This is a genomic window from Dermacoccus sp. Ellin185 (genome assembly GCF_000152185.1).
GTDB classification, from domain to species: Bacteria; Actinomycetota; Actinomycetes; order Actinomycetales; family Dermatophilaceae; genus Dermacoccus; species Dermacoccus nishinomiyaensis.
Map to the genome: position 1 here is coordinate 1 of NZ_AEIQ01000045.1, position 55,268 is coordinate 55,268.

A 55,268-nucleotide genomic window follows, 5' to 3' on the forward strand; every position below is an offset into this window, starting at 1 on the left:
GGCTCCTGCCGACGCGGGCAGCGCTGCCACTGCGACGGCGTCGACGGCGCAGGCCCCGACGGCGCGTCGTCGCGGTTCGCGTCGCGCGGCGACGTCGACGGGTGCGCCCGCACGAGCCGGTGAGGCGAGCGTCATGACGGTGCCGGCGGCGTCGGCATCGACCGCACCGTCCGAGGCATCTGAGTCGGGCACGTCGACCTCAGCTACGCCGTCGACTTCGGCGGCACTGGCGAGCTCCAGCACGGACACGGCATCGACCGACGGCCCGACGCAGGGTGCCGCATCGACGTCGGATGCTCCGGCGGACGCCACGTCATCGGCAGTCGTCACCTCGTCGGCCGGCACGACGCCGGCGCCGACGAAGCGTCCCCGTCGCCGCGCCGGTTCGAGCGCGGGTGCGCCCGTCACTCTGCAGCCGGTCGACCTCAGCGCGCCGGCGTCGTCGTCGGCCCCGTTGACGAAGGTCGCAGGGGAGGCCGGCTCGGCGTCGAACTCGACGGGTTCGACCACGACGGGCGACACGACCACCGCGAACGACACGGCCACGGCCCACAACACGGCTACGGCGAGCAGCACGTCTGACGCGGCGTCGGCTGCTGCTGGCGAGCAGAAGGCTCCGGCGCGCAAGAAGCGCGCTCGCGTCAGCTCGCCCGCCGGGGCACCCGCGCCGAAGGCGCCGAGCGACGACTGATCGATCACGCGGGGCGCGCACCACGTCGTCCCCGATGATCTTGGGGGCCGAAACTCCGCATGGCGGAGTTTTGGCCCCCAACCGTCGTCGTGAGGACTGCAGTCCCGCATGGCGGAGTTTCAGACCTCAAACGCCGTGATGAGGGAAGCCGCGCCGACAGCCGACAGCCGACAGCCGGCGGGCCATCAGGACGATTTGGGCCCCGCACCCGCCGCCAGGTATTCTTTACGTTTGGTGCGCCCACCGCGCCCGATGTCCCGTCACCGCCAGCCTGCGCCTCGTGCGTGTGCGCGGCGATACTGGGGTAGCTATCGGCCGGTCAGACAGAGCGAGCGTGCCATGACGAAAGAGAGTCCAACGTGTACGCGATTGTTCGCGCGGGTGGTCGCCAGGAGAAGGTCTCCGTCGGCGATGTCCTCCTCATCGACAAGGTCTCGGCGCAGCCGGGCGAGAGCATCGAGCTGAAGCCGCTCATGCTCGTCGACGGTGCCGACATCACGGTCGAGGCCGACAAGCTGGCCGGTGTCAAGGTGGCCGCCGAGGTCGTCAAGGCCGCCAAGGGCCCGAAGATCACCATCATGAAGTACAAGAACAAGACGGGTTACCGCAAGCGCCAGGGCCACCGTCAGCCGCTGACGCAGATCAAGGTCACCAAGATCGGCTGAGCCCCGCGCTCACCCCTGATCTTCCACAGATTTCGAAAGAGGCTCTGACATGGCACACAAGAAGGGTGCATCCTCGACCCGCAACGGTCGTGACTCCAATGCACAGCGACTCGGCGTGAAGCGCTTCGGCGGCCAGGTCGTCGGCACGGGCGAGATCATCGTCCGCCAGCGCGGCACGCACTTCCACCCCGGCGAGAACGTCGGCCGTGGCGGTGACGACACGCTTTTCGCCCTCGCCCCGGGCGCCGTCAAGTTCGGCGAGCGCAAGGGCCGCAAGGTCGTCGACATCGTCGTCGAGCCGGAGATCACGGCCTGATCGCTCACGCGATCATCTGATCACCCCGTGTGAGGGGGTGAGCCCGCGCGTCGCGGCTCACCCCCTCACGCGCGTCTCGGAACGCTCATAGAATCAACGTGGTGACGCATCGACGCGGCACCGCATCACGGCGGCACCACGGGCCTCACGGGCCCGGCCGCGCCACGCGCCTCGCGCGCGCCGAAAGGAATCACCATGGCAATCAACTTCGTCGACCGCGTCGTCCTCAACGTGACGGCCGGCAACGGCGGGCACGGCGTCGCCTCCGTGCATCGTGAGAAGTTCAAGCCGCTCGGTGGCCCGGACGGCGGCAACGGCGGGCACGGCGGTGACGTCGTCCTCGAGGTCGACCCGCAGGTGACGACGCTGCTCGAGTACCACAAGAGCCCGCACCGCAGCGCGCAGAACGGCAAGCCGGGTGCCGGTGACGAACGCAACGGCGCCGACGGCGACGACCTCGTCCTGCCCGTGCCGGAGGGCACCGTCGTCAAGGATCGCGACGGCACGATCCTCGCCGACCTCGTCGGTTTCGGCAGCCGTTACGTCGCGGCCGCCGGTGGCCGCGGCGGCCTCGGCAACAAGGCCCTCGCGAGCCAGCGGCGCAAGGCGCCCGGTTTCGCGCTGCTCGGCGAGCCGGGGGAGAGCAACGACATCGTGCTCGAGCTGAAGACGCTCGCCGACGTCGCCCTCATCGGTTTCCCGAGCGCCGGCAAGAGCTCGCTCGTTTCCGTCGTCAGCGCCGCGAAGCCGAAGATCGCCGACTACCCGTTCACGACGCTCGTGCCCAATCTCGGTGTCGTGACGGCCGGTTCGCAGCGTTTCACGATCGCCGACGTGCCCGGTCTCATCCCCGGCGCGAGCCAGGGCAAGGGCCTCGGCCTGGAGTTCCTGCGTCACGTCGAGCGCTGCTCGGTTCTCGTCCACGTCATCGACTGCGCGACGCTCGAGCCGGGCCGTGACCCGATGAGCGACCTCGACACGATCGAGCACGAACTGAGCGAGTACGTCGCCGACGAATCCCTCGGCGGCAAGCCCCTTTCCGAGCGCACCCGCATCGTCGTGCTCAACAAGGCCGACGTGCCGGACGCCCGCGAACTCGCCGAGATGGTCAAGCCCGACCTCGAAGCACGCGGCCTCGAGGTGTTCATCGTCTCCGCCGTTGCGCACCAGGGCCTCAAGGAGCTGACGTTCGCGCTCGCCAAGCACGTCGAGCAGGCGCGTCAGGAGGTCGAGTCGGCCGTGCCGGCGCGCGTCATCGTGCGTCCGAAGGCCATGGACGACGCCGGGTTCCGCATCGTGAAGGAGGGTGGCACGCACGGCACGCTGTTCCGTATCGTCGGGGATCGCCCGACGCGCTGGGTGCGCCAGACCGACTTCAGCAACGACGAGGCCGTCGGCTACCTCGCCGATCGTCTCAACCGACTCGGTATCGAGGAGGAGTTGTTCAAGGCGGGCGCGGTGCCCGGCTCGACCGTCCTCATCGGTCCCGGCGACAACGCTGTCGTCTTCGACTGGGAGCCCACCCTGCAGGCCGGCGCCGAACTGCTCGGCGCCCGCGGCACCGACCTACGCCTCGAGGAGGCGTCGCGTCCGTCGCGCGCCGAGAAGCGCGACGAGTTCCACAACCGCAAGGACGGTCAGCGTCTGGCGCGCGAAGAGCTCGCGGCCGAACGTCAGGCCGGAGTCTGGACCGAGCACGAGAGCTACCGCACCGAGGAGTGACGCGCCCCGCGCGTCGGTGCAGCAAGGAGTCGCCCGATGAACGCAGACGCCACGACGACTATGCCCGACGAGCACGCCACGCGTGCGGCTGACGTGCGCGACGAGCACGATCATGCCGAGCACGCCCCGCAGACGCCCCCGACGACCCCTGCCGTCGACGGCGACGCGGTGCGCGCGCAGGTCCGCGAAGCCAAGCGCGTCGTCGTCAAGGTGGGGTCGAGTTCGATCACCCACACGAGCGGCGGCATCAACCACGAGGCGCTGACGGAGCTCGTCGGGGTGCTGGCCGAGCGTCGGCACGCGGGCAAGGAGGTGCTGCTCGTCTCCTCCGGAGCCATCTCTGCGGGGATGGGCCAGCTCAGCATGCCGACGCGCCCGACGGAGCTGCCGCAGGCGCAGGCCGCAGCAGCCGTCGGGCAGGGACAGCTCATGTCCGCGTACTCGCTGCTGTTCCAGGGTCTCGGGCTGACGATGGGGCAGGTGCTGCTGACGACGGAGGACGTCACCCGCCGCGCCACGTACCTCAACGGCCGCTCGACGCTGCAGACGCTGCTCGAGTTCGGCGCGGTGCCCGTCATCAACGAGAACGACACGGTCGCGACGCAGGAGATCCGCTTCGGTGACAACGACCGGCTCGCGGCGCTCGTCGCACACCTCGTCGACGCCGACGCGCTCATCCTGCTCTCGGACGTCGACGCCCTCTATGACGGTCCGCCGAGCCGCGAGGGCACCTCGCGGATCCCGTTCGTCGCGGACGTCGCCGCGATGGATGACGTCGAGATCGGCGGCACCGGATCCGGTGTCGGCACCGGGGGCATGCGGACGAAGGTCGACGCGGCGCGCATCGCGACCGCAGCCGACATCCCGACGATGCTGACGTCGATGCCGAACGCGCGCCACGCGCTGCTCGGCGAGCAGGTGGGCACGGCATTTGCGCCGACAGGTCGTCGTCGCAGCGCGCGACGCCTGTGGCTCGCGCACGCGACGCACCCGGCCGGGCGCCTCGTGCTCGACGATGGCGCAGTCGAGGCCGTGCGGACGAAGGGGCGCTCGCTGCTTCACGCGGGTGTCATCGAGGCGCAGGGGCGATTCCTCGCAGGCGACGCCGTCGACCTCGCCGACCGTCACGGCCACGTGTTCGCGCGCGGGCTCGTCAACTACGACGTCGCCGACGTGCACCGTGCCATGGGGCGCACGACTCGCGATCTGAGCGACGCCATCGGCCCGGCTTTCGAGCGCAGCCTCGTCCACCGCGATCATCTGGTGCTGCTGCCCTGAGCCACTTGTTCGGCCCGGGGGAGTAAAGTGAGCCTTGCCTATGATCGCCGCGTCCCGCGACGATGCGAGTGCTCCGAAGGTGAGGCCCATGACGACTCTCGACCTGCTGCGGCCCGGCTCCCACGCCACCGTCGTCGGATTCGATGCGTCCCGGTGCGCCGACGCCGTCCTGTGTCGCCTGCGCGAGCTCGGCTTCCGCGAGGGTGAACAGATCGAGGTCGTGCGCCGTGCGCCGATGGGCGATCCGATGGTCTTCCGTGTCTGCGACTACGAACTCTGCCTGCGTCGGCGTGACGCGGGTGCCATCCGCGTCGACGTCCTGTGAGCTGCCACGCCCCCGATGACGTCGCGACAGCGGACGCCGCGACGAGCACCCGCGTCGCGCTGCTGGGCGCGCCGAACGCCGGCAAGTCAAGCCTCTTCAACCGACTCACCGGTCTGCGCGCGAAGACGGGCAACTACCCGGGCGTGACGGTGTCGCGTTCGTTCGGAGACGTGCGCGCAGGCGGGACGAACCTCGTCCTCGAGGACCTGCCGGGCACCTACAGCCTCGAGGCCGTGAGCCCCGACGAGCAGGTCGTCGTCGATGCCCTCGCCGGCCGACTCGACGGCGTGCCGGCACCCGACGCGCTCATCGTCGTCGCCGACGCCACGACGTTGCGACGCTCGCTGCCCTTCCTCGCGCGCGATCGCGTTGGGCAAGCCGACGATGCTGGCCCTCACGATGATCGACGAACTGCACGCGCGCGGCGGCCACCTCGACGTCGCAGCCCTCGAGCGGGCCCTCGGCATGCCGGTGCGGGCCGTCATGGCGGCGACGGGCGCGGGGGTCGACGACATCCGCGCCCTGCTCGCCGACGTCCCCGCCTGGACGCGGCCCGTCGTCAGCCCGCCGACGCAGGATGCGCAGCTCGCGCCATGGTCGCGTTCGGTGCTCGCGGCCGCCGAGTACATGCCCGCCGGGCAGGACACGCGCTCGCGGCGCATCGACGCGGTGCTGCTGCACCCGGTCGCCGGTCTCGCCGTGTTCTTCGCGACGATGTTCCTGTTCTTCCAGGCCATCTTCACCGTCGCCGCGCCGCTGCAGGATCTCGTCGAGCAGGGGTTCGCGTGGCTCGGCGCCCAGGCGCAACACATCCCGAACGACACGCTCGCCTCACTCGTCGGCAACGGCATCATCGGTGGTGTCGGCGCGACGCTCGTCTTCGTGCCGCAGATCATGCTGCTGTTCCTCGTCCTGTCACTGCTCGAGAACGTCGGGTACTTGTCGCGCGCGGCGTTCCTCATGGACCGGATCATGGCCGCCACGGGGCTGGAGGGCCGCGCGTTCGTCGCGATGCTCAGCTCGTTCGCATGCGCGGTGCCAGGCATCATGGCGACGCGCACCATCCCGTCGTCACGCAACCGCATCGCGACGATCATCACTGCGCCGCTCATGACGTGCTCGGCGCGCCTGCCTGTCTACGTGTTGCTGACGTCGCTGCTCGTCGAACCGGGGCAGCGGTACGGGCCGTTCAACGCGCAGGGCCTCGTGCTCTTCGGGTTGTACGTGCTCGGCGGGCTGTCGGCCCTCGTCGCGGTCGCCGTGTTCAAGGCGACGGCGCTGCGCGATGCGTCGCTGCCGTTCTACATGGAGATGCCGCCGTACCGCTTCCCGTCGATCCGCAACGTCGTGACGACGATGTGGCACTCGGTGCGTATGTTCCTGCGCAAGGCCGGCGGCATCATCCTGACGACGACGGTCGCGCTGTGGGTGCTGCTCAACTTCCCGGCCCGCGGCGCCGAGACCGCCGGGATGGGCGACACCGAGAAGGCCGCGTACGTCATCGACCACTCGTATGCCGCCTCGATCGGGCGGTTCATCGAGCCGATCTTCGCGCCGCTCGGGTTCGACTGGCACATCTGCGTCGGGCTGCTCGGCGCGACGAGTGCGCGCGAGGTCTTCGTCGCGACGCTCGGGCAGGTGGCGAGCGCGACCGACCCCGAGGACCCGCGCGCGGCGCTCATGAAGATGACGTTCAGCGACGGCCCGCACGCCGGGCAGCTCGTCTTCACGACGGCGACGGTCGTCGCGCTGCTCGTGTTCTTCGTCTACGCCCTGCAGTGCGTCTCGACCATCGCGATCATGCGTCGCGAGACGAACACGTGGCGCTGGCCGGCGATCGCGTGGGCGTACATGTTCGTCCTCGCATGGGGCATGGCGTTCTTCGCTCGCCACATCGTGCTCGCGCTCACATGAGCGACCTCGCCCTGCACCCGGAGGCAACACCCGATCCAGACGTCGTGCGGTGGCGCTTCTCCGGAGCGCGGTGCGACGTCCCGCTCGGAGCGCTCGCGGCGTGGCCCGAGGCGCTGACGCGCGCGGGCGTCGGCGACGTGGTCAGCGAACCGGGCGCGCTCGTCGTCATGCTGAGCGCGCCGCACACATGGGCGAGTGACGGAGCAGCCGTGCGCGACGCGCTGAGCGACGTGCTTGCTGACGCGTCGAGCCGATTCGTTGCGCGTGAGCCCGGCGGCGTCGAGCCGAGCGATGCCTCGAGCAACGCCGACGGGGACGCCGTGGGCGAGCTCGACGAGGGCGCTGCCGACGACACCGAGATCGCCGAGCAGGCCCGAGTGGTCGTCGCGGACGTCGCCGAGCAAGTGGCGCACTCGCACGGCGGCGACATCACGCTGCTCGGCGTCGAGCGCGGCGTCGTCACCGTCAGCCTCACGGGCGCGTGCGACGGCTGCCCCGCGGCGGCGATGACGCTGCACCGGCGCATCGAGGACGAGCTGCGCGCGCGGGTCGGCGGGGTGCGCGAGGTGCGTGCCCACACCGTGAAGAAGCGCTCGGGCGGACTGGAGCGAGGCGGGCGTGCGCTCCTACAGTGGGCGCATGAGCGACGTCGCTGAAGAAACCCGTCACCGCATCGAGACCGCCGGTCGCGCGGCGCGCGCCGCGTCGAAACGCCTCGCGCTGCTCTCGCGCGCCGAGAAGGATACCGCGCTGCTGACGCTCGCCGACGCCGTCGAGGCCGCGTCCGCGACGATCGTCGCGGCGAACGAGGAGGACCTGGCGCGGGGCGCTGCGGGCGGCATGAGCGAGAGCCTGCAGGATCGGCTGCGGATGACGCCCGAACGCGTCACCCAGGTCGCGCAGGCGCTGCGCGACGTCGCGGCGCTGCCCGACCCCGTCGGCGAGGTGACGCGCGGCAACACTCTCGCCAACGGCTTGCAGATCAAGCAGGTGCGCGTGCCGATGGGGGTCGTCGGCATGATCTACGAGGCGCGCCCCAACGTCACCGTCGACGCAGCGGGGCTCGGATTGAAGAGCGGCAACGCGATGATCCTGCGCGGCGGCTCGGCCGCCGCGGCGACGAACGCCGCGATCGTCGAGGCACTGCGCGCCTCGTACGAACAGCAGGGACTCCCCGCCGATGCGGTGCAGTTGCTCGACGGCGGCCACGACGACGTGACGGCGCTCATCACCGCGCGCGGTCTCGTCGATCTCGTCATCCCGCGCGGTGGGGCCGCGCTCATCGAGGCGGTCGTCACCGGTTCGAGCGTGCCGGTCATCGAGACGGGCACGGGCAACGTCCATGTCTACGTCGATCGCGCGGCGGATCTCGACATGGCGCTCGACATCACCGTGAACTCCAAGACGCACCGGCCGAGCGTGTGCAACGCGGCCGAGAGCCTGCTCGTGCACGCCGACGTCGCCGAGACGTTTCTGCCCCGCGTGCTCACCGAGCTCGCCCAGCGCGGTGTCGTCCTGCACGCCGACGAACGCGCCGCTGCCCTCGCCGGTGGCGTCGCGACCCAGCCCGTCACGGATGAGGCGTGGGGCACCGAGTTCCACGGCCTCGAGATGTCGGTCGGTGTCGTGGACAGCCTCGAGGGGGCGATCGCCCACATCGATGGCTACTCGACGCATCACACCGACTGCATCGTCACCGAGGACCGCGCGGCAGCGCGCACGTTCGCCGCGCAGGTCGACTCGGCCGTCGTCATGATCAACGCCTCGACGCGTTTCACCGACGGCGGCGAGTTCGGCTTCGGCGCCGAGATCGGCATCTCGACGCAGAAGCTGCACGCACGCGGCCCGATGGCGCTCGCGGAGCTGACGACGACGAAGTGGATCGTCGACGGCGACGGCCAGATCCGCTGACGTCACTCGCGCCGCATCCTGACGACGGTCCCGACGTTTCGGGGTGACGCTCGGCGCCTGAAGCGCGTTCGTCGCGGCACGGCGCCCGGCGTGTCATGACGCCTGGGCGAGCACCTCGAACCCGGGTTCGGCGACGGGGTGTGCTCCGCCTGCGCGGGAACCACTCTGTGTCTCGACGCCGTAGCGAGCATCATCGCCCGTGCCCTGGCCCCCGGCCTCGAACGAGTCGTAGGCGACGTAGCGGGTCGGGCGCGCCTGGGCCGTTTGGAACAGGCGGCCCACGTACTCGCCGAGCACGCCGAGGCACAGCAGCTGCATCGCGCCGAAGCCGCTGACGACGACGATCGTGGACGCCCATCCGGTGATCGAGTGACCCGTCAGCTTCGAGACGACGGCGAATGCGGCCACCGCGAAGGCGAGGACGAAGCCGGCGAGACCGAACCACGTCGCGAGGCGCAGCGGAGCGCTGGAGACGCCCGTGACGGAGTCGAGCGTCAGCCTGATCATCTTGCTCAACGGGTACTTCGACTCGCCGGCGGCCCGCTCGTCGCGGCGGTAGCCGACGTCGGCCGACGGAAAGCCCAGGGCCGGCACGACGAGGCGCAGCACCCGGTTGGTCTCCGGCAGCGCGAGGACGGCGTCGACGGTCGTGCGCGACATGAGTCGGAAGTCGCCGGCGTTCATTGCCCCACGCGCGCCGAGGCGATGCATGAGTGCGTAGAACGCCTCGGCGGTGACGCGCTTGAAGGCGGTGTCGGTGCTGCGGTCGGTGCGCACGCCGTAGACGACGTCGACGTGTTCTCGCTCGGCCACCTCGAGCATCTGGGCGATCACCTCGGGTGGATCCTGCAGATCGGCGTCGATCGTCACCATCCAGCGTCCCCGGGCTCGGGCGAGGCCCGCGCTGATCGCCGCCTGGTGCCCGGAGTTCGCGCGCAGCTGGATGAGACGCACCTGCGGCCACGTCCGACGCATCGCGTGCAGGAGCGACGCGGTCGCGTCGCGGGATCCGTCGTCGACGCACACGACCTCGTACGGCACCTCGAGCCCGTCGAGGACGGGGCGCAGGCGTTCGGCGAACAGGGGCAGGACCTCTTGCTCGTCGTACATCGGGACGACGACGGACAGGTGGGGTGCGCCGTTGGGGAGGGTGTCGAGGCTGGGGTGGGAGGTCATGGCTACCTTCTCGGCGGATCGGCTCGTGCGCGGTGGCACCGTGTCGATCGAGACGTTAGGAAGGGTCGCTGTCATCGGGCTGTGCTGAGGCAGTATCCTTGCTTTCATGACGTCGTTCGTTTCGCTTGTCGCCGCTGTGGATGTTCCGGAGCTCGAGGAGAACCACATCGCCATGCCGCCGTGGGCCTTTGGTCTGATGGCCCTGTGCATCTTCGGCCTGTTGTTCGCGCTGCTGTGGGCCTTCCGCAACACCGCGGCCCGCTACGGTGCCCCCAAGGGCCACGGCCCCGCCGGTGTGCGAGGTGGGGGTCAGAACCAGGGTGTGAACCACTGACATCACGAATCGGGGTCATGGGCGGCACGTTCGACCCCATTCACCACGGTCACCTCGTCGCGGCGAGTGAGGTTCAAAGCCTCCTCGACCTCGACGAGGTGATCTTCGTGCCCACGGGTCAGCCGTGGCAGAAGGCCGGACGAGATGTCGCGCCGGCCGAGCACCGTTATCTCATGACGGTCATCGCGACGGCGTCTAACCCGCGCTTCAGCGTGAGCCGCGTCGACGTCGACCGTCAGGGCCCGACGTATACGCGCGACACGTTGACGGACCTCAAGCGGCTGCGTCCCGATTCGGAGTTGTTCTTCATCACAGGGGCCGACGCGCTCGCGCAGATCCTGTCGTGGAAGGGCGTCGACGAGCTGTGGGAGCTGGCGCACTTCATCGGCGTCACGCGCCCCGGGCACGAGCTCAGTGACGCGGGGCTGCCGCACGATCGCGTCACCCTGCTCGAGATCCCGGCCATGGCGATCAGCTCGACCGACTGCCGTGACCGGGTGCGTGCGAGCAAACCCGTGTGGTACCTCGTGCCCGACGGCGTCGTGCAGTACATCCACAAGTACCAGCTTTATGGGCCCCGAGCGGGCTCCCTCCAGGAGGACTGAGTGTCCGCAACAGACCGTTCCCTCGAGCTGACGCGAGCTGCCGCCCAGGCCGCCGCGGACAAGCTCGCCACGTCGATCACCGCGATCGACGTGAGTGATCAGCTCGCCATCACCGACACGTTCGTGATCGCCTCCGCGGAGAGCGAGCGTCAGGTCAACGCCATCGTCGACGCCGTCGAGGAGGCGCTGCTGCCGCTCGGCGCGAAGCCTCAGCGACGTGAGGGCCGCGCCTCCGGGCGTTGGGTGCTCATCGACTTCGGTGACATCGTCCTGCAGGCCTTCCACGAGGAGGACCGCGAGTTCTACGACCTCGAGCGCCTGTGGCAGGACTGCCCCGTCATCGAACTCGAGCTCGACGAGCCCGCCGACGCGTGACGCCGACGTCCCCCGAGAATGACCCGCTGCGGCGGGTCATTCTCTTGCGTCATGGGCGCACGGCGTGGAACGAGCAGGGGCGCTGGCAGGGCCGCCTGGACGTGCCGATCGACGACGTGGGGCTCCGCCAGGCCGAGCGTGCCGCGGCGCTGCTCGTGCGCGACGGTTCGATCACGCGCCTCGTGACGTCGCCGGCGCGGCGCGCGGCGCAGACCACGTCCGTGCTCAAGGGTGCATTCGACCTGGCCGGTCGGCCGCTCGTGCGCACCGAGGACGCTCGGCTCGTCGAGATCGACATGGGTGCGTGGGCCGGTCTGACGCACGCCGAGGTCGCTGCGAGCTGGCCCGACGCGTCGGCCGCGATCGCGCGTGGCGACGACGTCCGGCGCGGTGACGGCGGCGAGACGCTCGCCGAGGCGACGGCACGCGTCGAGGCGGGCGTGCGTGATGCCGTGTCGTCGGCAACCCCGGGGGAGAGTGTGCTCGTCGTGACGCACGGCGCCGTCATCCGCGGGGTGGCGGGTGCGTTGGCGGGGCTGACGCCGCAGACCGTGCGCACGTCGTTCCGGAGCATCGACAACTGCCACTGGGTGACGCTCGTCGAGCGTCGCGATGGTGGTTGGGCCATCGAACGCTGGAACGCGGGGGAGTGAGCCTGCGGGCTCGTGGGCTCTGTGGTGCGGCCGCGTCTTGCCGTGTCGGCGGATCGGCATTCATGTCTCGGTTTCCGGGCTTGGTGCTCGCGGCGGAGTGGGGGTGGGGCAACCTCGTGAAGGGGCCGTCGGCGCCGCGTCAGGCGTGGCATGATCAGGGCGGATCGCACGCGGACGAGGAGAGAGGCTCAAGTGAGCGAGCACGGCAGCAGCACGTCGATGGAGCGATGGTTGGGGATCGAGGGTGGTTCTCGACCGATGGGGCGCCCGGAGTGGCTTCGCGTTCTCGCGGCTCTCGCGCTCGGGTTGGTGGCCTTCGTCGCCGTCATTCTCGTGGCGCGGTCCCTCCTTCCTGACAGCGTCCTCGACGACGCGTTCGGGGCGTGGTTGCCGCCGATCCTCGGTGGTGTCGGGATGGGCTTGGCCTCACCGGCGATCAACCATCTCGTGGGTGTGCCCGTCGCGGGCCGTGCGGACGAGGCCCGTCGCGGGGACGAGGTGCGGCGATGAGTCGGCACGCGGGGCGCGAGCGCAAGCGGATGTCGCCGCGCACGTTCGGGCGGCTCATGAACTTCTACCCGCCGCTGGTGGGCATGGGATTGCGGGTGAAGTCGTTCTCGGACGACTGGAGCGAAGCGCGCGTCGAACTCAAGCTCAATCGGCTGAATCGCAACCAGAACGGCACGGCGTTCGGTGGGTCGATCAACGCGATGACGGATGCCTTCTTCCCGTTGCTGCTCATGCATCAGTTGGGTCCGGAGTATCTCGTGTGGGATCAGGCGTGTGAGATCGAGTTCCGTTCGCCGGGCACATCGACGGTGTACGGCGTGTACGAGATGCCCAAGGACATCGTCGAGGAGATCCGTGCGCAGGCCGCTGACGGGTCGAAGGTGTTGCGCTGGTTCGAGTGTGATCTGACGTTGGCTGACGGCACGGTCGTCGCGCATGCGAGGCGCCTCGTGTATGTGCGCAAGAAGCGTCCGAAGGCGGCGTGACCGTTCGCGGGTCGAGGTTCGCGGCGTGCGTGCGGGTGATTTGCTTCGTGGGTGACCGGCCGGTTAAGGTACACGGGTTGCTCACGAGGTGAGTGCGGGGCTATGGCGCAGTTGGTAGCGCGCTTCCATGGCATGGAAGAGGTCTGGGGTTCGAATCCCCATAGCTCCACAAGACAGAAACAGAGGACCACCCAGACACGCTTTTCGTCTGAATGGTCCTCTGTTTCTGTCTTTGATCGAACTCTGTGATTCGAGGAGCAGGGCGAGCGTCAGCGAGCCCGACAGAGTCCCCATAGGTCCGACGCGCGAAGCCCGTGTGCCTGCGCGACGCTGGGACGCGCGACGCCCCAGCGGTGCACGCACGCAGCGCGTGACCCTGAGGAGTCGTCGCATCGGGGTGAACTCGAGTTGGACTTGCTGCGTCGAGGAGGTAACGTTCTGCGAGTGCTCACGTGAGTGGGTCACGGGGCTATGGCGCAGTTGGTAGCGCGCTTCCATGGCATGGAAGAGGTCTGGGGTTCGAATCCCCATAGCTCCACCGAGACAGATAAAGACCCTCACCGTACACGGTTTTCGTTCGGTGAGGGTCTTTCTCTATCTCTGTTGAACTCTGTGACTCGAGGAGGAGGGCGAGCGCTAGCGAGCCCGACGGAGTCCCCATAGCTCCACGACGCGCGAAGCGCTTGGACCTCGCGCCGCCACGCCACGACGCGCGAAGCGCGTGAACCTCGCCGCCACGCCGCGTGAGCCCATCGTCACGCCATCGCCACGGCTTTGTCATCGGCAGGCATCGTCCCGCGCAGCGCCGGCATGAGTATCAGCGACGTGATGATGGCGAGCACAGGGGCGATCGTCATCGCGGCAGCGGCTTCGACAACATCGGCGATGCCTCCGATGAGCAGCGCGCCGGCGGCTTGGCCGACCATGGTGCCTGTGCTGAGCAGGCCGAAGGCTTGGCCCTTGGTGGCGAGGTCGATGGATACGACGAGGCGTTCTTGCAGGGGCAGGGCGGCCGCGTAGCCGATGGCGGCGAGGCCGCCCAAAAGCGCGGCGAGCACGATCGGCGGGTGGAGGGGGCGAACACGAGGAACGGTGCGGCGAGCAGCGGGCGCAGCGGCAGCAGGAGTCGTTGGCCGGTAGTCCTGCAGGCCGATGCGGGTGCCGATGACGGCGACGACGGCCGCGCCGGCGGAGATGAGGAACAGGTTCGTGGGGGCCACCCACGTCAGCAGGATGGCGCCGAGGGCGTTGCCGACGACCTGGACGGTGCTCACCGTCATGTTGAGCGTTGCGCGCCCGAGGACGAACGCTTCCTTGGGCACGATGTCCGACAGCAGCGCGATGGTCGCGGCGAGGGCGGAGTGCATGACGGCGACGAGCACGAAGCGCATCCACCACGGCAGTGACGGGATGACCTGGATGCTGTCGACGCAGGCGGCGACGACGCCCGTCATCATCATGGCGGTGCGCGGGCGCAGGAGGTCGCTCGAGGCGAGCAGGTAGCGCGACGTGACGAGCTGGACGAGTGGCCGGCCGAACATGACCAGCGCGGTCAACAAGGGGGAGTGCGTCTGGTCGAACATCATGACGCCCAGCGCGAACGTCCCCCATGACGGCACTGACCATGAGCAGCATCCGAGAGATGAACAGCGCGCGGCACTTGGCGTTCGCGAAGAGGCTGCATCAGGTGGTCACACCACAATCTGACCCATGTCTCGTATGGCTGTGACACCGGGGGTCACTTCACGATTCAACTTCACGAGCGATGCTTCTGGTGAGAAGGCCGCCGCCCCGCGCGCAGTGCGCCCCGCCGAACGATCATCGCCCGCAAACGCGTCAGGGACGAGGCGTTTCCGGGCGATGATCGACAAGGGGAGCGAGATTACTTCAGCTGCCCACTTGTCAGACCCAGCAGGCGACGAGCGACGACGAGCAACTGGATCTGCTGCGTGCCTTCGAAGATGTCGAGGATCTTCGCGTCACGCGCCCACTTCTCGAGCAGCTCGCTCTCGGCGTAGCCGTCGACTCCGACGAGTTCGACGCACTGCAGCGCGACGTTGACGCACGTGCGGCCCGCCTTCGCCTTCGCCATCGACGCCTCCATCGAGTTGGGCTTGCCGTTGTCGGCCATCCACGCGGCACGCAACGTCAGCAGTAGCGCCGACTCGTAGTCGGCCTCCATCTGCACGAGGCGCGCCGAGGCGTACGTCTGGGCGGCGACGGGTGCGTCCCAGTCCTGGCCGTGGCCGGCCTTCTCGAGGGCGGTGCGGGTGAAGTCGAGGCAGGCGCGCGTCAGACCGACGGCCATCGCCGCGACGAGGGGGCGCGTGTTGTCGAACGTCTGCATCGCGCCACCGAAGCCGCCCTCGGTGCGGATCTTGGGGTCACCGAGCAGATCGTTCGCGGGCACACGGCAGTCCTCGAGGACGAACGCCGCCGTGTCGGAGGCGCGGATGCCGAGCTTGTGCTCGAGACGCACGAGCTTGAGGCCAGGGTTGGAGCGCTCGACGACGAACGACTTGATCGCCTTCTTGCCGAGCGAACGCTCGAGCGTCGCCCATACGACGACGAGTTCGGCGCGCTCACCGGAGGTGACGAAGATCTTCTCGCCGTTGAGGACGTACTCGTCGCCGTCCTTCGTCGCGGTCGTACGGATGTTGCCCGAATCCGAGCCGGTGTCGGGCTCGGTGATCGCCATGGCAGCCCAGCGGTTGCCGTAGCGCTCCTTCTGCTCGTCGTTCGCGACGGCGGCGATGGCGGCGTTGCCGAGGCCCTGACGCGGGATCGACAGCGTCAGCCCGACGTCACCACGGCACGTCTGCATGATCGACAGCGCCGAGCTCATGTTGGCGCCGTTCTTGTTGACCTTGCCGGCCTTCTTGCCGGACGCGGGCTTCGTCACGCCCGTCGCCTCGTCGGCGTCAGTGCTGGCCGGGGCCTGGTCGGTGCCGTCCTTGGCGCGCGTGGAACCGGCGGCGCCCGCGCCGTTGCTCGCACCCGAGTCGGTCATGCCGTCGATGAGGGCGGAGACGAGGTCGAGCTCGGCGGGGTAGGTGTGCTCGGCGAGGTCGTACTTGCGGCTGACGGGGCGGAAGACCTCGTCGGCCATCGAACCGGCCTGCTTGACGAGGGGGACGAACTTCTTCGGGATCTCGAGGTCGATCATCATTGGGTCCTTTGCTGAAAAGACGCGGAAAGAGGAGGGGTGGTGGCGCAGCGGAGCGGCCAGCTCAGACGCTGACGCCACCTTCGAGGACGCCGGCGCCGCGCAGGTCGCGGTACCAACGCTCGTTGTCGAACTCTTTGACGAAGCCGTGTCCGCCGAGCAGTTGCACGGCGTCGGAGCCGATCTGCGTGGCGTGCGTCCCGACGAGCGCGCGGGCGTGAGCGATGGTCTCGGCGGCACCGGCGTCGTCTCCGGCGTCGAGACGCGCCGCGGCGCGCAGGGTGACGAGGCGCAGCCCATCGAGTTCGATCGCGATGTTCGACACGGTGAACGCGACGGCCTGACGGTGACCGATCGGCTCACCGAAGGCCTTGCGCTCGACGACGTACTGCCTGACCTGATCGAGCACGGCGCGGCCGGTGCCGCACGCGAGGGCGGCCCACGCGAGGCGCGAGCGGCGGATGGCATCGAGGGTGTCGTCAGCCTTGCCGAGCAGGTTCTCGGCGGGCACGCGCACCCCGGCGAGGTGCAGGCGCCCGGTGTGCGCAGCGCGCACGCCCATCGCCGGCTCGTCGCTCGTCGTCAGGCCCTCGGTGCCGGCTTCGACGATGACGAGGCGCGCGGCGCCGTCGAGCATGACGCTGATGACGAACAGTTCGGCGGCATCGGCGCACGGCACGAGCGCCTTCTCGCCGGTGATGACGAGGTCGGCGCCGTCCCGGGTGGCCGTCGTCGCGGGGGTGCGCGGGTCGGCGAGCGGGCCCGCTTCGGCGAGCGCGAGCGCGGCGACGGCGGGCTTCTTCTCGTCGGTGAAGGCGGGCAGGTAGGTCTCCTGCTGCGCGGACGTGCCGTAGCCCGCGATGGCGGTCGCGACGGCGGCCGGTGCCATGATCGCAACGGCGAGGCCCATGTCGCCGCGGGCGAGCTGCTCGAGAACGAGGGCCGTCATCACGGCGCTGCGCTCCTCGGCGATGCCGCCGAGCTCGGCCGGGACGCCGACGAGCGTCAGGCCCATCTCGGTGGCCTGCGCACGGATCTCGTCGGGCAGGGCGCGCTCCGCGTCGGCCTTCGCCGCGGCGGGACGCAGCAGTTCGTCGGCCAGTTCGGCGGCGACGGCGGCGATCGTCTCCTGATCCTCGGTGGGCGTCAGGTCGAACTCGCGGCGCGGCTTCGTCGGGGCGGTGCGTGCCGCGTCGCCCGAGCCGGCCTTCTTGGTGAAGGCGCGCCCGGCCACCGTCTGAGCCTTGAAACCGGACTTGCTGCCCTGGTAGAGGGCACGCTCGACCTTGGAGCGGATCGCCGGGTTCTTGAGCAGATCGTGCCCGCCGGCCTTGGCGAGAAGGCGCAGTGCGATGGCCTGGCCCTTGTCGGCGAGGGAGGCCTGGTTGGTGGTCGAAGTCATCTCGGCCCTTTCCGTGAGTGACGGTGCGTCGGGGTGTGCGAGCGCCGTTCGAGGCGGCGTGACACGCGGCTGAAGCCGAGGTTACCTGAACGTAGGTACGCGCGGTATCGGTAACCGGGGACTGGCGTGCGGGCGAGGACGACCCGCTCCGGGGCGTGCCGCGCTAGGGTGCGGATCGTGAACATTCGCCGCGCCACCCAGGATGACGTCCCCGAGATCGTGCGCCTCAAGGCGCTGCTCATGATCGACGGGTGGCCCTTCGACATCGAACTCGACGACGCGTGGCGCGAACGGTGCGCCCGCGTCGCGCGCCAGCTGCTCGCCTCCGACGGGTACGCGTGCTTCGTCATCGACCGCGTCGAGGGCGCGGGCCCCGGCTCGCCGCTCGCGTCGTGCGTGACGGCGACCGTCGAACAGCACCTGCCCGGCCCCGACGGCTCGGGTCGCTCGGCGTACGTCGGCGACATGTGCACCGACGCCGAGTTCCGCGGCCGCGGCTGCGGCACGGCACTGCTCGACGCCGCACTGCAGTGGTGTCGCGAGCAGGAGGCCGGCTGGGTCTCGCTGTTCTCCACCGAGAGCGGCGACGCGCTCTACCGCAAGGCCGGTTTCAGCGACGAAGGGCCGTTCCAGCACCTGTCGATGGCGTTGTGACTCTCGGCCGCCCGCTGCGTCGATGACGTCGCGCGAATGTGACCGAGCTTCGCAGAGGTGGACGACAATCGCCGATGTGGACGGGATTCGCCGTTGGGGCGGGTGCTCAGCGGCCCAGGGAGCGGGTGCGGGCGGCGGCGACGACGGCGTCGAACGTCTGCTCGTCGATGTGTGAACCCTCGCGTCGCACCCTGGTGACGTCGAGTTGCAGGACTCGGTCGAGGCGCACCTCGCTGCGTCGTCCGCGGTTGTCCCAGGCGCCGGAGCCGACGTCCATCCAGTGACGCCCCGCCTGAGCTTCCTGCGCGGCGTCACGGTCGTGATCCTTGCTCGTCAGTGGAAGCGCGAGGACGACGTCTTCCAGCTCCGGGTGCCGGGCGATGACGAGAACCGGACGATCCTTGCCCTGCGAGTGGTCCTCCTCGTACGGCACCCACGCCCACACGACCTCACCCGGATCGGGATGCCCGTCGTCATGCGGCGCATAGGCCGTCGCGGGTAGCGGGGCCGTCCAGTCGCCACCATACGGGTGCGCAGAGCCGGCCGGACGAGCGTTGGGCGCGTCGTCGTGACGGTGCGACGTCGGTGCACCCGCGCGGCGTCCGTCGGGCCCGACCGTGGCGTCGGCGCGGCGCCGCGTGGACGACGTTCCACGGCGTTCGGGGTCGAGGAGCGCATTCATGCCCCCACGTGCGAGGGCGCGGGAGAGGCGGACGGCGACGGTGCGCAGGTTCATGGTCCGAACGTAGCCCGTCCGGGCGAGCGCCGGGTGCGGGGCACGCGCCGGCCGCCCGGTTGCGCTCTCACACGAACGACGGACGCAGGTGACGACGGGTGATGAAACGCACGCCGTGCGCACCCCCTCAGCGGCTCGGGGTAGGGGTACGGGTGCGGAAGAATGGATCGGTGACCGAAGCAACCGCGCTGCATGACATCTGCGACGACGAGGCCGTCGACGCCGAACGCTCGAACCGCCACGGCAGCTACCCGCGAGCCGGTCTGGCGATCCTGGCGCTGGCGCTCGGCGGTTTCGCCATCGGCACGACGGAGTTCGTCACGATGGGTCTGCTGCCGCAGATCGCGCGGGGTCTCGGCATCTCGATTCCGAGCGCCGGTCACGCGGTGTCGGCGTACGCGCTCGGCGTGGTCGTCGGTGCGCCTCTCGTCACGATGCTGTTCGCGAAGGTGCCGCGCAAGAACGTCCTGCTCGGACTCATGGTCGCGTTCTTCGTCGGCAACATCGGCTCGGCGCTCGCCTCGAGCTACCCGATGCTGCTGCTCGCGCGCTTCGTCGCGGGCATGCCGCACGGCGCGTTCTTCGGCATCGGCGCCGTCGTCGCGGCCACCCTCGTCGAGAAGCACCGGCGCACCTGGGCCGTGTCGATGATGCTCGCTGGCCTGACGGTGGCGAACATCGTCGGCGTGCCCGTCTCGACGTGGCTCGGGCAGCATCTGGGCTGGCAGTGGCCGTACGCCCTCGTCGCCGTCATCGCGTTGCTCACCGTCGTTGCGGTGTGGTTGTGGATCCCGCACCAGGGCTCCCTGGGCGTCACGTCCGTCACCGGTGAACTGAAGGCGTTGACGCGCCCGCAGGTGTGGTTCGCGCTCGCGATCGGTGTCGTCGGCTTCGGCGGCATGTTCTCGACGTTCAGCTACATCGCGCCGACGATGACGGAGCTCACCGGCTTCTCGGACGCCGTCGTGCCGGTCATCCTGGTCATCTACGGCATCGGCATGACGGCGGGTGCGTTCCTGTCCGAACGCGTCGCCATGCGCGGGCTCATGCGCGGCATCTTCGGCTGCCTCGTGACGATCGCGATCATCCTGTCGCTCTTCGGCTTCGCCGCGCACAACAAGGTCAGCGCGGTCGTGTTCGTGTTCCTGCTCGGCTGCGTGCCGACGATCATGGTGCCGATGATCCAGACGCGGCTCATGGACGTCGCCCACGAGGGCCAGTCGCTCGCGGCCGCTCTCAACCACGCGACGCTCAACGCCGCCAACGCCCTCGGCGCCTGGCTCGGCGGCGTCGTCCTCGACGCGGGGCTCGGGTACGAGTGGTGCTCGCGCGTCGGTGCCGTGCTCGCGGCGGCGGGCGCCGTCATCACGCTGGTCTCGGCATGGACGTCGCGCCGCGCCGCCGTCGCAGGCTGAGCGCGCCCCTGGTGGCGCGAGGTGGCCGCGCTGATTCGCCCAGCTCTGCCGTCATCGTGGGCACGCTCGGGCCGTGCGGATCAGCCTGAGGACGCCGTCCGATCGCTGACGAGCTTCGCGGCGAGAACACCGCCGATCGCGCCACCGAGGTGACCCTGCCACGAAACGTGGGTGCTCTGCGGAAGCACACCCCACAGCACGCTGCCGTAGACGACGGCGAGGACGAGCCCCACGACGACCTCGGGCCAGCGGCGCGTCCAGAATCCTCGGACCATGAGGTACGTCAGCCACCCGAAGACGACGCCCGAGGCACCAGCGACGGCCGTGTACGGCGGGCTGAGCAGCCACGCGGCGAGCCCCGACGTGCACGTGACGATGAACGTCACACGCGCGAGGACGGCCAGGCCGCTGAGGGCGAGGACGAACCCGAGCGGCAGCAGCAACGCACTGTTCGCCTCGAGATGAGCCCACCCGTAGTGTGCGAACGGCATGGTGAAGATCGACCACAGGTCGCTCACCTCCCAGGCCTTCAGGGAGGCGGCGGCGTCGATGGCGTGGTGCGTCAGCACGTCGAGGGCCTCGATGATCCACAGCGCGGCGACGATCAGTGCGGAGACGACGGCGGATTGCTTGACGCGCTCTGCCGCGGGGCGAAGGGTGCTGTCGAGATCCATGGGCTGGCCTCCTGTGGGGAGTGGCTCGTCGGGTCCACCGGTATGGCGTGGGTGATGCGTCGTCGGTTCGACAACGCGTGCTCGACGACACCCGATCGACGCGTATCTGTCTCGCATCGTAGTGGGGCTCTCTTCGCGTGCGCTGGATGCACGTGTCGCGTCGGCCGTCGTACGTGACGCGTGCGGCAGGGGCGTCGGGGCGTGAAAGAATGAAGGGTCGCCGGTGTGCTCCTCGCGGGGCGCGACGGGCGGCCGCAGATCGATGCGTCATCGCCGCCTCCAGGGCGCGCGGCGGCGAACACCGACCCGACGAACTTCGAGGTATCACGTTGTCACCCATGGCCCGCAAGGCACTCGAGCCCGCCGCGACGCCGCCGGAGCAGATCCGCAACTTCTGCATCATCGCGCACATCGACCACGGCAAGTCGACGCTCGCCGACCGGATGCTGAGCAAGACGGGCGTCGTCGAGGATCGGGCCATGCGTGCGCAGTACCTCGACCGCATGGACATCGAGCGCGAGCGCGGCATCACGATCAAGAGCCAGGCTGTGCGCATGCCGTGGGAGCTCGACGGTACGACCTACTGCCTCAACATGATCGACACGCCGGGGCACGTCGACTTCACCTACGAGGTGTCGCGTTCGCTCGCCGCGTGCGAGGGCGCCGTCCTGCTCGTCGACGCCGCGCAGGGCATCGAGGCGCAGACGCTCGCCAACCTGTACCTGGCGATGGAGAACGACCTCACGATCATCCCGGTCCTCAACAAGATCGACCTGCCGGCCGCGCAGCCCGAGAAGTACGCCGCGGAGATCGCCGGTCTCATCGGCTGCGAACCGGAGGACGTGCTCAAGGTCTCCGGCAAGACGGGCGTCGGTGTCGAGGAACTGCTCGACGTCATCGTCGAGAAGCTGCCTGCCCCCGTTGGTGACGCCGACGCGCCGGCCCGCGCCATGATCTTCGACTCCGTCTACGACACCTACCGCGGCGTCGTCACGTACGTGCGCGTCGTCGACGGCCGGCTCAGCCCGCGCGAGAAGATCGAGATGATGTCGACGCGCGCGACGCACGAGCTGCTCGAGATCGGCGTCAACTCTCCCGAGCCGATCCCGACGAAGGGCCTGTCCGTCGGCGAGGTCGGCTACCTCATCACCGGCGTGAAGGACGTGCGCCAGTCGAAGGTCGGTGACACGGTCACGAACGCCGCGAATCCCGCGTCCGAGGCGATCGGCGGCTACTCCGACCCGAAGCCCATGGTGTTCTCGGGTCTGTATCCGATCGACGGTTCCGACTACCCGATCCTGCGTGACGCCCTCGACAAGCTGAAGCTCAACGACGCGGCGCTCGTCTACGAACCGGAGACGTCGGCAGCGCTCGGGTTCGGTTTCCGCGTCGGCTTCCTCGGCATGCTCCACCTGGAGATCACGCGTGAACGCCTCGAGCGAGAGTTCAACCTCGACCTCATCTCGACCCTGCCGAACGTCGTCTACCAGGTGACGACGGACGACGGCGTCGTCAGCGAGGTGACGAACCCGAGCGAGTTCCCCGAGGGCAAGATCGCCGACATCACCGAACCCGTCGTGCGTTCGACGATCCTCGTGCCGAGCGAGTACATCGGCGCCGTCATGGAGCTGTGCCAGGCCCGTCGCGGCAACCTGCTCGGCATGGACTACCTGTCCGAGGAGCGCGTCGAGATGCGCTACACGCTGCCGCTCGCGGAGATCGTGTTCGACTTCTTCGACGCCCTCAAGTCGAAGACGCGCGGATATGCCTCGCTCGACTACGAACCCGCGGGGGAGCAGAGCGCCAACCTCGTCAAGGTCGACATCCTGCTGCAGGGCGACACCGTCGACGCGTTCAGCGCCATCGTGCACCGCGACAAGGCGTACGCCTACGGCACGATGATGGCGACGAAGCTCAAGGAGCTCATCCCGCGTCAGCAGTTCGAGGTGCCGATCCAGGCGGCCATCGGCACGCGCGTCATCGCCCGTGAGAACATCCGCGCCATCCGCAAGGACGTGCTCGCCAAGTGCTACGGCGGCGACATCAGCCGCAAGCGCAAGCTGCTCGAGAAGCAGAAGGAGGGCAAGAAGCGCATGAAGATGGTCGGTTCCGTCGAGGTGCCGCAGGAGGCCTTCATCGCCGCGCTCAGCCAGGGCGAGTCGGCGGAGAAGAAGAAGTGAGCAAGCCCGGTTACGTTCCGGGTGCGACGTCCGGCCAGCCGTCGGAGGGCGCGGGGGAGCACCCGCAGGTCGGGCCGCGCCCACTCGCACGCACGCGCTCGTTCACGCGCCGCGGCGGCCGGATGCCGGAGCGTCACCATCGTGCGCTGAGTGACAACGGTGAGCAGTACGTCCTCGACGTTCCCCGCAAGCCGGGGACGACCGAGCCCGTCGATGGTTTCCGGCTCGACATCGCCGAGGTGTTCGGACGCCGGGCGAAGCTCGTCGTCGAGATCGGTTCGGGCGCGGGGGATCAGATCGTCCATGCAGCGCTCGAGCACCCCGAGACGGATTTCATCGCTCTGGAGGTGTGGCGTCCCGGCATCGCGCAGACGATCTCGAAGGCCGTCCACGCGGGCGTGACGAACGTGCGTCTCATCGAGATCGACGCCTCCGAAGCGCTCGATCGGCTCTTCGCGCCGGGCAGTGTCGACGAGGTGTGGACGTTCTTCCCCGACCCGTGGCCGAAGACGAAGCACCACAAGCGTCGTCTCGTGCAGCTCGGCTTCGCCGACGTCGTCGCCGACGTCCTCGTGCCCGGCGGCACCTGGCGCCTCGCGACCGACTGGGCCGACTATGCCTGGCACATGCGTGACGTCGTCGAGGCGTCGCCGCGCTTCACCAACCCGTGGACCGGGCGCCTCGCGGACGCCGGGGACGCCCACGTCGATCCCGAGGGCGCGCGCGGAGGGTTCGCGCCGCGCTTCGAGGGCCGCACGACGACCCGCTTCGAGACGAAGGGTCTCAAGGTCGAGCGCATCGTGCGCGACCTCGAGGTGAAGCGAGCCAACTGAGCGGTGCCGCGCGGTCCCCACGGCGTTCGGGCTCGGTGTCCCCGGCGCGGCTGATCGGGCGCGAACGCCGATACTCGCGGGTAACCTTGGGGCCATGAATCAGGTCTACGGCATGTACAAGAAGCTCACCGCGAAGAACGACAAGGCGGGGCGCGCAGCGTTCTCGGCCGCGTTCGCGCTCAAGGCGCCCTACTTCCGCACGATCGCCCCGATGATCCAGACGATGGAACCGCACCGCGGCGTCGTGAAGATCAAGAAGTGGTGGGGTGTGCAGAACCACATCGGCACCGTGCACGCCATCGCCATCGCCAACGGCATGGAGTGCGCCACGGGCCTGCTCGCGGAGGCGACGACGCCCGACGACATGCGCTGGATCCCCAAGGGCATCACGCTCGACTACGTCGCGAAGACGCCCGGCGACATCGAGTGCGTCGCCGAGACGACGCCGGAGGACTGGGACAAGGAGCCGCCGTTCCAGGTCGACGTCAAGGTGACGGGGCGCCTCGTCAAGGACGGCACGGTCGCCGTCGAGGGCATCATCCCGATCTACGTCTCGGCCAAGAAGAAGAAGTGACGTTCACCCCGCCGCCGTGGCCAGAAGCGCCGCGGCGGCGGGGTTCGTCAACCGCCGTGGGCCGGCCCAGACGGCCCTCAGGTTGCGGGTGAGGTCGACGCCGTCGACGCCGACCTCCACGAGGGTGCCCGCACGCAGCGCGTCGTCGACAGCGAGCCGGCTGAGGACGGCGGGAGCCGTCCCGGCCGCGGCGGAAACCCGCACGGCGGCGTTGCTCGCCAGCTCGAGCGCCGGGGGAGCGACATCGAGCGGCGCGAGGGCGCGGCGCAAGGCCACCCGCGTGCCCGAGCCCGACTCGCGCGCGACGAGCGGTGTGGCCGCCAGTTCCTCGGCGCGGACACGTGAGCGCGCGGCCCACGGATGCTGCGGCGCGACGACGAGGACGAGGTCGTCATGCGCGACGACGACGGAGTTCAACCCGCGCGGAGCGCCGGGGCCCTCGATGAACCCCAGATCCACCTCACCGCCGCGTGCCGCGGCGAGCACCTCCGTCGTGTTGCCGACGGCTACCGAGATGCCGCGCGTCTCGCCAAGCGATGGGTCGTGAGGGGAAGCGCCACCGGCGCCCGCGCCACCCGCGGCGTGCTGCCACCCCGCGATCCATCCCGGTAACAGGTGTTCGGCGACCGTCTGGCTCGCCATGACGACGAGGGGCGCCTGCGTACGAGCGCGCAGTGCCGCGACTCCCGTCTCGAGGGCGCGCGCCGCCTCGAGCGTCGCGCGCGCCCATTCGACGACGAGCAGGCCGTCGGTCGTGACGCGGGCACCGGTCGTCGCGCGATGGATGAGCGACAGGCCGAGCCCGCGCTCCAGCCGGGCGATGCTGCGACTCGCGTTGGGTTGCGCCACCCCGCAGCGTCGGGCGGCCGCACTGAGCGAGCCCTCATCGGCGAGTGCCACGAGCAGTTCGAGCGTCGCGAGGTCGGGCCAGGTCGTCACCACTCCAGCCTATATGCGAAACGCATACCCCCATGCCGGATATAGGGCTACCGGGCGAGCCGACACGGCGGGAGCATGGAACCCATGAGCACAGCCACCGCCACCGACGTCATGCCTCACCGCACCACCGGCTCGTTCTTCGCGAACACGACGGTGCCCGCGGCGTCGCCGGCTTGGTACGGCAGTGTCATGGGCAGCGCCATCCTGGCGACGCTGAGCGAACTGCGCACCGACGTCATCCCGTTCGGTCACCTGCTCGCCGTGGTGTTCTGGCTCATCGCCTGTACGTTGCTCGTCGCCCTCACCGCCGCGTTCGTCGTCCGTATCGCTCGTGACCGCGACGCGTTGCGTGCGAGCATCGCGAACCCCGTCGCGATGGCGCAGTGGGGCATGGTCTCGATGGGCGTCCTGGCCGTCGGTTCGGCGACATCGGCGGTGCTCCCGACAATCTCCGCGGGCCTGAGGGACGCAGCCTGGCGGGCCGACCTCGTCCTGTGGGTCGTCGGCACCGTCATCGGCCTCGCCACCGCCGTCGCCGTGCCGGCCCGTCTGCTCGTCGCCGACCCCAGCACACCGACGACCGCGTGGGGTCTGGCGGTCGTGCCGCCGATGGTCTCGGCGACCGCCGGCGCCGGCATCGTCGGTTGGCTGAGCGACCCGCAGGCGCGCGTGTGGGTGCTGCTCGCGAGCGCGGCCTGCTTCTTCGTTGCGCTCGTGCTCGGGGTCATCATCTTCGCGATCGCCTACCGCCACCACTGGCTCGTCGAGCCGCTGCCGCTCGCGGCGTCGATCACCGCGTGGCTGCCGCTCGGCGTCGTCGGGCAGTCGACGGCGGCTGCGCAGGCCATCGCGAGGCAGTCGGCGTCGATGCTGCAGGGCCCGTTCGCGACGACGGTGACCCAGGCCGGGCACGTCTACGGCTACGTCGTGCTGACGATCGGGGTGCCGCTCGTCGCCTGGGCGCTCGCCATGACGGTGCGTGGCTTCACGAAGCGCATGCCGTTCAGCCCAGGCTGGTGGGGCATGACGTTCCCCGTCGGCACGCTCGTGCTCGGCTCGACGATGCTGGGGCGCAGCTCGCACCACGCGATCTTCACCTGGGCCGGTGCGGCGCTGTATCTCTTCCTGCTCGGCACCTGGAGCGTCTGCGCGATCAGCTCGCTGCTCGCGGTATGTCACCAGCGCGCTCTGCGTCACGCCTGAACGCGGCGATGAGCTGGGCGCGGCAGGGATGGACGGCAACGGTGCGACGCCGAGCGGTGCGACAATGACCAGATGCCGCAGATGCCCGACGGAATCCCCGCCCCTGACGACGGTGCCGTCCCGTCCGCTGCGCTCGCGACGCTGGCGGGCGGGGCGTTCGGGCTCTACGTCCACGTGCCGTTCTGCGTGACGCGCTGCGGTTACTGCGACTTCAACACCTACACGCTCACCGAGCTCGGTGAGCCGGGCGCGAGCGTCAGCACGTACGCGGACGCCGCGCTGCGCGAGCTGGATCTCGCGGCACGCGAGCTGGGCGAGGCGCCCAGCGGCGTCCCCGTCATCGAGACCGTCTTCATCGGCGGCGGCACCCCGACGATGCTGCCCGCCGACGACCTCGTCCGCATCCTCGCGAAGGCGCGCGAGCTGTTCGGTCTCGCCGAGGGGTGCGAGGTCACGACGGAGGCCAACCCCGATTCGGTCGACGAGACCTACCTGCGCACCCTCGCCGACGGTGGTTTCACGCGCGTCAGCATCGGCATGCAGTCGGCCGTCCCGCACGTGCTCGCGACGCTCGAGCGCACGCACAACCCGGCCAACGTCGAACGCGCCGTGCGCGCCGCGAAGGACGTCGGGCTGCAGGTCAGCATCGATCTCATCTACGGCGCGCCGGGTGAGAGTCTCGACGACTGGCGCACCTCGCTCGACGCGGCGATCGCGCTGGAGCCCGACCACATCAGCGCCTACGCCCTCGTCGTCGAGGAGGGCACGAAGATGGGGGCGCAGGTGCGTCGCGGCGAGCTGCCCCTGCCCGATGACGACGACGAGGCCGACAAGTACGAGCTCGCCGACGCCTTGCTCGCGGATGCCGGGTACGACTGGTACGAGGTGTCGAACTGGGCGCGCTCGCCGCAGACGCAGTGCCGCCACAACCTCGCGTACTGGCGCGACGAGCCGTGGTGGGGCGTCGGCCCCGGCGCGCACAGCCACGTCGGCGGCGTGCGCTGGTGGAACGTCAAACATCCGCGCGCCTACGCCCAACGCGTCAACGCGGGGCTCTCGCCGGCGCTGGCAGGCGAACTGCTCGAAGAGCGTCAGCGCTATGAGGAACGCGTCCTGCTCCAGGTGCGCCTCGCCGAGGGACTTCCTCTCGACATGCTCGACGATGACGGGCGACGCGCCGTCGCCGGCCTCGTCGCCTCGGGGCTGATCGACGGCCCGTCAGCGGTGCGCGACAAACGAGTTCGTCTGACGCTGCGCGGTCGCCTGCTCACCGACACCGTCGTGCGGGCGCTGCTCGCGATCTGAGCCGCGCGCACCGAGACGCCTGCCTCCCGGGGCTGGCCTGCCTCAGGGGCGATCCCCGGGCCCCTGCGTGCCCGCCTGCGCCGACCCCGAAGACCGAAGGGGGCGCCGATGAACGGCTCTGACTACTCGACGACGACGCTGCCGCTCCTGTTCGTCTTCATCTCCTTCGTCGTCACCTTCCTCGTGACGCGCCTCATCCGCGCCGGCAAGGGTCCGTTCAAGGGACAACGTCTCCCAGGACGGCGTCCACGTCCACCACGCCGTCTAAGGCATCTTCGCGCTGCTTGGCCGGCGCGGTCATGAACACGGCGGCCGAGAGCTCGGTCTTCCGCGTCCTGGGGGCGATCCTCATCGGCGCGGGCGCCTCGCTCATCCTCGACGAGTTCCCGCGGATCCTGCACCTGCGCGACGTGTACTAAAAGCGCGAGGGGCACGCCTCCGTGCAGACCGTGGCGGGCGCCGCGACGTCCCGACCAGAAGGCCACGTAGGCATGAAGCTCGCCATCGTCGTCATCCTGTCGATGACCATGCTCATCACGCTGTTCTCGGCGCGCCTCGAGCGCTGGAAGATCACCATGGCCATGGTGTTCGCCGGCGCGCTCGTCGGCTGGGGCACGAGCGTGCCGATCATCGAGGCGATGGGCAACCCGTCGGCCGAACGCGCCGTCGAGATCGTGCTCGCCCTGCTGCTGTTCCTCGACACCACGCCGGTGAAGAAGCTGCGGCGACGCACGACCGGCCTGCTCGTGCGGCTCGTCTTGCTCGGCGTCTCACTCTGCCTGGTCCTCGCCACCGTCGTCGCGGGGATGATGTTCCCGCACGAGCGGCTCGTCGTCTGCCTGATTCTCGCCTGCATCATCGTGCCGACCGACATGGCGCCCGCTGCACGCGTGCTGGGCGACCGGCGCATCCCGATCAGCATCCGCGACCTGCTCAACACCGAGAGCGGCTACCACGACGGTGTCGTCGCCCCATCTTCCTCTTCGGGACTCAGCTGCTCGAGACCAGGGACGACAACAGCGGCGTCGAGGCGCTCGCGGACATGGTGCCGGCGGCGGCCTACGCCATCCTCGTCGGTGTCGTCATCGGCGACGAGACTGCCGGCGAACATGGCGAGCAGCAGGAGGCCGAGGGCACCGAGGACGTTCTTGAGCGCCGAACGCTTGTCGACGGCGGCGACGCCCTCCGCGCTAACGGGGGGGGCCGGGGTCAGGGCAGGGATGATGATTCTTTTCTGAAATCGGGTAGGACGAAGCGCCGCGGCACGGGGTGCCGAGGGAACGTTGTCAGGGGTGGGGGCGAGCCCAGCGCTCACACGAGGTGCGCTGTTGGGGCGGGGCGTCGCGACGTGGGCCGCATCAGTTGAGGATGCGGATCTGGAACGGGTAGTCGTAGCTCTCGCCACGCGCCGAGCGCAGCGCTCCCTTGACGTGGCACCACGCGGCGACCAGGAAGATGACGGCCCAGAGCACGAGCGCGACGGGAATGCCGACGAGGGTTAAGACCAGAACCCAACCGACGATGTAGAGAATCGAGAACGCAACGTTGAAGTTGAACGCCCCGGCCGCTGCGCGGCGCACCGCGGCGGAGCGGTTTCTGTAGATGAACCACACGATGAGCGGGCCGAGGAAGCTCACCCATCCCGCAGACAGGATCGCGGCGGCCGGCGCTGACAGGTGCGCGACGATCGAGGCGGCGCGCTCGTCATCGCTGAGGTGACCCTGGCCGGTGACGGGCGGCTCGGCGCCGTACGGAGCGCCGGCCAGCCGTCCGGCTCCCTGGCCCTGCGTGCGCTCGTCGGGGTAGGGGTACGGCTGGGAGTTGCTCACGACGTCTCCTGGTGTCGAAGGGTGAATCTCTCGTTCACCGACCATGATTCCGTGTCTGCGTCCCGAGCGCATCCCCCGCGGGATCGATATTCGCGGGCCCCGGCGTCCATCCCGGGGATGATGTCGGCGCACGCCGCGCCATCCCGGCGTCTCACTGCTGCGCGGGGTCGGTGACGAAGTCGATGAGCTCCTCGACGCGTCCGAGCAGTTCGGGTTGCAGGTCGGCGTACGTGCGCACGGTGCCGAGGATCTGCTTCCATCCGCGCGCGACGTCCGCCTGCGTCGCGTGCGGCCAGCCGAGCTCGGCGAGGATGCCGTGCTTCCACGACTGCCCCTTGGGGATGACGGGCCACTTCGACCAGCCGAGCCGCTCGGGTCGTACGGACTGCCACACGTCGACGTAGGGGTGGCCGACGATGAGCACGTGGTCGCGTGCCTGCGGCAGGGCGCGTGCCTTCTCGACGATTCGTGCCTCCTTCGTGCCGGGCACGAGGTGGTCGACGAGGATGCCGAGGCGGCGTCCCTTCTCGGGTCGGAAGTCGCGGATGACGGCCGCGAGATCGTCGACGCCCTCGAGGTATTCGACGACGACGCCCTCGATGCGCAGGTCGTCACCCCACACCTTCTCGACGAGTTCGGCGTCGTGCCGTCCCTCGACGAAAATTCGCGAACCCAGCGCGACGCGCGCCTTCGCCCCGGGCACGGCGAGCGAACCGGACGCCGTCCGCCCGGCCTGCGTCTGCTGCTCGGCGAGGCGCGCGGCGGTGGCGGGTCGGGGCGCAACGAGTGTCACGGGTTCGCCGTCGACGAGGAAGCCGGCGCCGAGCGGAAATCCGCGGGCCTTGCCGAAGCGGTCCTCGAGGAAGACGACGTGCTGCCCGCCCGACTTCTCGACGCGCACGACGGCGCCGACGTAACCGCTCTGGGCGTCCTCGACGACGACGTCGAGCTCAGCGGGCACCTCGCGCGAACGCCCACGTCGAGGCGCGCGCCAATCGCCGGAGAGGACGTCGGAGCCGTAACGGTCGGTCATGGCGATCAGGGTAGAACCGCCCACCGACAACCGCCGTCGCGGCGCGCCGAGAACGATGGTCGCGGGCGCAGCCAGGCGCCCGTCGCGGCGTCGCCGAGGGCCGGGGAGCGCGCGCCTGCCGACCGACGGACGATGGACGACGGCGCGAGGGAACCGCCCGCGACGCTGTGGGCGAACACACCCCGCATGATTTGGCACTCGCTCGGCGTGAGTGCCAATCTTGGACGGACTGCAGATCGAAGGACGGTATCGAGGCGCGGGAGGTGAGCGCATGAGCGACGAACGGCGGCTCGAGGTGCTGCGCGCCATCGTGCAGGACTATGTCGCGACGTCCGAACCGGTGGGTTCGAAGGCGTTGCTCGAACGTCATCAGCTCGGCGTCTCCGCCGCGACGATCCGCAATGACATGGCCGCCCTCGAGGACGCCGGTCTCATCTCCGCGCCGCACACCTCGGCCGGTCGCGTGCCCACCGATGCCGGCTATCGAATCTTCGTCGACCGCCTCAGCCAGGTGCGGCCGCTGAGCGCGACACAGCGTCGCGCGATCGAGACGTTCTTGCGTCAGAGCGTCGACCTCGACGACATCGTCGAACGCACCGCCCGGCTGCTCGCCACACTGACGAACCAGGCCGCCGTCATGCAGTACCCGTCGCTGCGGCGCTCACGGGTGCGACACATCGAGCTGGTGCCGGTCGCCGAGGGGCGCCTGTCGCTCGTCGTCATCCTCGACTCAGGTCGCATCGAGCAGCGTCTCGTCTCCGTCGCCTCCGCCGACGACGAGCGCCTCGTCCAGACGCTGCGAGCGCGCGTCAACGAGGTCTCCGGCGCGCGGTTGCTCACCGAGGCCGCCGCGGCCATGACCGAGCTGGGCGCGGAGTTCGAGCCGGGGCAGCGTGCTGACGTCGACACGATCGTCGCGACGATCGCCGCGGTGTTCGCCGAGGACCGGGAGGAGCGCGTCGTGCTCGCGGGGACGGCGAACCTCGCGCGTGCCGGGCTGCGCGACGACGCGGGCCTCAGCGTCAGCCGTGTTCTCGAGGCGCTGGAGGAGCACGTCGTCCTCATGCGCCTCATCAGCACACGCGACGACGATCCGACGCACGAGGTGACCGTCCGCATCGGCGCCGAGAACGACTTCGCAGGCCTCGAGTCGACCTCGCTCGTGACGACGGCCTACGGCAGCGACGCCGTCGCGACGCTCGGCGTGCTCGGCCCGACCCGCATGGACTACCCGCAGACGATGGCGAACGTGCGCGCGGTCGCCCGCTACGTCTCCGAACTTCTCGAGCAGTGATGGCTCGGGCGCACCACGACCACATGAGTGACGAAATCTTCACCCGTCGAAAGCAAGGATGCTCGTGAACGACTACTACGCCGAACTCGGTGTCACGCGTGAGGCCTCCGTCGAGGAGATCAAGCGCGCCTACCGCAAGAAGGCCCGCAAGCTGCACCCCGACGTCAACCCCTCCCCGGAGGCGGCCGAGGAGTTCAAGCGCGTCGGGCAGGCCTACGACGTGCTCGGCGATCCGCAGAAGAAGGCGGCCTACGACCAGGGCGTCGACCCCTACGCGCCCGGCGGTAGCGCCGGGTTCAGCTTCAGCGACATCATGGACGCGTTCTTCACGGGGGGTGCCGCAGGGGGAGGCGGCGGCCCGCGCAGCCGCGTCCAGCACGGCCAGGACGCGTTGCTGCCGCTCGACATCCAACTCGCCACGGCCGTCTTCGGCGGCGAGCAGGAGCTGACGTTCGACACGGCCGTCGTCTGCTCGACCTGTCATGGCGACGGTTCGCGTCCCGGCACGGGCAAGCACACGTGTGACGTGTGCGGCGGTGCGGGGCAGACGCAGCAGGTGCAGCGCAGCTTCCTCGGCCAGGTGTTGACGTCGCGTCCGTGCACCGCGTGCCAGGGGTACGGCGACATCATCGACAGCCCGTGTTTCGAGTGCGACGGCAACGGCCGCAAGCGCGACACGCGCACCATCACGATCAAGGTACCCGCCGGCGTCGACACCGGCACGCGCATCCAGCTGCGTGGTGAAGGCGAGGTCGGCCCCGGCGGCGGCCCCGCCGGTGACCTGTACGTCGAGGTACGCGTCGAGAAGCACCCGATGTTCCAGCGTCAGGGCGACGATCTGCACTGCTCGCTCGAGCTGCCGATGTCGGCCGCGGCGCTCGGCGCCACGGTGCCGTTCGAGACGCTCGACGGCTCGCGCGACATCGACATCAAGGCCGGCACGCAGCCCGGCGACGTCATCACCCTCAAGGGCCTCGGCGTCACGCGGCTGCGCACCGACAACCGCGGCGACCTGCTCGTGCACGCCAACGTGCGCACCCCGAGCAAGCTGACGGCCGAGCAGGCCGACCTGCTGCGTCAGTTCGCCGAGTCGCGCGGAGAGGACTCGCCGGCGCCGAAGTTCCAGCCCGTCAACCAGGGCCTGCTCGGCAAGCTGCGTCAGGCCTGGAAGGGCTGAGGCGTGACCGCGCACCTCTACTTCGTCGCACCCGGCGCTCTGTCCGACGACATACCGCCGGGTGCACCCGTCGTGCTCGCGGGTGACGAGGGACGCCACGCCGTCACCGTCAAGCGGATGGGTGTCGGTGAGCAGATCCTGCTCGCCGACGGCCACGGCCTCGTCGCGCACGCCGTGGTCGCAGAGACCACGAAGGGCGAGCTGACGGCGCACGTGCGCGAGGTGACGCGCGAGACGCCGCCGGCGGTGACGTTCACGCTCGTCCAGGCGCTCGCTAAGGGCGATCGCGACCTGCAGGCGGTGGAGGCGGCGACGGAGCTCGGCGTCGACGCCGTCGTGCCGTGGCAGGCGGAGCGTTCCATCGTGCAGTGGAGGGGTGAGCGCGCCGAGAAGGCCCGCCGTAAATGGGTGGCGCAGGCCGAGGCGGCCACGAAACAATCACGACGGGCGACGCCCCCGCGCATCAGTGACCTCGTGACGAAGAACGCTGCGGCGCAGGCGATCTCGGCCACCGTCGCGGAGGGCGGCCTCGCGCTCGTCCTGCACGAGGACGCCGAGGCGAGTCTCGCGCAGGTCGAGCTGCCGTCGGCCGGTGACGTGATGCTCGTCGTCGGCCCCGAGGGCGGCATCACGCCCGCCGAGCTCGACGCGTTCGTCGCGGCCGGTGCCACGCCGGTGCGGATGGGCGCCACCGTGCTGCGTTCGTCGTCGGCCGGCCCGGCGGCGCTCGCCGCCCTGCTCGCGCGCTCGCGCTGGGTCTGAGCGCCCGAGCGACCACTAGACTGGAGACACGATGACTGACGCTTCCGCGCCCTCCGAGCGCACCCCTCACGACCCTGACGGCCAGGCTGCCTCGCAGCAGACGCGCATCGTCATCCCGCCCGACGTCGCGATGGTGCAGTTGCTCGGGCCGCAGGATCAGCTGATGCGCACGATCGAGCGCGCCTTCCCGCGCCTGTTCGTCTTTGCGCGCGGCAATGAGCTGACGATCGACGGCCCGCGCGAGGACACGGCGATCGTCGAGACCCTCGTCGGTGAGCTGCTCACGATGATCGACGCGGGCCACCAGATCAACCGTGACGCCGTCGAGCGCTCCATCGGCATGCTGCGCGGCAAGAACGCGCAGCGCCCCGCCGACGTGCTGACGACGAACATCATCTCCAGCCGCGGGCGCACGATCCGCCCGAAGACACTGGGGCAGAAGGAGTACGTCGACGCGATCGACCGCAACACGATCGTCTTCGGCATCGGCCCGGCCGGTACGGGCAAGACGTATCTGGCGATGGCGAAGGCCGTCGCGGCGCTGCAGGCCAAACAGGTCAACCGCATCATCCTGACGCGCCCTGCCGTCGAGGCCGGTGAGCGCCTCGGCTTCCTGCCCGGCACGCTCAACGACAAGATCGACCCGTATCTGCGTCCGCTCTACGACGCGCTGCACGACATGATCGACCCCGACTCGATCCCGAAGCTCATGGCCGCAGGCACGATCGAGGTCGCGCCGCTCGCGTACATGCGCGGGCGCACGCTCAACGACTCGTTCATCATCCTCGACGAGGCGCAGAACACGAGCAGCGAGCAGATGCGCATGTTCCTCACGCGCCTCGGCTTCGGTTCGAAGATCGTCGTGACGGGTGACGTCACGCAGGTCGACCTGCCGGGTGGCACGACGTCGGGCCTGCGGGTCATCGAGGACGTGCTCACCGGAATCGATGACGTCCACTTCGCCCACCTCGACTCGAGCGACGTCGTGCGTCACCGCCTCGTCTCCGACATCGTCGACGCCTACGGCCGCTACGACGCGGCAGCCGAGCGTCGCCGCGCCGAGGCGAAGAAGCGCCGCGAGGCGCGCGCCGGCGGCGAGGGGCAGCCGGCATGACGATCGACATCGCCAACGAGACCGACGTCGACGTCGAGCTGGACGAGATCCACGACTGCGCGCGCTACGCGATGGACGCGATGTTCGTCCACCCCAACGTCGAGCTGAGCATCCGCATCATCGACGAGGCAGCGATGGAGACGCTGCACGTGCAGTGGATGGATCTGCCGGGCCCGACGGACGTCATGAGCTTCCCGATGGACGAGCTGACGCCCGGCAGCGAGCGCGAGCCGTCCCAGGAGGGCATGCTCGGCGACATCGTCCTGTGCCCGAGCGTCGCCGCCGCGCAGGCGGCCGCAGCCGGGCACGACACGATGGAGGAGCTGCTGCTGCTCACCGTCCACGGTGTGCTGCACCTGCTCGGCTACGACCACGCCGAACCGGACGAGCGCGTCGAGATGTTCGAACTGCAGCGCACGATCCTGCTCACCTACCTCGCGAGCCGCGGGCGCAGCACGGAGGCGGGCACCATCCGCATCGCGCCGCCGTCCGGGCGCGAGTGACCCCGCAGACCTTGGGAGTGAACCGCACGTGACCATCGTGCTGATCGCCGCGCTCGTCAGCGTGGTCATGGGCTTCGTCTTCGCCCTCGTCGAGTCGGCGCTCGGGCGCGTGACGCGCCACCGCGTCGTCGCGCTCGCCGAGGAGGGCCACGCCGGCGCCTCGGCGCTCGGACGCATCGTCGACAACCACGCGACGGCGCTCATGGTGCTGACGTTCCTGCGCGTCGGCGCCGAGATGACGGCCGCCGTCCTCGTCACCGTCGCCGCGACACGCGCGTTCGACGGCGCGTTCTGGCCGAGCCTCGCGACGGCCGTCGCCGTCATGGCGATCGCCTCGTTCGTGCTCGTCGGCGTCTCGCCGCGCACGCTGGGCCACCAGCACGCCGACAAGGTGGCGCTCGCGACGGCGCGGCCCGTCCTCGTCGCGCTCACGGTGCTCTCACCGCTCGCGCGGCTGCTCGTGACGCTGGGCAACGCCGTCACCCCGGGTGAGGGCTACAAGGACGGCCCATTCGACTCCGAGGCGGAGTTGCGCGAGTTCGTCGACCTCGCCGAGGATTCCGACCTCATCGAGGCCGACGAGCGGCGCATGATCCACAGCGTGTTCGAGCTTGGCGACACGATCGTGCGCGAAGTCATGGTGCCGCGCACCGACATGATCACGATCGACGGCTACAAGAGCCTGCACCAGGCGATGAACCTGTTCGTGCGCTCCGGCTACTCGCGCGTGCCCGTCATCGGCGAGAACTCCGACGACCTCGTCGGCCTGCTGTACTTCAAGGACGTCGTGCGGCGCACGCTCACCGGCGACGCGGACGCCATCGCCATCTCCGAGGTGATGCGCGATCTCGCGTTCGTGCCCGAGTCGAAGCCCGTCGACGCGTTGCTCAAGGAGATGCAGCGCGACCGCGTCCACTTCGCCGTCGTCATCGACGAGTACGGCGGCACCGCCGGCATCGTGACGATGGAGGATATCGTCGAGGAGATCGTCGGCGAGATCGACGACGAGTACGACCGCGTGTCGCCCGGCGTCGAGGAACTGGGGGACGGCCGCACGCGCGTTCCGGCTCGCATGTCGATCGACGACCTGAGCGAGATGTACGGCGTCAGCATCGACGAGGACGACATCGACACCGTCGGTGGTCTGCTGGCCAAGCTCGTCGGGCGCGTGCCGCTCGTCGGCGCGAGCGGCGAGATCGACGGGCTGCGCCTCACGGCTGAGAAGATGGCAGGACGACGCCACCAGCTCGCGACGTTGATCGTCGAGCGTGTGGAACCCGAAGATCCCACCGACCCGGACGGGCGTGGGGACGAGCGCAGCGCCGAGACGCGCGGCGAGGAGACGGATCGATGACCGAGCACGACACGACCCACGACGGCGAGATCTACCGCGCCGGTTTCGCCTGCCTCGTCGGGCGGCCCAACGCGGGCAAGTCGACGCTGACGAACGCGCTCGTCGGCGACAAGGTGGCGATCACCTCGAGCAAGCCGCAGACGACGCGTCACACGATCCGTGGGATCGTGACGCGCCCCGACGGCCAGATCGTCCTCGTCGACACCCCCGGCCTGCACAAGCCGCGCACGCTGCTCGGTGAGCGCCTCAACGACGTCGTGCGCGAGACGCTGCTCGACGTCGACGTCATCGGGTTCTGCCTGCCCGCCGACCAGAAGATCGGCCCGGGCGATCAGTTCATCGCGAAGGACCTCGCCGAGCTGCAGCGCGTGCGCAAGCGCCCCGTCGTCGCGCTCGTGACGAAGACCGACACCGTCGATCGGGAGCGACTCGCCGAGCACCTCATCGAGGTCGACCGTCTCGGGGAGTGGGCCGCGATCGTTCCGTGTTCGGCGGTTTCGGGCAAGCAGGTCGATGATGTGGCGAACGTGCTGCTGGGTTACCTGCCCGAGTCGCCTCAGCTGTACCCCGACGACGTGCTGACCGACGAGTCGGACACCGTCATGATCGCCGAGCTCATCCGCGAGGCCGCGCTCGAGGGCGTGCGTGACGAGTTGCCGCACTCGTTGGCCGTCGTCGTCGAGGAGATGGTGCCGCGTGAGGATCGCCCGGCCGACAAGCCGCTCATGGACGTGCGCGTCAACATCTTCGTCGAGCGTCCCAGCCAGAAGGCCATCATCATCGGCCGCGGCGGTTCGCGGCTGCGCGAGGTCGGCACCACGGCGCGCGAGGGCATCGAGAAGCTGCTCGGGCAGCGGGTCTACCTCGACCTGCACGTCAAGGTGGCGAAGGACTGGCAGCGCGACCCGAAGCAGCTGGGCAAGCTGGGATTCAACTTCTGAGGTTTTCGTATGAGTGAGCACATGAAGGACCACGAGGCGTGGGCCGAGTTCGGTGACGTGCTGCGGTTGCCGATCAACCCCGAGACCGACTATGTCGGCGGGATTCCCTGGGAGGGAGCCGGGTTCAAGCCTGAGTTGCCGCTCGTCGACATCGGCCCCGGCTCGGGCCTGACGACGGTCGCGCTCGCCGAGCAGTTCCCCGACGCCGAGATCATCGCCGTCGAACCCGACCCGTGGATGCGCTCGATGCTCATGATGCGCATCTCCGAGCGCGACTCGCTGCGTGCACGCGCCACCGTCGTGCCGAACTCGATCCTCGACGCGTGGATGCCCGAGCAGATCGGTGGCGCGCTGCTGTTCAACGTCATCTACTTCCTCGGCGGACGCGCGCGCCTCGCGTTCTGGGATCGCATGGCGCAGGTGCTGCCCGAGGGCGCACCGATCCTCATGAGCCGCGCGTACGGCGTCGTCGACACGGGTGAGGAGCTCGTGCGCACGGCGAGTTCGACGATGGGGCGCAACACCTACGAGCGGTGGCGTCAGACGGTTCCGGTCAAGGACGGGCGCGTCGAGATCACCAACACGTACAAGACGATCCGCGGCGGCGAGGTCGTGCGTGAGGTGACGACGAAGATCGCGCCGTTCTCGCTCGACGAGGAACTCGTCGTCTCCGAGATCCCGATCGGCAAGTTCGCCATCGAGGAACTGAGCGAGAAGTACCTCGTCATCCGCCGCGCGCCCGACATCCGACGCTGAGCGCTCGTCGCCGACCGCTTGCCTGAGGTCTGAAAGTCCGCAATTCGTGATTGCAGTCCTCACGAGATGAGTTGAGGTCCGAAACCCTGCAGTGCAGAGTGTCGGACCTCAACTCGTCTGGGCCGGGTTCGCACAGCGTGGGAGGTCACACGACGCGCAGGGCCTCGACGGGCGTCACCGTCGTGGCGCGACGCGCGGGCGGCAGGGCCGCGACGAGGACCAGCGCGAGAGCTGCGACGACGATGACGGCGAGCACCTCGAACGGTAGACCCCAGACGAAGCCGTCGTTGCCGGCCCCGATGAGCGACTGCGCGCCGAGCGAACCGAGCAGCACGCCGAGGGCGATGCCGACGAGCACGGCCGTCAACCCGAGCGCGAGCGACTCGCGCGTCACCATGCCGCGGATCTGACGCGCCGTGAAGCCCATGGCGCGCAGCATGCCGATCTCGCGGCGGCGCTGGATGACGACGAGCGACATCGTGCTGACGAAGCCGACGCCCGCGATGATCGAGGCGATGACGACGAGCGCCATCATGAGGATCGAGACCATGTGCATGACGTCGAGCGCTTGTGCCCTCTCAGCGGCGCTCAGATCCCACGTCGTGATCGACTCCGACAGCGCGGCGCTGCCGGAGGCGAACGTCGTGACGAGGCCGACGCCGATGACGAGGCCGAGCGCGGCGCGCGTCGCGCGCATCGGGTCAGCGACGGCGTTGCGGCGTGCGATGCGCGCGTCGGGACCGGCTCCGAGCAGGCGTCCGAAGATGGCGACCAGGCGCGGCAGGACGAAGGGCGCGCCCGTGATGAGACCGAGACGGCGCACGCGTGCGTCGCGGTGCACGCCGAGCTTGGCGCAGATCGGGGCGTAGAGAAAGTCACCGAAGATGATGAAGGCGCGCGGGTCGACGAGCTGCATGGCGCCGCCTGCTGCCGCCAGGACGAACATCAGGCGCAGGGTGTGACGGCGGACAAGGAACGCAATGAAGATCGCGACGCTCGCCGCCACGCCCCACCCGGAGCCGTTGCGGCCCGACATGACGCTGAGCGACAGCCCTGTCAGGGCAAGTGCAAAGAGCCCCTCGGCCGCCATGATCCAGCGTCGCGCACGTGGCCCGCGGCTCCAGATGTCGTTCACCCGCCCAGCTATTCACGCCGCGCGCCGGGCCGTCGTCATCCTGTGGTGGGATGAGCGCGCGGTAGCGACGCACCGCCGGCGAGGAAGCTTGCGGCAGCCCGCCGCCGTCCGCTTGCTGGACGACGGCGACGTGCGGGTGGTGGTGTGGGGCGCGTCACCCCTAGGTTGGTGGCATGCGCACGGTTCGGGGAGTGAGTCTCCTTCTTCGTTGCCGCGGTGGGGCCAACTAGTCGGCCATCCTCACCGCGGGGTTGAATGGTGCTCGGCCGGCACCCGCAACGAACGCAGTGAGGCGAACACCACCCATGCACGGATCTCAGCAGCCGACGACGATGCCGATCGGCAAGTACGTCCCCTTCCACGAGCAGATCAAGGTCGACCTGCCCGACCGCACGTGGCCCGACAAGATCATCGAGAAGGCGCCGCGTTGGTGCGCCGTCGATCTGCGTGACGGCAACCAGGCGCTCATCGACCCGATGGATTCCGAGCGCAAGATGCGCATGTTCAAGCTGCTCGTGCAGATGGGCTACAAGGACATCGAGGTCGGTTTCCCGTCGGCGTCCGACACGGACTTCAACTTCGTCCGCGAACTGATCGACGGCGGCCACATCCCCGACGACGTGACGATCCAGGTGCTGACGCAGTGCCGCGACCACCTCATCGAGAAGACGTTCGACGCCATCAAGGGTGCGCCGAGCGCGATCGTCCACTTCTACAACTCGACGTCTGTGCTGCAGCGTCGCGTCGTGTTCAACCTCGACGAGGACGGCATCGTCGACATCGCCCTGCAGGGGGCGCGGTTGTGCAAGAAGCTCGCCGAGACGATCCCCGAGACGAAGGTGTACTTCGAGTACTCGCCCGAGTCGTACACGGGCACCGAGCTCGAATTCGCGGCGCGCATCTGCAACGAGGTCATCGGCGTCATCGAGCCGACGCCCGATCACAAGATGATCATCAACCTGCCGGCGACCGTCGAGATGGCGACGCCGAACGTGTACGCCGACTCGGTCGAGTGGATGTCGCGTCACCTCGACAGTCGCGAGTCCGTCGTGCTGTCGCTGCACCCGCACAACGACCGCGGCGAGGGTGTCGCGGCTGCGGAGCTGGGCTACATGGCGGGCGCCGACCGCATCGAGGGCTGCCTGTTCGGCAACGGTGAGCGCACCGGCAACGTCTGCCTCGTCACCCTGGGCATGAACCTGTTCGGTCAGGGCATCGACCCGATGATCGACTTCTCCGACATCCAGACGATCCGTTCGACGGTCGAGTACTGCAACCAGCTGCCCGTCGGCGAACGTCACCCGTACGGCGGCGACCTCGTCTTCACGGCGTTCTCCGGTTCGCACCAGGACGCCATCAAGAAGGGCTTCGACGACATGGAGCGTCAGTCGAAGGAGACGGGCAAGTCGATCGACGAGCTCGTCTGGGGTGTGCCGTATCTGCCCGTCGACCCGCACGACGTCGGGCGCTCGTACGAGGCCGTCGTGCGCGTCAACAGCCAGAGCGGCAAGGGTGGCGTGTCGTACCTGCTGAAGAGCGAGTACAACCTCGACCTGCCGCGCCGCCTGCAGATCGAGTTCGCTGGCGTCGTGCAGCAGTGGACGGACACAGCCGGCGGCGAGGTGGCGCCGCAGTGGCTGTGGTCGACCTTCTCCGACGAGTACCTGCCCGGCACCGGTGAGGGCGAGCGCGCCTGGGGTCGTTTCAAGCCGGTCGGCAGCCAGCTCGACTCGACGGACGACGGCCGCGACAAGATCACCGTCCGTCTGCTCGATCGCGGCGAGCCCGTGACGATCTCGGGTGAGGGTAACGGACCCATCGACGCCTTCTTCGACGCGCTGAGCACCATTGACGTCGACGTGCGCCTCCTCGACTACACGGAGCACACGCTCTCGTCCGGCGAGGATTCGAAGGCTGCGGCGTACGTCGAGTGCGCCATCGGCGACCGCGTGCTGTGGGGCGTCGGCATCCACGAATCGACGGTGCGTGCGTCGCTCATGGCGATCCTGTCGGCCGTCAACCGTGCCGAGCGTGACGCGGAGGCGGCTGCGGCCTGACGGCTGGGCCAAGGGTTGTGGAGGTTCGCGCTCTGGGTAGCGCGAACCTCCACAACTATTTCGGTGTTCCGCGACGCATGAGGCACTCGGTGCGACACGGCATAATGGGACGAGCGGGTGGAACCCAGTGACCGGGGAAGGTGCTGGGCTCCACCCGCTTCGTCGTGTCAGGGTGACGGGCGTTGTGCGAGCATCCCGCGGGGAGCGCTCAGAAGAGCGCCGCATGCGATGACATGCCCGGTCGCCGATGCTTGGACGGGGGCAGCGGAGCGCGAGAGGAATCGTGGGGGAGGCGTCGCAACTCTCGCTCGATCCAGCGCATGATGACGGCGAAGACGTAGGCCTGATGCTCGTCTGTCAGCGGGTGGTGCTTGACGATGCCGTGGTGCTTCGCGAGGCATCCGCGGCAACAGGTCGCCGTCGCGTGTTGAGCCAGGAAGACCGGATGGCCGCGCATCGGGGTCTGCCGGCCGTCGTTGTCGGGATTGGCAGCGGCGAGGCGCTCGCCGATGAAGCGCGCGGCATGGGTTTCGATCTCGCGACGCCCCCGATCGCGCGCGTACCGCGCATCGGCCGGGCTGAGATGGAACTTCGCCCTGAACAATGATCGCCCGATCCGGTCGAGCACGCCGTCAAGGGTTTCGACACTGCGGGTCGCAAGAGTGGGCGTCGAAGAACGGGGCCGTGGGTCGGGCATGGCTACTGCTCCCCAGGTCGTCGAGGCGCGGGCGCCGTGGGCGCGTCCTGTGGTCCCACGCCCCTCGGCTGCAGGCTGACGGCATGCGTCACGGGGTTGAATCTCATCTCACGTCGTAGGGCCGGAACTGGATGCTGATGCGAGGCCCGACGGACTTCGTCGTCTTCGGAACGGCATGCTCCCAGGTCCGTTGACAAGAGCCACCCATGACGAGCAGGTCGCCGTGGCCGATCTGGAAGCGCAGGCTCTGCCCGCCACCGACGGGGCGAAGCGCCAGTGTGCGCGGCGAGCCGATCGAGACGATGGCGATCATCGTGTCCTTCGTGCTCGAGCGGCCCTCCTTGTCGCCGTGCCACGCGACGGAATCACGGCCGTCACGGTAGAGGCACATGCCGGCGGTGGTGAACGGCTCGCCGAGTTCGGGGGCGTAATGGTCGCTCAGCGCGCGTTGGGCGTCGCGCATCACGGGGTCGGGCCAGCGTTCGTCGCCGCGGTAGAAGCGCAGCAAGCGGGGCGTGGTGACCTCCTTGTCCCACATGACGCGACGCTCGCCCTGCCAGTCGACGCCCGCGCTGCCACCGAGCATGAGGCGGCTGAACAACTCGTCAGCGCCGGTGATGAAGCCGGGGCGCAGGTCGACCCAGGCCCCGCGCGTCAGCTGGGTGCGACGGACGGCGCCTACGAGCGGACGCACGCCGACCTCCTCGACCTGGTCGAGCAGCGACCCCTGTAGACCTGCGAACATGTGTTCGATTATGCGCCTCTTGTCCTGACTCGTCCAGCCCCGCCCTTTGCGCCCAGATGCACCCGGGTGCAGTTGGACGCAGGGGGAAACGGCGGGGGTGGGGGAGCAGAACGCATGTCGGCGGCTGAGGCATGCCTGGGGACGCATCCGCCCGGCGAGTTGCGCCGTCAGCGGACGAGACGCGGGCCCGCTATCGCTGACGCAGGCAACCGCGAGACAATGGAGACATGCCTCCCCTCTACCGTGACGCCGCCATCGTGCTGCGCACCCACAAGCTGGGGGAGGCCGATCGCATCATCACGATGCTGACGCGCAATCGCGGCAAGAAGCGCGCCGTCGCGAAGGGCGTGCGCAAGACGAAGTCGAAGTTCGGGGCGCGTCTCGAGCCGGGCATGGTCGTCGACATCCAGCTGCACGAGGGGCGCAACCTCGACGTCGTCACTCAGGTCGACCTCCTCGCCTCCTACGGCGACGCCATCGCGCAGGACTATCCCTCCTACACCGCGTGTGCCGCGATGCTCGAGACGGCAGACCGGCTCTGCGAGGATTCCGACCGCGTCGTGGCCCACTTCAACCTTCTCGCCGGGGCGCTCGCAGCGCTCGCGCAGCGTCAGATCCCCGCGCATCTCGTACTCGACGCCTACCTCGTGCGTTCCGTCGCGACGGCCGGGTGGACGCCGAGCTTCATCGACTGCGCCGGCTGCGGCGACCCCGGCCCGCAGCGTGCGTTCAACCTCGCCGTCGGTGGCGCCGTCTGCCCGCAGTGCCGCCCGCCCGGATCGACCGCGCCGATGCCCGAGACGTTCGTCCTCATGGACGCCCTGCTGCGCGGCCACTGGAACGCCGTCGCCGCGACGAGCGACGACGCGCGTCGACAGTCGAGCAACCTCATCGCCGCATACGTCCAATGGCACCTCGAACACGGCGTGCGCTCGCTCAGGCACGTCGATCGCGGCGACTACACCGTCGTCGCTCGCTCGACCCCACCCGCGACACCCGCCGAGCCTGCGACGCACGACGCGCACCCGGCGTCCTGAGAGACTGTCCTCACCGAGACGTCGGGACACCTACGTCACGCAGCACGACGACAAGAATCACGACCCGAAGGACGACGCCCGTGCCGATCTCACCCGACCCGCACCCCAGCGGCGCCACGCCGCCCGCGATTCCTGCTGAGCTGGTGCCGCAGCACATCGCGATGGTCATGGACGGCAACGGGCGTTGGGCCAACGAGCGCGGTCTGCCGCGCACGAAGGGCCACGAGGCGGGTGAGGCGATGCTGATCGACGTCGTCGCCGGCTGCATCGAACTCGGCGTCAAGAACATCAGCGCCTACGCGTTCTCGACGGAGAACTGGCGCCGTTCGCCGGAGGAGGTGCGCTTCCTCATGGGCTTCAACCGCGACACGATCCGTCGTCGCGTCGACCTGCTCGACTCATGGGGCGTGCGCGTCATCTGGTCAGGGCGCAAGCCGCGGCTGTGGCGTTCTGTCGTGCGCGAGCTCGAAGTCGCCCAGGAGCGGACGAAGAACAACACCGTCTGCACCCTGCAGATGTGCGTCAACTACGGCGGGCGCGCAGAGCTCGTCGATGCCACACGCTCGCTCGCTGACGACGTCGCGGCCGGCCGGTTGAACCCGAAGAAGATCACGGAGAAGACGATCCAGAGCTACCTCTACGCGCCGGATCTGCCGGACGTCGACCTGTTCGTGCGCAGCTCCGGCGAGCAGCGGACGAGCAACTTCCAGCTGTGGCAGAGCGCCTATGCCGAGATGGTCTTCCTCGACACGCTGTGGCCCGACTTCGACCGTCGCAAGCTGTGGGAGGCCGTCGACATCTACGCCCGGCGCGACCGTCGCTATGGCGGAGCCGTCGACGCGGTCGCCGCTCAGCAGGCTGCGGACGACGCTGCGGCGGCAGCTCGGGCGCCGTCGAAGCCCAAGCCGTCCTACGACCCGGTGCTCATGGGGGACCCCGGCGCTGACGGCGGCGGCATCTACGAGGACGACGGCCTCATCGACTGACCCGGCCCCCCTGCGATTTACGAAGGTCGACGAAAAGCGCACAGAGGGAGGCAGTTCGCAGTGGTGTCAGATGCCGGCCGCGTCGCCTGATTCACCCCTCGAGACCGGAGTCCGGGGCAGTGCCGTCATGGTATTCAGTGCCGCCGTGACGCGTCAGCGCCGCCGTGACACGGTGGAGACGGCGCCTTCGTGAGGTGTTTGCGCCGTCGCCATGCGGCAGGGTCAGTGCCGTCGAGACATTCGGTGCGGTCCTGACGGGAGAACCCGCCGCAACGCTTCGGGCGACTCAAGGCCCCGCGTCAGAGGGGGCGGAAGCAGAGGCAGCGGCGGCGTCCTGACTGCACGCGCGACACAGCCCGAAGATCTCGAGCTGGTGGCTGACGGCGGTGAAGCCGTGCTCGGCGGCGATGCCGGAGGCCCAGCGTTCGACCGTCGGGCCCTCGACCTCGACGGTGCGTCCGCACCGTCGGCACACCAGGTGGTGGTGGTGCGTGGGGGAGCAGCTGCGGTAGACGGCTTCACCGTCGTCGGTGCGCAGCACGTCGACGGTGCCGTCCCCGGCGAGCGCCTGCAGGGTGCGGTACACCGTTGCGAGGCCGATCGTCTCACCGTCGGCGCGCAGCTTCGCGTGCAGATCCTGCGCGGAGCAGAACTCGCCGCAGCCGTCGAGCCTCTCGGCGACGGCGCGCTGCTGGCGTGTCGGTTTGCGCGCACTCATCGGACATCCGTCCAGACTCGTCGAAGCTCGAAGCGTCCTGCGCTGTCACACCGCATCATGCGTGCCTTTCGAGGTCTCGACGGCGGGTCGGTGGGCGTCCCAGTGGTCGCCGTGCGGCGCGTGGAACTCACCGTCGTGAAGGTAGTCGACGTGGTCGCCGTGCGGGACGGACGGGTGCCCGCAGCCCTGCCGGTGCTCGTGCGCGTGGTGCGCCACCCGTCGCGCCTGACGAGCGCGCACGGCGTGCACGGTCATCGCCACGAACGACGCGAGCAGGAACAGCGCGATCGCCGCGAGCACGACGGTACCGCCGGGCGGGGTGTCGAGGTAGTACGCGCTGGTGACGCCCAGCGCACCGCTGAGGCAGCCCACGACGACGGCTGCGGCCGTCGTCTGACGGAAGCTACGACCGATCAGCTGGCCCGTCGCGTTGGGCAGGATCATGAGCGCCGAGATGAGCAACAGGCCGATGACGCGCATCGACAACACGACCGTCACCGACGTCAGAATCGACAGCAGCAGATTGAGCGGCACGACGGGCAGCCCCACGGCCCGCGCGTACTCCTCGTCGTTGGCGACGGCGAACAGGCGCTTGCGCAGCACCGTCGTCGCGCCGACGGCGACGAGGGCGAGCGCGCCGAACTGCCACAGCTGGTCGCTCGTCGTCGTGAGGATCGAGCCGAACAGGTACTGACTGATCGACGTCTGCCCCGCGTTGTCGGCGCGTGAGAGCAGTACGACGCCCGCCGCGATACCGCCGTAGAACATGACGGCGAGGGCGACGTCGGCGTTCGTCGTCCCGCGCAGGCGGATGAACTCGATGATGCACGCCGCGACGACGGCCGCGATGAGCGCCGTCAGGATCGGCGAGGCGTGCAGGAGCACCCCGATCGCGACGCCGGCGAGCGCGACGTGGCCGATGCCGTCACCGATGAGCGACAGCCGTCGTTGCACGAGGAACACCCCGACGGACGGCGCGGCCGCCCCGACGAGCAGCGCGGCGACGAACGCGTATCGCATCGCCTCGAGGACGAACAGGTCACCCACGGTGGCCTCCGATCAGAGCGTGGAAGGGAGCGACGGGACGCACGGGCGCCCCATCAGAACACGTAGCGAGCGACTCAGCCACGACGATCCCCCTCCCTGAATCGCCCGTGATCGGGCGCGAACCTGGCGTCGTCGAAGGGTCCGCGCGCGTAGCCCGGCGCGTGGTGCGGCAGGTCCTCGGCGTGGTGGTCGTGGCCGCCGAGCGACGCCCCACCGAGCGACGCGCTGACGCGCTCGCCGTAGCGCGCGGGCGGTCCGTCGAACGTCACGGCGCCGTGCGCGACCTCGACGATGCGCGTGACGATGCCGTGCAGCGCCTCGATCTCGTGCGTGACGATGATCATCGTCACGCCACTCGCGGCGAGGCGCTCGAGCACCTCGGCGAGTACCTCCTGACTGGCGGTGTCGACGCCGGCCGTCGGCTCGTCCATGACGAGGATGTCGGGCTGCGCGGCCAGCGCGCGGGCGATGAGGACGCGTCGGTGCTGACCCCCGGAGAGGGTGGCGACGTCGTCGCGGGAGCGATCGGCGAGCCCGACCTCGGCGAGGGCCGCGGTGACGAGCCGGCGATCCACGGCGTCCGCGCGTCGGTACCAGGGCCGGTGCGGCAGGCGACCCACCTCGACGACCTCTTCCACCGTCGCGCGCACCGACGCCGACAGCGTGTGCCGCTGCGGCACGTAGCCGATGCGCGTGCGCGCCTTGAACGAAGATGCGGGCGTGCCGAACAGCTCGACCTGCCCGCTGACGTGGTCGTTGAGGCCGAGGATGCCGCGCATCAGCGTCGACTTGCCGGAGCCGTTCGGCCCGAGAACCGCGATGATCTCGCCGGGGTTCACCTCGAGCGAGACACCGCTGACGACCGCGCGGCCGTCGTAGCCGAACGCGGCGTCGCGCAGTCGCAGGATGGGGGAGACGCTCACGAGCAGCCCTGGCCCTTCTTCAATGTGGCGAGGTTGGATCTCATCACGGCGAGGTAGTCGCTGCCCTTGCTCGCGTCCGTCAACCCTTCGATCGGGTCGAGGACGTCGACGCGGGCGCCGGTCTGGGAGGCGATGGTCTGAGCCACCTTCGGCGAGACGAGGGTCTCAGCGTAGATCGTCGTCACCTTGTTCTTCTTCACGTAATCGCTGATCGACGACAGCTGCGCCGGCGTCGGCTCGGCCTCGGGGGAGACACCCGACGCGCCGCGCTGCGTCAGCCCATATCGTGCCGCGAGGTAGGCGAACGCCTCGTGGCCGGTCACGATCGTCCGGTTCGTGCAGTGAGCGAGGCCGCCACGGTACTCGGCATCGAGGGCATCGAGATCCTTGACGAGTGACGCGGTGCGCGTGTGGTATCCGTCGGCGTGCTCGGGGTCGTCCTTGGCGAGCCGGTCACCGATCGCCTGGACGACGGCCTTGTAGCGCACCGGGTCGAGCCAGAAGTGCGGGTCGGAACCGCCGGCATGGGAAGCGTGCTCGTGCTCGCTCTCGTCATGGTGGCCCTCCTCTTCGGCTGTGAGGTCGAGGTCGGCCTGCGGCGAGACGTCGAGTGCGCGCCCGGCCTTGGCGCTCGAGGCGACGGCGTCGTCGACGCTGGCCTGGAAGCCCTTCGCGTAGACGATGAGGCCGGCGTCCGCGACGGAGGCGACCTGGCGGGGCGTGAGCTCGACGTCGTGCGGCTCCTGGCCGGCCTTCGTCAGGTTCTTGACGGTGACGTCTGGTCCGCCGATGCGTTCGAGCGCGTACTGCATCGGATAGAAGCTCGCCAGTGTCTGGACGCGGCCGTCGTCGGTGCGCCCGTTCTCGGAGCCGCAGGCGGTGACGCCGAGCCCCAGGGCGGCGGTGAGAGCAACGGTGAACGAGCGACGCATGAACATGACAATGATTCTCACTCAAAGTGAGAATCATTGTCAAAACATGGGGTTACCTCGGGAACGCCAGCACGATCGTCACGCCCAGCGTCAGCACGATGACGGCGGCGCGCGCGAGGCGGTCGAGCGGGCGCAGCTGCTGCCACGACAGGTACAGCAGCCAGGCGAGGAAGGCGGTGACGAGGCCGAACGCGACGGCTCCGACGACGCCGCGCACCGCGATGCCGACGATCATGAGGACGGCGAGGACAGCGAGGATGACCCACTGCGGCAGGCGCGCCAGCGCCCCGATCGCCGGGTCGGAGGCGTGCATGGCCTTCGCGCGGCTCGTGCTGACGGAGACTTCGGGTCGTGGTTCGTTGCGTGACACGGCACCAGGGTAGTGGGCGCGGGCCGGGTGCTGCTCCAGTCGTCATGTCGCCCGCCTTGCGCGCGAGTGGGACACTGGAAGGCGATGACTGTTCTCGAAGCCCCTCCCGCACCCGGTGCGCTCGTGCGCGACCCGTCGGCGCTGCCGCCGCTGCAGATCGGACGGCACACCATCACCTCGCCCGTCGTACTCGCGCCGATGGCGGGCATCACCAACCGTGCGTTCCGGCGCCTGTGTCGTCAGTACGGCGATGACGGCTCCGTCGCCGCGGGTGCGAGCGGCGCGACGTCGCTCTACGTCAGCGAGATGATCACCTCGCGCGCTCTCGTCGAGCGCGTTCCGCTCACGATGAAGCTCATCGAGACCGACCCCGACGAGAACCCGCGCTCCATCCAGCTCTACTGCACCGACCCGCTCAACGCCGGCAAGGCGGCGCGCATCCTCGCCTCGGAGGGCCGTGCGGACCACATCGACCTCAACTTCGGCTGCCCGGTGCCCAAGGTGACGCGCAAGGGCGGCGGTTCCGCGCTGCCATGGAAGACCGAGCTGTTCCGCGGCATCGTCAGCGCCGTCGTGCGCGAGGCGAGCCCGTACGACATCCCCGTCACCGTCAAGATGCGCAAGGGCATCGACACCGATCACCTCACCTACCTCGAGGCGGCGCGCATCGCCGAGGGTGAGGGCGTCGCGGCCGTCGCGCTGCACGCCCGCACGGCCGCACAGGCGTACTCGGGCCACGCGGACTGGTCGGCGATCCGCACCCTCAAGGAGACCGTGACGAGCATCCCGGTGCTCGGAAACGGTGACATCTGGTCGGCCGAGGACGCCATGCGCATGGTCGCCGAGACAGGCTGCGACGGCGTCGTCGTCGGGCGCGGCTGCCTCGGACGGCCCTGGCTGTTCACCGACCTCGCCGCGGCCTTCGCCGGTTCCGACGCCCGCGTCGACCCGACGCTCGGTGAGGTCTGCGCGACGTTGCGCCGCCACGCGGAGTACCTCGTCGAGTTCTACGACGACGAGCTCAAGGGCTGCCGCGACATCCGCAAGCACATCGCCTGGTACTTCAAGGGCTTTCCGGTCGGCTCGCAGCTGCGTCATCAGCTCGCGCTCGTCGACTCCCTCGCCGCGCTCGACGACCTCGTCGCCGGGCTCGACCTCGACGCCCCGTGGCCCGGCGCTGCGGCGGACGGGCCGCGCGGTCGCGCGGGCAGCGAGCGACGCGTCGTCCTGCCCGACGGGTGGCTCGACACGCAGGAGCTCACCGCCGAACAGGCCGCCTGGGTGGCCGAGGCGGAGGCGGAGAACTCCGGGGGCTGACACGCCAGGCGTGTCACGGATCACATCACCCCGGTAGTTCATCGCCCCGTTGCACGCTCGGCATCCAGGAGGACTACCGTGGAGAACAAAGCGTCGCGATGCGGCGCGCCAGCAACACGACACATCAGCGCGTAAGGGGCATGTGGTGAACAACGTGGAGGGCGCGAAGAGCGCATCCGATTCCGTCGACGTCCTGCTCGTCGGCGGCGGCATCGTCAGCGCGACGCTCGGTGCCATGATCCAGCGGGTGCACCCCGAGTGGTCGCTCACCGTCTTCGAACGTCTCGACGAGGTCGCCCTCGAGAGCTCGAACGGCTGGAACAACGCGGGCACCGGCCACGCCGCGCTGTGCGAGCTCAACTACACGCCCGAGGCGGCCGACGGCAGCGTCAACATCTCGAAGGCCATTGCGATCAACGGCCAGTTCCTCACGACGAAGACGTTCTGGGGTTCCCTCGTCACCGAGGGCGCGATGCGTGAGCCGTCGACGTTCATCAACAACACGCCGCACATGGCGTTCGTGCGCGGCGATGCGAACCAGAAGTTCCTGCGCGAGCGCTTCCGCCTCATGAGCGAGCACCCGTTCTTCCACGACATGGAGCACTCGGAGGACTACGGCCAGATCGAGCAGTGGTCGCCGCTGCTCATCGAGGGCCGCCCGGCCGGTGAGAAGATCGCCGCGACCTACGCCCCGAGCGGCACCGACGTCGACTTCGGCGCCGTCACCCGTCAGCTGTTCGAGGACTTCGTCGCCCGCGGCGGCGCACTCGAGCTCAAGCACGAGGTCACCGACATCGAGCGCAATGCCGACGGCTCGTGGAACGTCACCGTCAAGAACCTGCGGGACGGCGCGACGCGCGTCGTGCGCACGAAGGTGCTCATGCTCGGCGCGGGCGGTTACACGCTCAAGCTGCTGCGCAAGGCCGGGGTGCCCGAGGTGAAGGGCTACGGTTTGTTCCCCGTCTCCGGCACGTTCCTGTCGACCGAGAACCCGGCCGTCACCGCCAAGCACCAGACGAAGGTGTACGGCAAGGCCGCCGAGGGCGCGCCGCCCATGTCGATGCCGCACCTCGATGCACGCATCATCGACGGCCAGCGCACCGCGCTGTTCGGCCCGTTCGCCGGTCTCGTGCCGAAGTTCCTCAAGGAGGGCTCGGTTCTCGACCTCTTCCAGTCGCTGCGCACCGACAACGTGCTGCCGATCGCGACCGCCGGCCTTGAGAACCTCGGCCTGACGAAAGTGCTCGCGCAGGATCTGCTCGCGAACCAGGCCAAGCGCATCGAGGCGCTGCACGACTTCGCGCCGACGGCCGTCTCGGACGACTGGAAGCTGTTCACCGCCGGCCAGCGCGCGCAGATCATCAAGCCCATCTCGGGCACGAAGGGCACGCTGCAGTTCGGCACCGAGGTGATCACCTCCGCGAACGGCACGATCGCGGGTGTGCTAGGCGCGTCGCCGGGTGCGTCGACCGCCGTCCCGATCGCGCTCGACATCCTGCGTTCGTCGTTCAAGGACGAATGGGAGCGTTGGGAGAACGAGCTGCGCAGCGTCATCCCGATGCTCGGCACCGACGTTGCGAGCGACCCCCACCGCGCGCTCGAACTCGAGGCCGAGTCTGACACGAAGCTGGGTCTGCCCAAGCGCGGCTGACCCACGCTGACACGACGAACGGCCGGCCCCTGCACGAGCGGGGGCCGGCCGTTCGCGTCTGTCACGGGTGGGGCAGCGAAGGGTGCGAGATCGCCGAGGGGCGCGACGGCTCGGTTCAGTCGCGTTCGACGGGTCGTTCGGGGTCGCTGATCCAGTCCGACCACGACCCGATGTAGACCGCCGGGTCGTCGAACACGCCGCTCACCTCGAGCGCGAGCGCGAGATGCGCGGCCTGCACGCCGGAGCCGCAGTAGACCCCGACGCGTTCATGACGTGGGATGCCACGCGCGGTGAAGCGCGTGGCGAGGTCGTCGCTCGTGAGAAAGCAGCCGTCGGCGCCGATGTTGCTCAGCGCCGGGATGTTGACGGCGCCGGGGATGTGCCCGGCGACCGGGTCGATCGTCTCGTTCTGGCCGGCGAAGCGGTCGGCGGGGCGGGCGTCGACGAGCAGGTGACGCGCGGCGAGCTCCTCCGCGCCGTCGGCATCGACGAGAGTGAGGTGGCGGGGCGTCGCGATGAAGTCACCGCGTTGCGTTGGCGTCGGATCGCCCCCCTCGAGCGCCCCGCCGGCCTGCTTCCACGCGGCGAGACCGCCGTCGAGCACCTGCACGTCGAGCTTGCCGAAATAGCGCAGCAACCACCAGCAGCGGGCCGCGGCGAGGCCGTTCGCGGCGTCGTAGACAACGACGGGCACATCGTTGCGGACGCCGGCGGCGCGCATCGCGTCCTGGAACCGATCGAGCGACGGCATCGGATGACGCCCGCCCGCGCCGTCGTCGCTGACCGCGTCGCTGAGGGCGTCCTCGAACTCAACCCAGCAGGCGCCGGGCAGGTGTGCGTGCAGGTACGCCTCGTGCATCGAGGGCTGCCCGAGCGCCCACCGCACGTCGAGCAGGTGGAAGCGTTCGCCGGCTTCTAGGCGTGCGGCGAGTCGGTGAGCTGACACGAGCGGGTGCGGCAGGTGCGTCATGCTGTCAGCGTAGCGAGCCGGGGCCCGGCGTGGCGCCCGATGCGACGGCTGTTGTCGGCGTCGTGTGGCACGCTTTAGGCATGTGCCGCAACATCCGCCCGCTCAACAACTTCGCGCCCCCCGCGACTGACGAGGAGGTGCGTGCCGCAGCCCTGCAGTACGTGCGCAAGATCGGCGGCTCGGCCAAGCCGTCGAGCGCCAACGAAGCCGCCTACGAGCGCGCCGTCGACGTCATCGCGCAGGCCTCGCGCGAGCTGATCGACTCTCTCGTGACGAGCGCGCCGCCCAAGGACCGCGAGGTCGAGGCGAGCAAGGCGCGCGCCCGCGCGGCGCAGCGCTACGCGGCGGTGGCGAGCTGATGGCCGACATCATCGTCGAACCCGTCGGCGAGGCCGAGCAGACCGTTCTCGACGGCTGGCTCGATGACGCGGCGCGCTGGAACATAGACGTCACCGACGTCGCGACGATCGACGCGGCGTACGAGAGTTACGTCGACCGGGTCATCGCGCAGGACGAGACCGAGCGCGAGGATCCGACGCCGTTCGTCGCGATGATCGGCTTCGCGCTGGGGCAGTGGTTGACCCTGGAGACGGTGCTCGAGTGGCGGGTCATCACGGACGCCGAGGGCCGCGACATCGGGCTGTCGCTGCCGGACGAGTCGAGCATCATGTTCCCGAGCGACTTCGTCGCCGATGCCTGGAACGAGATGCAGCGCGACTGGCTCGCCGACTGGGCACGCGACCTACGCACGCAGCTCGAGGTGCTTCGCTGAGCACGTACGCGGCGCGCGATCGGGAGCGCTTCGTCGCGGAGGATCGCACCCGCAAGCGCAGTGATCGTGACGACTTCGCGCGCGATCGAGCGCGCATCGTGCACAGCGCCTCGCTGCGGAGGCTGTCGACGAAGACGCAGGTGTGGCAGGCCGGGACGGACGACTTCGTGCGCAACCGGTTGACGCACTCGCTCGAGGTCGCGCAGATCGGGCGCGATCTCGCGGACGCGCTCGGTTGCAACTCGGACGTCGTCGACGCCGCATGTCTCGCGCACGACATCGGCCACCCGCCGTTCGGGCACTTCGGCGAGAGCGTGCTCGACGCGCTCGCGGCCGACATCGGCGGGTTCGAGGGCAACGCGCAGACCTTCCGGCTGCTGACGCGCCTCGAGGCGAAGCGGCACACCTCGGGAGGGCGCTCCGTCGGGCTCAATCTCACGCGCGCGACGCTCGACGCGGCGACGAAGTACCCGTGGCGCCGTGGCGAGGGCCCGGCGGGCACCACGAAGTTCGGTGTCTACGACGACGACGCGGACGTCTTCGCGTTCGTGCGCGCCGAGGCGCCGGCGCGCACGTGCCTCGAGGCGCAGGTCATGGACTGGGCCGACGACGTCGCCTACAGCGTCCATGACATCGAGGACGCCGTCGCGGCCGGTGCGCTGGAGTTGCGGGCGTTGCGCTCGCCGACCGAGCGTGCCGGCGTCATCGCCGAAGCGCGCGCCCGGTACGCGCCCGATCTGAGTGATGACGCGCTCGCGGAGGCCTTCGACGCCCTGCTGCACGACGACCTGCCGGCATCGTTCGTCGGTTCGCACCGCGATCTGGCGGCGTTGAAGGACATGACGAGCACGCTCATCGGCCGTTTCGCCGCGGCGCCCGAGGACGCCACGCGCGCCGTGTACGGCCACCAGCCGCTGGCGCGGTACGACGCTGCGCTCGTCGTGCCCGACGACGTGCGTGCACAGGTCGCGGTGCTCAAGGGAATGTCGGCGCACTTCGTCATGTTCACGCAGGCACGCGAGGCGCAGCACCGGGTGCAGCGCGAGGTCGTCGAGTCGCACGTGGCCCGTCTCGTCCGCGACCCGGAGCGCATGGACGTGCCTTTCG

At 69.5% G+C, this 55,268-nt stretch carries 58 protein-coding genes, 2 tRNA genes and 1 pseudogene (1 of these 61 running past the window's edge); 42 read left to right on the forward strand and 19 right to left on the reverse strand.

All coding sequences use genetic code 11. From position 1 onward, the window contains the following. On the reverse strand, positions 1-699 hold a 699-nt coding region (locus HMPREF0321_RS03245), incomplete at its 3' end, for a hypothetical protein (protein WP_006944314.1). A 351-nt stretch (positions 700-1,050) separates the two neighbouring features. Between HMPREF0321_RS03245 and rplU the strand changes: the two genes are divergently transcribed. From rplU to HMPREF0321_RS03285, 9 genes and pseudogenes are all read left to right on the forward strand, one after another. After that, a complete protein-coding gene (rplU, locus tag HMPREF0321_RS03250) occupies positions 1,051-1,356 on the forward strand; it encodes a 50S ribosomal protein L21 (RefSeq protein WP_006944318.1) in 306 nt (101 codons plus the stop codon). Between the two features lie 49 nt (positions 1,357-1,405). Next, positions 1,406-1,672 carry a 50S ribosomal protein L27 gene (gene rpmA / locus HMPREF0321_RS03255; RefSeq protein ID WP_006944241.1) on the forward strand — a complete coding sequence of 89 codons (267 nt, stop codon included), beginning with the start codon at positions 1,406-1,408 and terminating at the stop codon, positions 1,670-1,672. 195 nt (positions 1,673-1,867) lie between these two features. Then, positions 1,868-3,394: a GTPase ObgE gene (gene obgE, locus HMPREF0321_RS03260; protein WP_006944300.1), complete on the forward strand. Its 1,527-nt coding sequence runs from the start codon at positions 1,868-1,870 to the stop codon at positions 3,392-3,394. Between the two features lie 36 nt (positions 3,395-3,430). Next, a complete protein-coding gene (gene proB / locus HMPREF0321_RS03265; RefSeq protein WP_006944298.1) occupies positions 3,431-4,672 on the forward strand; it encodes a glutamate 5-kinase in 1,242 nt (413 codons plus the stop codon). Positions 4,673-4,760: 88 nt separating this feature from the next. Beyond that, positions 4,761-4,997, forward strand: coding sequence for a FeoA family protein (locus HMPREF0321_RS03270; RefSeq protein WP_175282459.1), 237 nt, complete (start codon positions 4,761-4,763; stop codon positions 4,995-4,997). Beyond that, positions 4,994-5,293 (forward strand): annotated as a pseudogene (locus HMPREF0321_RS16945) (FeoB small GTPase domain-containing protein); the annotation flags it as partial. The gene HMPREF0321_RS03270 and the pseudogene HMPREF0321_RS16945, both read left to right, overlap by 4 nt. Positions 5,294-5,381: 88 nt before the next feature. Beyond that, on the forward strand, positions 5,382-6,911 hold the full coding sequence (gene feoB, locus HMPREF0321_RS03275) for a ferrous iron transport protein B (protein WP_254653962.1): 1,530 nt from the start codon (positions 5,382-5,384) through the stop codon (positions 6,909-6,911). Continuing rightward, positions 6,908-7,567, forward strand: a complete 660-nt coding sequence (locus HMPREF0321_RS03280; protein ID WP_006944169.1) for a NifU family protein — start codon at positions 6,908-6,910, stop codon at positions 7,565-7,567. Before feoB ends, HMPREF0321_RS03280 begins: the two co-directional genes overlap by 4 nt. Further along, positions 7,551-8,822, forward strand: coding sequence for a glutamate-5-semialdehyde dehydrogenase (locus HMPREF0321_RS03285; RefSeq protein ID WP_040014386.1), 1,272 nt, complete (start codon positions 7,551-7,553; stop codon positions 8,820-8,822). The genes HMPREF0321_RS03280 and HMPREF0321_RS03285 overlap by 17 nt, the downstream gene beginning before the upstream one ends. Before the next feature lie 93 nt (positions 8,823-8,915). On the opposite strand, the gene HMPREF0321_RS03290 is transcribed toward HMPREF0321_RS03285, so the two are convergent. Beyond that, positions 8,916-9,998: a glycosyltransferase family 2 protein gene (locus HMPREF0321_RS03290; protein ID WP_006944291.1), complete on the reverse strand. Its 1,083-nt coding sequence runs from the start codon at positions 9,996-9,998 to the stop codon at positions 8,916-8,918. 106 nt (positions 9,999-10,104) lie between these two features. Between HMPREF0321_RS03290 and HMPREF0321_RS03295 the strand changes: the two genes are divergently transcribed. The 8 genes from HMPREF0321_RS03295 to HMPREF0321_RS03330 all read left to right on the forward strand — a co-directional run bounded on the left by HMPREF0321_RS03295 (position 10,105) and on the right by HMPREF0321_RS03330 (position 13,498). Continuing rightward, complete coding sequence (locus HMPREF0321_RS03295; protein WP_006944208.1) at positions 10,105-10,332, forward strand: hypothetical protein; 228 nt, start codon at positions 10,105-10,107, stop codon at positions 10,330-10,332. Between the two features lie 17 nt (positions 10,333-10,349). Further along, on the forward strand, positions 10,350-10,937 hold the full coding sequence (nadD, locus tag HMPREF0321_RS03300) for a nicotinate-nucleotide adenylyltransferase (protein ID WP_006944269.1): 588 nt from the start codon (positions 10,350-10,352) through the stop codon (positions 10,935-10,937). Then, entirely contained in the window at positions 10,938-11,312 is a 375-nt protein-coding gene (gene rsfS, locus HMPREF0321_RS03305; RefSeq protein WP_006944260.1) for a ribosome silencing factor, read from the forward strand. Then, positions 11,309-11,965, forward strand: a complete 657-nt coding sequence (locus HMPREF0321_RS03310) for a histidine phosphatase family protein (RefSeq protein ID WP_006944190.1) — start codon at positions 11,309-11,311, stop codon at positions 11,963-11,965. The genes rsfS and HMPREF0321_RS03310 overlap by 4 nt, the downstream gene beginning before the upstream one ends. Positions 11,966-12,157: 192 nt before the next feature. After that, the gene (locus tag HMPREF0321_RS03315; protein ID WP_006944245.1) at positions 12,158-12,475 is read left to right on the forward strand and encodes a hypothetical protein; all 318 of its coding nucleotides are present in this window, start codon (positions 12,158-12,160) and stop codon (positions 12,473-12,475) included. Next, entirely contained in the window at positions 12,472-12,960 is a 489-nt protein-coding gene (locus HMPREF0321_RS03320; protein ID WP_006944176.1) for a DUF4442 domain-containing protein, read from the forward strand. Before HMPREF0321_RS03315 ends, HMPREF0321_RS03320 begins: the two co-directional genes overlap by 4 nt. Positions 12,961-13,056: 96 nt before the next feature. Further along, positions 13,057-13,129: transfer RNA gene (locus HMPREF0321_RS03325), tRNA-Ala, on the forward strand. Between the two features lie 296 nt (positions 13,130-13,425). Next, positions 13,426-13,498: transfer RNA gene (locus tag HMPREF0321_RS03330), tRNA-Ala, on the forward strand. Between the two features lie 217 nt (positions 13,499-13,715). Here the strand turns inward: HMPREF0321_RS03330 and HMPREF0321_RS03335 are convergent. The 3 genes from HMPREF0321_RS03335 to HMPREF0321_RS03345 form a co-directional block, all read right to left on the reverse strand. Next, positions 13,716-14,579 (reverse strand): MFS transporter, encoded by an 864-nt coding sequence (locus tag HMPREF0321_RS03335; RefSeq protein WP_006944256.1) that lies wholly within the window; start codon positions 14,577-14,579, stop codon positions 13,716-13,718. 263 nt (positions 14,580-14,842) lie between these two features. Further along, the gene (locus HMPREF0321_RS03340; RefSeq protein WP_006944322.1) at positions 14,843-16,126 is read right to left on the reverse strand and encodes an acyl-CoA dehydrogenase family protein; all 1,284 of its coding nucleotides are present in this window, start codon (positions 16,124-16,126) and stop codon (positions 14,843-14,845) included. A 64-nt stretch (positions 16,127-16,190) separates the two neighbouring features. Next, the gene (locus HMPREF0321_RS03345; RefSeq protein WP_006944273.1) at positions 16,191-17,528 is read right to left on the reverse strand and encodes an acyl-CoA dehydrogenase family protein; all 1,338 of its coding nucleotides are present in this window, start codon (positions 17,526-17,528) and stop codon (positions 16,191-16,193) included. Positions 17,529-17,705: 177 nt separating this feature from the next. On the opposite strand from HMPREF0321_RS03345, the gene HMPREF0321_RS03350 reads away from it, so the two are divergent. After that, positions 17,706-18,182: a GNAT family N-acetyltransferase gene (locus HMPREF0321_RS03350; RefSeq protein WP_006944311.1), complete on the forward strand. Its 477-nt coding sequence runs from the start codon at positions 17,706-17,708 to the stop codon at positions 18,180-18,182. A gap of 106 nt (positions 18,183-18,288) precedes the next feature. On the opposite strand, the gene HMPREF0321_RS03355 is transcribed toward HMPREF0321_RS03350, so the two are convergent. After that, positions 18,289-18,918 carry a type II toxin-antitoxin system PemK/MazF family toxin gene (locus tag HMPREF0321_RS03355; protein WP_006944316.1) on the reverse strand — a complete coding sequence of 210 codons (630 nt, stop codon included), beginning with the start codon at positions 18,916-18,918 and terminating at the stop codon, positions 18,289-18,291. 170 nt (positions 18,919-19,088) lie between these two features. On the opposite strand from HMPREF0321_RS03355, the gene HMPREF0321_RS03360 reads away from it, so the two are divergent. After that, the gene (locus tag HMPREF0321_RS03360) at positions 19,089-20,333 is read left to right on the forward strand and encodes an MFS transporter (RefSeq protein ID WP_006944205.1); all 1,245 of its coding nucleotides are present in this window, start codon (positions 19,089-19,091) and stop codon (positions 20,331-20,333) included. An 80-nt stretch (positions 20,334-20,413) separates the two neighbouring features. Here HMPREF0321_RS03360 and HMPREF0321_RS03365 read toward each other — a convergent pair whose 3' ends face one another. Continuing rightward, positions 20,414-21,007, reverse strand: coding sequence for a rhomboid family intramembrane serine protease (locus HMPREF0321_RS03365; RefSeq protein ID WP_006944274.1), 594 nt, complete (start codon positions 21,005-21,007; stop codon positions 20,414-20,416). Positions 21,008-21,345: 338 nt separating this feature from the next. On the opposite strand from HMPREF0321_RS03365, the gene lepA reads away from it, so the two are divergent. The 3 genes from lepA (at position 21,346) to HMPREF0321_RS03380 (ending at position 24,594) form a co-directional block, all read left to right on the forward strand. Further along, positions 21,346-23,187: a translation elongation factor 4 gene (lepA, locus tag HMPREF0321_RS03370; RefSeq protein ID WP_006944299.1), complete on the forward strand. Its 1,842-nt coding sequence runs from the start codon at positions 21,346-21,348 to the stop codon at positions 23,185-23,187. Continuing rightward, positions 23,184-24,020: a tRNA (guanosine(46)-N7)-methyltransferase TrmB gene (trmB, locus tag HMPREF0321_RS03375; RefSeq protein ID WP_006944325.1), complete on the forward strand. Its 837-nt coding sequence runs from the start codon at positions 23,184-23,186 to the stop codon at positions 24,018-24,020. Before lepA ends, trmB begins: the two co-directional genes overlap by 4 nt. A gap of 94 nt (positions 24,021-24,114) precedes the next feature. Next, positions 24,115-24,594, forward strand: a complete 480-nt coding sequence (locus tag HMPREF0321_RS03380) for a hotdog fold domain-containing protein (protein ID WP_006944161.1) — start codon at positions 24,115-24,117, stop codon at positions 24,592-24,594. A gap of 3 nt (positions 24,595-24,597) precedes the next feature. Here HMPREF0321_RS03380 and HMPREF0321_RS03385 read toward each other — a convergent pair whose 3' ends face one another. Further along, positions 24,598-25,533, reverse strand: coding sequence for a LysR family transcriptional regulator (locus HMPREF0321_RS03385; protein WP_040014406.1), 936 nt, complete (start codon positions 25,531-25,533; stop codon positions 24,598-24,600). An 84-nt stretch (positions 25,534-25,617) separates the two neighbouring features. On the opposite strand from HMPREF0321_RS03385, the gene HMPREF0321_RS03390 reads away from it, so the two are divergent. The 4 genes from HMPREF0321_RS03390 (at position 25,618) to HMPREF0321_RS03405 (ending at position 29,279) form a co-directional block, all read left to right on the forward strand. Further along, positions 25,618-26,736, forward strand: a complete 1,119-nt coding sequence (locus tag HMPREF0321_RS03390) for a TDT family transporter (protein WP_050786458.1) — start codon at positions 25,618-25,620, stop codon at positions 26,734-26,736. A gap of 72 nt (positions 26,737-26,808) precedes the next feature. Continuing rightward, the gene (gene hemW / locus HMPREF0321_RS03395) at positions 26,809-28,041 is read left to right on the forward strand and encodes a radical SAM family heme chaperone HemW (RefSeq protein ID WP_006944252.1); all 1,233 of its coding nucleotides are present in this window, start codon (positions 26,809-26,811) and stop codon (positions 28,039-28,041) included. Between the two features lie 108 nt (positions 28,042-28,149). Next, entirely contained in the window at positions 28,150-28,344 is a 195-nt protein-coding gene (locus HMPREF0321_RS15925) for a hypothetical protein (protein ID WP_006944249.1), read from the forward strand. 188 nt (positions 28,345-28,532) lie between these two features. Then, entirely contained in the window at positions 28,533-29,279 is a 747-nt protein-coding gene (locus HMPREF0321_RS03405) for a cation:proton antiporter (RefSeq protein WP_006944286.1), read from the forward strand. 120 nt (positions 29,280-29,399) lie between these two features. Here HMPREF0321_RS03405 and HMPREF0321_RS03410 read toward each other — a convergent pair whose 3' ends face one another. Both HMPREF0321_RS03410 and HMPREF0321_RS03415 read right to left on the reverse strand, forming a co-directional pair. Next, positions 29,400-29,870 (reverse strand): DUF4870 domain-containing protein, encoded by a 471-nt coding sequence (locus HMPREF0321_RS03410; RefSeq protein WP_006944228.1) that lies wholly within the window; start codon positions 29,868-29,870, stop codon positions 29,400-29,402. A 151-nt stretch (positions 29,871-30,021) separates the two neighbouring features. Further along, positions 30,022-30,903 (reverse strand): DUF3097 domain-containing protein, encoded by an 882-nt coding sequence (locus HMPREF0321_RS03415; protein WP_040014389.1) that lies wholly within the window; start codon positions 30,901-30,903, stop codon positions 30,022-30,024. Positions 30,904-31,174: 271 nt separating this feature from the next. Between HMPREF0321_RS03415 and hrcA the strand changes: the two genes are divergently transcribed. From hrcA to HMPREF0321_RS03455, 8 genes are all read left to right on the forward strand, one after another. Then, positions 31,175-32,197 (forward strand): heat-inducible transcriptional repressor HrcA, encoded by a 1,023-nt coding sequence (gene hrcA, locus HMPREF0321_RS03420; RefSeq protein WP_040014390.1) that lies wholly within the window; start codon positions 31,175-31,177, stop codon positions 32,195-32,197. Positions 32,198-32,261: 64 nt separating this feature from the next. Continuing rightward, positions 32,262-33,374 (forward strand): molecular chaperone DnaJ, encoded by a 1,113-nt coding sequence (gene dnaJ / locus HMPREF0321_RS03425; RefSeq protein WP_040014408.1) that lies wholly within the window; start codon positions 32,262-32,264, stop codon positions 33,372-33,374. 3 nt (positions 33,375-33,377) lie between these two features. Continuing rightward, positions 33,378-34,136, forward strand: coding sequence for a 16S rRNA (uracil(1498)-N(3))-methyltransferase (locus HMPREF0321_RS03430; protein WP_006944289.1), 759 nt, complete (start codon positions 33,378-33,380; stop codon positions 34,134-34,136). Between the two features lie 31 nt (positions 34,137-34,167). Beyond that, positions 34,168-35,250: a PhoH family protein gene (locus HMPREF0321_RS03435; protein WP_006944210.1), complete on the forward strand. Its 1,083-nt coding sequence runs from the start codon at positions 34,168-34,170 to the stop codon at positions 35,248-35,250. Beyond that, a complete protein-coding gene (gene ybeY, locus HMPREF0321_RS03440) occupies positions 35,247-35,753 on the forward strand; it encodes an rRNA maturation RNase YbeY (RefSeq protein ID WP_006944324.1) in 507 nt (168 codons plus the stop codon). The genes HMPREF0321_RS03435 and ybeY overlap by 4 nt, the downstream gene beginning before the upstream one ends. Before the next feature lie 28 nt (positions 35,754-35,781). Further along, positions 35,782-37,107, forward strand: a complete 1,326-nt coding sequence (locus tag HMPREF0321_RS03445) for a hemolysin family protein (RefSeq protein WP_006944187.1) — start codon at positions 35,782-35,784, stop codon at positions 37,105-37,107. Beyond that, positions 37,104-38,048 carry a GTPase Era gene (gene era / locus HMPREF0321_RS03450; protein ID WP_006944283.1) on the forward strand — a complete coding sequence of 315 codons (945 nt, stop codon included), beginning with the start codon at positions 37,104-37,106 and terminating at the stop codon, positions 38,046-38,048. Before HMPREF0321_RS03445 ends, era begins: the two co-directional genes overlap by 4 nt. Before the next feature lie 9 nt (positions 38,049-38,057). Further along, on the forward strand, positions 38,058-38,804 hold the full coding sequence (locus HMPREF0321_RS03455) for a trans-aconitate 2-methyltransferase (protein WP_254653963.1): 747 nt from the start codon (positions 38,058-38,060) through the stop codon (positions 38,802-38,804). Positions 38,805-38,949: 145 nt separating this feature from the next. Here HMPREF0321_RS03455 and HMPREF0321_RS03460 read toward each other — a convergent pair whose 3' ends face one another. Then, positions 38,950-39,939: an ABC transporter permease gene (locus HMPREF0321_RS03460; RefSeq protein ID WP_006944175.1), complete on the reverse strand. Its 990-nt coding sequence runs from the start codon at positions 39,937-39,939 to the stop codon at positions 38,950-38,952. Positions 39,940-40,244: 305 nt separating this feature from the next. On the opposite strand from HMPREF0321_RS03460, the gene leuA reads away from it, so the two are divergent. Further along, positions 40,245-41,996, forward strand: coding sequence for a 2-isopropylmalate synthase (gene leuA, locus HMPREF0321_RS03465; protein WP_040014391.1), 1,752 nt, complete (start codon positions 40,245-40,247; stop codon positions 41,994-41,996). A 208-nt stretch (positions 41,997-42,204) separates the two neighbouring features. Here the strand turns inward: leuA and HMPREF0321_RS03470 are convergent, their stop codons facing one another. Beyond that, positions 42,205-42,624, reverse strand: a complete 420-nt coding sequence (locus tag HMPREF0321_RS03470; protein ID WP_202775001.1) for a DUF4186 domain-containing protein — start codon at positions 42,622-42,624, stop codon at positions 42,205-42,207. Between the two features lie 172 nt (positions 42,625-42,796). Beyond that, positions 42,797-43,438, reverse strand: a complete 642-nt coding sequence (locus tag HMPREF0321_RS03475) for an alpha-ketoglutarate-dependent dioxygenase AlkB (protein WP_006944196.1) — start codon at positions 43,436-43,438, stop codon at positions 42,797-42,799. 227 nt (positions 43,439-43,665) lie between these two features. Between HMPREF0321_RS03475 and recO the strand changes: the two genes are divergently transcribed. Together recO and HMPREF0321_RS03485 are read left to right on the forward strand one after the other, a co-directional pair. Then, positions 43,666-44,475: a DNA repair protein RecO gene (gene recO, locus HMPREF0321_RS03480; protein WP_006944253.1), complete on the forward strand. Its 810-nt coding sequence runs from the start codon at positions 43,666-43,668 to the stop codon at positions 44,473-44,475. A gap of 56 nt (positions 44,476-44,531) precedes the next feature. Continuing rightward, positions 44,532-45,461: an isoprenyl transferase gene (locus HMPREF0321_RS03485; RefSeq protein WP_371168039.1), complete on the forward strand. Its 930-nt coding sequence runs from the start codon at positions 44,532-44,534 to the stop codon at positions 45,459-45,461. A gap of 286 nt (positions 45,462-45,747) precedes the next feature. Here the strand turns inward: HMPREF0321_RS03485 and HMPREF0321_RS03490 are convergent, their stop codons facing one another. From HMPREF0321_RS03490 to HMPREF0321_RS03510, 5 genes are all read right to left on the reverse strand, one after another. Then, entirely contained in the window at positions 45,748-46,179 is a 432-nt protein-coding gene (locus tag HMPREF0321_RS03490; protein ID WP_006944276.1) for a Fur family transcriptional regulator, read from the reverse strand. A 45-nt stretch (positions 46,180-46,224) separates the two neighbouring features. After that, complete coding sequence (locus tag HMPREF0321_RS03495; protein ID WP_006944160.1) at positions 46,225-47,226, reverse strand: metal ABC transporter permease; 1,002 nt, start codon at positions 47,224-47,226, stop codon at positions 46,225-46,227. A gap of 74 nt (positions 47,227-47,300) precedes the next feature. Continuing rightward, entirely contained in the window at positions 47,301-48,149 is an 849-nt protein-coding gene (locus HMPREF0321_RS03500; RefSeq protein ID WP_006944281.1) for a metal ABC transporter ATP-binding protein, read from the reverse strand. Then, positions 48,146-49,087, reverse strand: coding sequence for a metal ABC transporter substrate-binding protein (locus HMPREF0321_RS03505; protein ID WP_040014392.1), 942 nt, complete (start codon positions 49,085-49,087; stop codon positions 48,146-48,148). The genes HMPREF0321_RS03500 and HMPREF0321_RS03505 overlap by 4 nt, the downstream gene beginning before the upstream one ends. 46 nt (positions 49,088-49,133) lie before the next feature. After that, positions 49,134-49,451, reverse strand: coding sequence for a DUF6703 family protein (locus tag HMPREF0321_RS03510; protein ID WP_006944183.1), 318 nt, complete (start codon positions 49,449-49,451; stop codon positions 49,134-49,136). Between the two features lie 84 nt (positions 49,452-49,535). Here HMPREF0321_RS03510 and dusB point away from each other — a divergent pair, with 84 nt between their 5' ends. Together dusB and mqo are read left to right on the forward strand one after the other, a co-directional pair. After that, positions 49,536-50,768 carry a tRNA dihydrouridine synthase DusB gene (dusB, locus tag HMPREF0321_RS03515; protein WP_006944180.1) on the forward strand — a complete coding sequence of 411 codons (1,233 nt, stop codon included), beginning with the start codon at positions 49,536-49,538 and terminating at the stop codon, positions 50,766-50,768. A 154-nt stretch (positions 50,769-50,922) separates the two neighbouring features. After that, positions 50,923-52,419, forward strand: coding sequence for a malate dehydrogenase (quinone) (mqo, locus tag HMPREF0321_RS03520; RefSeq protein ID WP_006944200.1), 1,497 nt, complete (start codon positions 50,923-50,925; stop codon positions 52,417-52,419). Between the two features lie 115 nt (positions 52,420-52,534). Here mqo and HMPREF0321_RS03525 read toward each other — a convergent pair whose 3' ends face one another. Beyond that, positions 52,535-53,389, reverse strand: a complete 855-nt coding sequence (locus tag HMPREF0321_RS03525) for a sulfurtransferase (protein ID WP_006944323.1) — start codon at positions 53,387-53,389, stop codon at positions 52,535-52,537. Between the two features lie 80 nt (positions 53,390-53,469). Here HMPREF0321_RS03525 and HMPREF0321_RS03530 point away from each other — a divergent pair, with 80 nt between their 5' ends. The 3 genes in view from HMPREF0321_RS03530 to HMPREF0321_RS03540 are tightly spaced (each overlapping or abutting the next) and all read left to right on the forward strand, a layout consistent with a single transcriptional unit that may run on beyond the window. Beyond that, positions 53,470-53,748: a DUF2277 domain-containing protein gene (locus HMPREF0321_RS03530; RefSeq protein WP_040014394.1), complete on the forward strand. Its 279-nt coding sequence runs from the start codon at positions 53,470-53,472 to the stop codon at positions 53,746-53,748. Beyond that, positions 53,748-54,161 (forward strand): DUF3806 domain-containing protein, encoded by a 414-nt coding sequence (locus HMPREF0321_RS03535; protein WP_006944331.1) that lies wholly within the window; start codon positions 53,748-53,750, stop codon positions 54,159-54,161. The genes HMPREF0321_RS03530 and HMPREF0321_RS03535 overlap by 1 nt, the downstream gene beginning before the upstream one ends. Further along, positions 54,158-55,268 carry the 5' portion of a deoxyguanosinetriphosphate triphosphohydrolase gene (locus HMPREF0321_RS03540; RefSeq protein WP_040014413.1) on the forward strand. The gene runs 116 nt beyond the window's last position, so the window shows 1,111 of its 1,227 coding nt (coding positions 1-1,111); the start codon lies at positions 54,158-54,160; its stop codon lies beyond the right edge, outside the window. The genes HMPREF0321_RS03535 and HMPREF0321_RS03540 overlap by 4 nt, the downstream gene beginning before the upstream one ends.

Coding starts and splice junctions, on each gene's coding strand:
- HMPREF0321_RS03490 (WP_006944276.1), bottom strand. CDS start 46,179: ATGAGTGCGCGCAAACCGACACGCCAGCAGCGCGCCGTCGCCGAGAGG.
- HMPREF0321_RS03285 (WP_040014386.1), top strand. CDS start 7,551: ATGAGCGACGTCGCTGAAGAAACCCGTCACCGCATCGAGACCGCCGGT.
- obgE (WP_006944300.1), top strand. CDS start 1,868: ATGGCAATCAACTTCGTCGACCGCGTCGTCCTCAACGTGACGGCCGGC.
- HMPREF0321_RS03340 (WP_006944322.1), bottom strand. CDS start 16,126: ATGATCGACCTCGAGATCCCGAAGAAGTTCGTCCCCCTCGTCAAGCAG.
- feoB (WP_254653962.1), top strand. CDS start 5,382: ATGCTGGCCCTCACGATGATCGACGAACTGCACGCGCGCGGCGGCCAC.
- HMPREF0321_RS03435 (WP_006944210.1), top strand. CDS start 34,168: ATGACTGACGCTTCCGCGCCCTCCGAGCGCACCCCTCACGACCCTGAC.
- HMPREF0321_RS15925 (WP_006944249.1), top strand. CDS start 28,150: ATGAACGGCTCTGACTACTCGACGACGACGCTGCCGCTCCTGTTCGTC.
- HMPREF0321_RS03380 (WP_006944161.1), top strand. CDS start 24,115: ATGAATCAGGTCTACGGCATGTACAAGAAGCTCACCGCGAAGAACGAC.
- HMPREF0321_RS03405 (WP_006944286.1), top strand. CDS start 28,533: ATGAAGCTCGCCATCGTCGTCATCCTGTCGATGACCATGCTCATCACG.
- era (WP_006944283.1), top strand. CDS start 37,104: ATGACCGAGCACGACACGACCCACGACGGCGAGATCTACCGCGCCGGT.
- recO (WP_006944253.1), top strand. CDS start 43,666: ATGCCTCCCCTCTACCGTGACGCCGCCATCGTGCTGCGCACCCACAAG.
- HMPREF0321_RS03295 (WP_006944208.1), top strand. CDS start 10,105: ATGACGTCGTTCGTTTCGCTTGTCGCCGCTGTGGATGTTCCGGAGCTC.
- lepA (WP_006944299.1), top strand. CDS start 21,346: ATGGCCCGCAAGGCACTCGAGCCCGCCGCGACGCCGCCGGAGCAGATC.
- HMPREF0321_RS03365 (WP_006944274.1), bottom strand. CDS start 21,007: ATGGATCTCGACAGCACCCTTCGCCCCGCGGCAGAGCGCGTCAAGCAA.
- HMPREF0321_RS03535 (WP_006944331.1), top strand. CDS start 53,748: ATGGCCGACATCATCGTCGAACCCGTCGGCGAGGCCGAGCAGACCGTT.
- HMPREF0321_RS03530 (WP_040014394.1), top strand. CDS start 53,470: ATGTGCCGCAACATCCGCCCGCTCAACAACTTCGCGCCCCCCGCGACT.
- HMPREF0321_RS03345 (WP_006944273.1), bottom strand. CDS start 17,528: ATGACTTCGACCACCAACCAGGCCTCCCTCGCCGACAAGGGCCAGGCC.
- rpmA (WP_006944241.1), top strand. CDS start 1,406: ATGGCACACAAGAAGGGTGCATCCTCGACCCGCAACGGTCGTGACTCC.
- hemW (WP_006944252.1), top strand. CDS start 26,809: ATGCCGCAGATGCCCGACGGAATCCCCGCCCCTGACGACGGTGCCGTC.
- HMPREF0321_RS03270 (WP_175282459.1), top strand. CDS start 4,761: ATGACGACTCTCGACCTGCTGCGGCCCGGCTCCCACGCCACCGTCGTC.
- ybeY (WP_006944324.1), top strand. CDS start 35,247: ATGACGATCGACATCGCCAACGAGACCGACGTCGACGTCGAGCTGGAC.
- HMPREF0321_RS03390 (WP_050786458.1), top strand. CDS start 25,618: ATGAGCACAGCCACCGCCACCGACGTCATGCCTCACCGCACCACCGGC.
- HMPREF0321_RS03355 (WP_006944316.1), bottom strand. CDS start 18,918: ATGAACCTGCGCACCGTCGCCGTCCGCCTCTCCCGCGCCCTCGCACGT.
- dusB (WP_006944180.1), top strand. CDS start 49,536: ATGACTGTTCTCGAAGCCCCTCCCGCACCCGGTGCGCTCGTGCGCGAC.
- HMPREF0321_RS03455 (WP_254653963.1), top strand. CDS start 38,058: ATGAGTGAGCACATGAAGGACCACGAGGCGTGGGCCGAGTTCGGTGAC.
- HMPREF0321_RS03475 (WP_006944196.1), bottom strand. CDS start 43,438: ATGTTCGCAGGTCTACAGGGGTCGCTGCTCGACCAGGTCGAGGAGGTC.
- nadD (WP_006944269.1), top strand. CDS start 10,350: ATGGGCGGCACGTTCGACCCCATTCACCACGGTCACCTCGTCGCGGCG.
- hrcA (WP_040014390.1), top strand. CDS start 31,175: ATGAGCGACGAACGGCGGCTCGAGGTGCTGCGCGCCATCGTGCAGGAC.
- HMPREF0321_RS03280 (WP_006944169.1), top strand. CDS start 6,908: ATGAGCGACCTCGCCCTGCACCCGGAGGCAACACCCGATCCAGACGTC.
- proB (WP_006944298.1), top strand. CDS start 3,431: ATGAACGCAGACGCCACGACGACTATGCCCGACGAGCACGCCACGCGT.
- HMPREF0321_RS03415 (WP_040014389.1), bottom strand. CDS start 30,903: ATGACCGACCGTTACGGCTCCGACGTCCTCTCCGGCGATTGGCGCGCG.
- HMPREF0321_RS03320 (WP_006944176.1), top strand. CDS start 12,472: ATGAGTCGGCACGCGGGGCGCGAGCGCAAGCGGATGTCGCCGCGCACG.
- HMPREF0321_RS03505 (WP_040014392.1), bottom strand. CDS start 49,087: ATGTTCATGCGTCGCTCGTTCACCGTTGCTCTCACCGCCGCCCTGGGG.
- HMPREF0321_RS03525 (WP_006944323.1), bottom strand. CDS start 53,389: ATGACGCACCTGCCGCACCCGCTCGTGTCAGCTCACCGACTCGCCGCA.
- HMPREF0321_RS03290 (WP_006944291.1), bottom strand. CDS start 9,998: ATGACCTCCCACCCCAGCCTCGACACCCTCCCCAACGGCGCACCCCAC.
- leuA (WP_040014391.1), top strand. CDS start 40,245: ATGCACGGATCTCAGCAGCCGACGACGATGCCGATCGGCAAGTACGTC.